General features: G+C 69.6%; 59 protein-coding genes (2 of these 59 only partly in view). 24 read left to right on the top strand and 35 right to left on the bottom strand.

Annotated features, from left to right (window positions below):
- The 5 genes in view from ACIBH1_RS00865 to ACIBH1_RS00845 are tightly spaced (at most 36 nt apart) and all read right to left on the bottom strand, a layout consistent with a single transcriptional unit that may run on beyond the window.
- A protein-coding gene (locus tag ACIBH1_RS00865; RefSeq protein WP_397311478.1) for a hypothetical protein crosses the window boundary here: on the bottom strand, positions 1 to 257 show its 5' end (the start). It extends 895 nt beyond the left edge of the window; 257 of the gene's 1152 nt are visible here — the first part of the coding sequence; its start codon is at positions 255 to 257; its stop codon lies beyond the left edge, outside the window.
- A complete protein-coding gene (locus tag ACIBH1_RS00860; protein WP_397311477.1) occupies positions 250 to 750 on the bottom strand; it encodes a SigE family RNA polymerase sigma factor in 501 nt (166 codons plus the stop codon). Before ACIBH1_RS00860 ends, ACIBH1_RS00865 begins: the two co-directional genes overlap by 8 nt.
- 36 nt (positions 751 to 786) lie before the next feature.
- Positions 787 to 1350 (bottom strand): hypothetical protein, encoded by a 564-nt coding sequence (locus ACIBH1_RS00855; RefSeq protein WP_397311476.1) that lies wholly within the window; start codon positions 1348 to 1350, stop codon positions 787 to 789.
- A 6-nt stretch (positions 1351 to 1356) separates the two neighbouring features.
- Positions 1357 to 2259, bottom strand: coding sequence for a PASTA domain-containing protein (locus ACIBH1_RS00850; protein ID WP_397311475.1), 903 nt, complete (start codon positions 2257 to 2259; stop codon positions 1357 to 1359).
- Positions 2256 to 2744, bottom strand: a complete 489-nt coding sequence (locus tag ACIBH1_RS00845) for a SigE family RNA polymerase sigma factor (protein WP_397311474.1) — start codon at positions 2742 to 2744, stop codon at positions 2256 to 2258. Before ACIBH1_RS00845 ends, ACIBH1_RS00850 begins: the two co-directional genes overlap by 4 nt.
- A 56-nt stretch (positions 2745 to 2800) precedes the next feature.
- Here ACIBH1_RS00845 and ACIBH1_RS00840 point away from each other — a divergent pair, with 56 nt between their 5' ends.
- Positions 2801 to 3814 carry an adenosine deaminase gene (locus tag ACIBH1_RS00840; protein ID WP_397311473.1) on the top strand — a complete coding sequence of 338 codons (1014 nt, stop codon included), beginning with the start codon at positions 2801 to 2803 and terminating at the stop codon, positions 3812 to 3814.
- Here ACIBH1_RS00840 and ACIBH1_RS00835 read toward each other — a convergent pair.
- The 4 genes from ACIBH1_RS00835 to ACIBH1_RS00820 form a co-directional block, all read right to left on the bottom strand.
- Positions 3806 to 4552 (bottom strand): hypothetical protein, encoded by a 747-nt coding sequence (locus ACIBH1_RS00835; RefSeq protein ID WP_397311472.1) that lies wholly within the window; start codon positions 4550 to 4552, stop codon positions 3806 to 3808. The two genes, ACIBH1_RS00840 and ACIBH1_RS00835, sit on opposite strands and share 9 nt — an antisense overlap.
- Entirely contained in the window at positions 4542 to 5081 is a 540-nt protein-coding gene (locus ACIBH1_RS00830) for an RNA polymerase sigma factor (protein WP_181615831.1), read from the bottom strand. The genes ACIBH1_RS00835 and ACIBH1_RS00830 overlap by 11 nt, the downstream gene beginning before the upstream one ends.
- Positions 5082 to 5216: 135 nt before the next feature.
- Positions 5217 to 7187, bottom strand: coding sequence for an ATP-binding protein (locus ACIBH1_RS00825; protein WP_397311471.1), 1971 nt, complete (start codon positions 7185 to 7187; stop codon positions 5217 to 5219).
- Complete coding sequence (locus ACIBH1_RS00820) at positions 7171 to 9354, bottom strand: ATP-binding protein (protein WP_397311470.1); 2184 nt, start codon at positions 9352 to 9354, stop codon at positions 7171 to 7173. The genes ACIBH1_RS00825 and ACIBH1_RS00820 overlap by 17 nt, the downstream gene beginning before the upstream one ends.
- 159 nt (positions 9355 to 9513) lie before the next feature.
- Between ACIBH1_RS00820 and ACIBH1_RS00815 the strand changes: the two genes are divergently transcribed.
- Both ACIBH1_RS00815 and ACIBH1_RS00810 read left to right on the top strand, forming a co-directional pair.
- Positions 9514 to 10248, top strand: coding sequence for a class I SAM-dependent methyltransferase (locus ACIBH1_RS00815; RefSeq protein ID WP_397311469.1), 735 nt, complete (start codon positions 9514 to 9516; stop codon positions 10246 to 10248).
- 38 nt (positions 10249 to 10286) lie between these two features.
- Entirely contained in the window at positions 10287 to 10850 is a 564-nt protein-coding gene (locus ACIBH1_RS00810) for a dihydrofolate reductase family protein (protein WP_397311468.1), read from the top strand.
- 6 nt (positions 10851 to 10856) lie between these two features.
- On the opposite strand, the gene ACIBH1_RS00805 is transcribed toward ACIBH1_RS00810, so the two are convergent.
- Both ACIBH1_RS00805 and ACIBH1_RS00800 read right to left on the bottom strand, forming a co-directional pair.
- A complete protein-coding gene (locus ACIBH1_RS00805; RefSeq protein ID WP_397311467.1) occupies positions 10857 to 11396 on the bottom strand; it encodes a GNAT family N-acetyltransferase in 540 nt (179 codons plus the stop codon).
- Positions 11393 to 11959, bottom strand: a complete 567-nt coding sequence (locus ACIBH1_RS00800) for a CGNR zinc finger domain-containing protein (RefSeq protein WP_397312171.1) — start codon at positions 11957 to 11959, stop codon at positions 11393 to 11395. The genes ACIBH1_RS00805 and ACIBH1_RS00800 overlap by 4 nt, the downstream gene beginning before the upstream one ends.
- 78 nt (positions 11960 to 12037) lie before the next feature.
- Here ACIBH1_RS00800 and ACIBH1_RS00795 point away from each other — a divergent pair, with 78 nt between their 5' ends.
- From ACIBH1_RS00795 to ACIBH1_RS00775, 5 genes are all read left to right on the top strand, one after another.
- On the top strand, positions 12038 to 13036 hold the full coding sequence (locus ACIBH1_RS00795) for a DUF5685 family protein (protein WP_397311466.1): 999 nt from the start codon (positions 12038 to 12040) through the stop codon (positions 13034 to 13036).
- A 151-nt stretch (positions 13037 to 13187) separates the two neighbouring features.
- Positions 13188 to 15050 (top strand): acyl-CoA dehydrogenase family protein, encoded by a 1863-nt coding sequence (locus ACIBH1_RS00790; protein WP_397311465.1) that lies wholly within the window; start codon positions 13188 to 13190, stop codon positions 15048 to 15050.
- A gap of 148 nt (positions 15051 to 15198) precedes the next feature.
- Positions 15199 to 16515, top strand: coding sequence for an extracellular solute-binding protein (locus tag ACIBH1_RS00785; RefSeq protein ID WP_397311464.1), 1317 nt, complete (start codon positions 15199 to 15201; stop codon positions 16513 to 16515).
- A 63-nt stretch (positions 16516 to 16578) separates the two neighbouring features.
- A complete protein-coding gene (locus ACIBH1_RS00780; protein WP_397311463.1) occupies positions 16579 to 17499 on the top strand; it encodes a carbohydrate ABC transporter permease in 921 nt (306 codons plus the stop codon).
- A complete protein-coding gene (locus ACIBH1_RS00775) occupies positions 17499 to 18383 on the top strand; it encodes a carbohydrate ABC transporter permease (protein ID WP_397311462.1) in 885 nt (294 codons plus the stop codon). Before ACIBH1_RS00780 ends, ACIBH1_RS00775 begins: the two co-directional genes overlap by 1 nt.
- 283 nt (positions 18384 to 18666) lie before the next feature.
- On the opposite strand, the gene ACIBH1_RS00770 is transcribed toward ACIBH1_RS00775, so the two are convergent.
- The 7 genes from ACIBH1_RS00770 to ACIBH1_RS00740 all read right to left on the bottom strand — a co-directional run bounded on the left by ACIBH1_RS00770 (position 18667) and on the right by ACIBH1_RS00740 (position 25456).
- The gene (locus ACIBH1_RS00770) at positions 18667 to 19812 is read right to left on the bottom strand and encodes an acetyl-CoA C-acetyltransferase (RefSeq protein ID WP_397311461.1); all 1146 of its coding nucleotides are present in this window, start codon (positions 19810 to 19812) and stop codon (positions 18667 to 18669) included.
- A 93-nt stretch (positions 19813 to 19905) separates the two neighbouring features.
- Positions 19906 to 20505: a TIGR03086 family metal-binding protein gene (locus tag ACIBH1_RS00765; protein ID WP_397311460.1), complete on the bottom strand. Its 600-nt coding sequence runs from the start codon at positions 20503 to 20505 to the stop codon at positions 19906 to 19908.
- 35 nt (positions 20506 to 20540) lie between these two features.
- Positions 20541 to 21149, bottom strand: coding sequence for a hypothetical protein (locus ACIBH1_RS00760; protein WP_397311459.1), 609 nt, complete (start codon positions 21147 to 21149; stop codon positions 20541 to 20543).
- A 10-nt stretch (positions 21150 to 21159) separates the two neighbouring features.
- On the bottom strand, positions 21160 to 21879 hold the full coding sequence (locus ACIBH1_RS00755; protein WP_397311458.1) for a class F sortase: 720 nt from the start codon (positions 21877 to 21879) through the stop codon (positions 21160 to 21162).
- Positions 21876 to 23204, bottom strand: coding sequence for a hypothetical protein (locus ACIBH1_RS00750; RefSeq protein WP_397311457.1), 1329 nt, complete (start codon positions 23202 to 23204; stop codon positions 21876 to 21878). The genes ACIBH1_RS00755 and ACIBH1_RS00750 overlap by 4 nt, the downstream gene beginning before the upstream one ends.
- A 129-nt stretch (positions 23205 to 23333) precedes the next feature.
- Entirely contained in the window at positions 23334 to 24089 is a 756-nt protein-coding gene (locus ACIBH1_RS00745; RefSeq protein WP_397311456.1) for a class F sortase, read from the bottom strand.
- Positions 24086 to 25456: a hypothetical protein gene (locus ACIBH1_RS00740; protein ID WP_397311455.1), complete on the bottom strand. Its 1371-nt coding sequence runs from the start codon at positions 25454 to 25456 to the stop codon at positions 24086 to 24088. Before ACIBH1_RS00740 ends, ACIBH1_RS00745 begins: the two co-directional genes overlap by 4 nt.
- 160 nt (positions 25457 to 25616) lie before the next feature.
- Between ACIBH1_RS00740 and ACIBH1_RS00735 the strand changes: the two genes are divergently transcribed.
- Both ACIBH1_RS00735 and ACIBH1_RS00730 read left to right on the top strand, forming a co-directional pair.
- The gene (locus ACIBH1_RS00735) at positions 25617 to 26762 is read left to right on the top strand and encodes an acyl-CoA dehydrogenase family protein (protein ID WP_397311454.1); all 1146 of its coding nucleotides are present in this window, start codon (positions 25617 to 25619) and stop codon (positions 26760 to 26762) included.
- A gap of 15 nt (positions 26763 to 26777) precedes the next feature.
- The gene (locus tag ACIBH1_RS00730) at positions 26778 to 26942 is read left to right on the top strand and encodes a hypothetical protein (RefSeq protein WP_397311453.1); all 165 of its coding nucleotides are present in this window, start codon (positions 26778 to 26780) and stop codon (positions 26940 to 26942) included.
- On the opposite strand, the gene ACIBH1_RS00725 is transcribed toward ACIBH1_RS00730, so the two are convergent.
- From ACIBH1_RS00725 to ACIBH1_RS00715, 3 genes are all read right to left on the bottom strand, one after another.
- Positions 26914 to 27684, bottom strand: coding sequence for an alpha/beta fold hydrolase (locus ACIBH1_RS00725; protein ID WP_397311452.1), 771 nt, complete (start codon positions 27682 to 27684; stop codon positions 26914 to 26916). The genes ACIBH1_RS00730 and ACIBH1_RS00725 overlap by 29 nt on opposite strands.
- A gap of 58 nt (positions 27685 to 27742) precedes the next feature.
- Positions 27743 to 29974, bottom strand: coding sequence for a SpoIIE family protein phosphatase (locus tag ACIBH1_RS00720; protein ID WP_397311451.1), 2232 nt, complete (start codon positions 29972 to 29974; stop codon positions 27743 to 27745).
- Between the two features lie 120 nt (positions 29975 to 30094).
- Positions 30095 to 30796, bottom strand: coding sequence for a metal-dependent transcriptional regulator (locus tag ACIBH1_RS00715; RefSeq protein WP_397311450.1), 702 nt, complete (start codon positions 30794 to 30796; stop codon positions 30095 to 30097).
- Between the two features lie 81 nt (positions 30797 to 30877).
- Here ACIBH1_RS00715 and ACIBH1_RS00710 point away from each other — a divergent pair, with 81 nt between their 5' ends.
- Positions 30878 to 31669: a UdgX family uracil-DNA binding protein gene (locus tag ACIBH1_RS00710; RefSeq protein WP_397311449.1), complete on the top strand. Its 792-nt coding sequence runs from the start codon at positions 30878 to 30880 to the stop codon at positions 31667 to 31669.
- Here ACIBH1_RS00710 and ACIBH1_RS00705 read toward each other — a convergent pair.
- Both ACIBH1_RS00705 and pdxH read right to left on the bottom strand, forming a co-directional pair.
- The gene (locus ACIBH1_RS00705) at positions 31614 to 32834 is read right to left on the bottom strand and encodes an MFS transporter (protein WP_397311448.1); all 1221 of its coding nucleotides are present in this window, start codon (positions 32832 to 32834) and stop codon (positions 31614 to 31616) included. The two genes, ACIBH1_RS00710 and ACIBH1_RS00705, sit on opposite strands and share 56 nt — an antisense overlap.
- Before the next feature lie 9 nt (positions 32835 to 32843).
- Positions 32844 to 33485, bottom strand: a complete 642-nt coding sequence (pdxH, locus tag ACIBH1_RS00700) for a pyridoxamine 5'-phosphate oxidase (RefSeq protein WP_397311447.1) — start codon at positions 33483 to 33485, stop codon at positions 32844 to 32846.
- A 159-nt stretch (positions 33486 to 33644) separates the two neighbouring features.
- Between pdxH and ACIBH1_RS00695 the strand changes: the two genes are divergently transcribed.
- Positions 33645 to 34730, top strand: coding sequence for a citrate synthase 2 (locus ACIBH1_RS00695; protein ID WP_397311446.1), 1086 nt, complete (start codon positions 33645 to 33647; stop codon positions 34728 to 34730).
- Between the two features lie 150 nt (positions 34731 to 34880).
- Positions 34881 to 35990, top strand: coding sequence for a phosphoserine transaminase (gene serC / locus ACIBH1_RS00690; RefSeq protein ID WP_397311445.1), 1110 nt, complete (start codon positions 34881 to 34883; stop codon positions 35988 to 35990).
- On the opposite strand, the gene ACIBH1_RS00685 is transcribed toward serC, so the two are convergent.
- Positions 35969 to 36337 (bottom strand): BlaI/MecI/CopY family transcriptional regulator, encoded by a 369-nt coding sequence (locus ACIBH1_RS00685; RefSeq protein WP_312895029.1) that lies wholly within the window; start codon positions 36335 to 36337, stop codon positions 35969 to 35971. The two genes, serC and ACIBH1_RS00685, sit on opposite strands and share 22 nt — an antisense overlap.
- A gap of 64 nt (positions 36338 to 36401) precedes the next feature.
- Here ACIBH1_RS00685 and ACIBH1_RS00680 point away from each other — a divergent pair, with 64 nt between their 5' ends.
- Both ACIBH1_RS00680 and ACIBH1_RS00675 read left to right on the top strand, forming a co-directional pair.
- Positions 36402 to 36962, top strand: coding sequence for a TIGR00645 family protein (locus ACIBH1_RS00680; protein ID WP_397311444.1), 561 nt, complete (start codon positions 36402 to 36404; stop codon positions 36960 to 36962).
- Between the two features lie 40 nt (positions 36963 to 37002).
- On the top strand, positions 37003 to 37578 hold the full coding sequence (locus ACIBH1_RS00675; protein WP_397311443.1) for a DUF664 domain-containing protein: 576 nt from the start codon (positions 37003 to 37005) through the stop codon (positions 37576 to 37578).
- On the opposite strand, the gene ACIBH1_RS00670 is transcribed toward ACIBH1_RS00675, so the two are convergent.
- Complete coding sequence (locus tag ACIBH1_RS00670) at positions 37562 to 37960, bottom strand: hypothetical protein (protein ID WP_397311442.1); 399 nt, start codon at positions 37958 to 37960, stop codon at positions 37562 to 37564. The two genes, ACIBH1_RS00675 and ACIBH1_RS00670, sit on opposite strands and share 17 nt — an antisense overlap.
- 1 nt (position 37961) lies before the next feature.
- A complete protein-coding gene (locus ACIBH1_RS00665) occupies positions 37962 to 38567 on the bottom strand; it encodes a PadR family transcriptional regulator (RefSeq protein WP_397311441.1) in 606 nt (201 codons plus the stop codon).
- 43 nt (positions 38568 to 38610) lie between these two features.
- On the opposite strand from ACIBH1_RS00665, the gene ACIBH1_RS00660 reads away from it, so the two are divergent.
- Positions 38611 to 39246 carry an NAD(P)-dependent oxidoreductase gene (locus ACIBH1_RS00660; protein ID WP_397311440.1) on the top strand — a complete coding sequence of 212 codons (636 nt, stop codon included), beginning with the start codon at positions 38611 to 38613 and terminating at the stop codon, positions 39244 to 39246.
- On the opposite strand, the gene ACIBH1_RS00655 is transcribed toward ACIBH1_RS00660, so the two are convergent.
- Positions 39193 to 40107 carry an ArsR/SmtB family transcription factor gene (locus ACIBH1_RS00655; RefSeq protein ID WP_397311439.1) on the bottom strand — a complete coding sequence of 305 codons (915 nt, stop codon included), beginning with the start codon at positions 40105 to 40107 and terminating at the stop codon, positions 39193 to 39195. The two genes, ACIBH1_RS00660 and ACIBH1_RS00655, sit on opposite strands and share 54 nt — an antisense overlap.
- 57 nt (positions 40108 to 40164) lie before the next feature.
- Between ACIBH1_RS00655 and ACIBH1_RS00650 the strand changes: the two genes are divergently transcribed.
- Positions 40165 to 41280, top strand: coding sequence for an NAD(P)/FAD-dependent oxidoreductase (locus ACIBH1_RS00650; RefSeq protein ID WP_397311438.1), 1116 nt, complete (start codon positions 40165 to 40167; stop codon positions 41278 to 41280).
- On the opposite strand, the gene ACIBH1_RS00645 is transcribed toward ACIBH1_RS00650, so the two are convergent.
- From ACIBH1_RS00645 to ACIBH1_RS00630, 4 genes are read right to left on the bottom strand one after another with little or no spacing between them, the layout of a single operon-like run.
- Positions 41227 to 41850: a rhomboid family intramembrane serine protease gene (locus ACIBH1_RS00645; RefSeq protein ID WP_397311437.1), complete on the bottom strand. Its 624-nt coding sequence runs from the start codon at positions 41848 to 41850 to the stop codon at positions 41227 to 41229. The genes ACIBH1_RS00650 and ACIBH1_RS00645 overlap by 54 nt on opposite strands.
- A gap of 56 nt (positions 41851 to 41906) precedes the next feature.
- A complete protein-coding gene (locus ACIBH1_RS00640; RefSeq protein ID WP_397311436.1) occupies positions 41907 to 42671 on the bottom strand; it encodes a crotonase/enoyl-CoA hydratase family protein in 765 nt (254 codons plus the stop codon).
- Positions 42672 to 42680: 9 nt separating this feature from the next.
- Positions 42681 to 43454, bottom strand: a complete 774-nt coding sequence (locus ACIBH1_RS00635; protein WP_397311434.1) for an SDR family NAD(P)-dependent oxidoreductase — start codon at positions 43452 to 43454, stop codon at positions 42681 to 42683.
- Positions 43455 to 43502: 48 nt separating this feature from the next.
- Entirely contained in the window at positions 43503 to 43841 is a 339-nt protein-coding gene (locus ACIBH1_RS00630; RefSeq protein WP_181615789.1) for an STAS domain-containing protein, read from the bottom strand.
- A gap of 73 nt (positions 43842 to 43914) precedes the next feature.
- Here ACIBH1_RS00630 and ACIBH1_RS00625 point away from each other — a divergent pair, with 73 nt between their 5' ends.
- Positions 43915 to 44925, top strand: a complete 1011-nt coding sequence (locus tag ACIBH1_RS00625) for a potassium channel family protein (protein WP_397311433.1) — start codon at positions 43915 to 43917, stop codon at positions 44923 to 44925.
- Here the strand turns inward: ACIBH1_RS00625 and ACIBH1_RS00620 are convergent.
- From ACIBH1_RS00620 to ACIBH1_RS00605, 4 genes are all read right to left on the bottom strand, one after another.
- The gene (locus ACIBH1_RS00620; protein WP_397311432.1) at positions 44891 to 45643 is read right to left on the bottom strand and encodes an energy-coupling factor ABC transporter ATP-binding protein; all 753 of its coding nucleotides are present in this window, start codon (positions 45641 to 45643) and stop codon (positions 44891 to 44893) included. The genes ACIBH1_RS00625 and ACIBH1_RS00620 overlap by 35 nt on opposite strands.
- Positions 45640 to 46398: a cobalt ECF transporter T component CbiQ gene (gene cbiQ / locus ACIBH1_RS00615; protein WP_397311431.1), complete on the bottom strand. Its 759-nt coding sequence runs from the start codon at positions 46396 to 46398 to the stop codon at positions 45640 to 45642. Before cbiQ ends, ACIBH1_RS00620 begins: the two co-directional genes overlap by 4 nt.
- Before the next feature lie 2 nt (positions 46399 to 46400).
- Positions 46401 to 47402 (bottom strand): energy-coupling factor ABC transporter permease, encoded by a 1002-nt coding sequence (locus ACIBH1_RS00610; protein ID WP_397311430.1) that lies wholly within the window; start codon positions 47400 to 47402, stop codon positions 46401 to 46403.
- Positions 47403 to 47467: 65 nt separating this feature from the next.
- On the bottom strand, positions 47468 to 49276 hold the full coding sequence (locus ACIBH1_RS00605; RefSeq protein WP_397311429.1) for a glycosyltransferase family 2 protein: 1809 nt from the start codon (positions 49274 to 49276) through the stop codon (positions 47468 to 47470).
- 248 nt (positions 49277 to 49524) lie between these two features.
- Here ACIBH1_RS00605 and ACIBH1_RS00600 point away from each other — a divergent pair, with 248 nt between their 5' ends.
- The 6 genes from ACIBH1_RS00600 to ACIBH1_RS00575 form a co-directional block, all read left to right on the top strand.
- A complete protein-coding gene (locus tag ACIBH1_RS00600) occupies positions 49525 to 49854 on the top strand; it encodes a hypothetical protein (RefSeq protein ID WP_397311428.1) in 330 nt (109 codons plus the stop codon).
- On the top strand, positions 49847 to 50188 hold the full coding sequence (locus tag ACIBH1_RS00595; RefSeq protein ID WP_397311427.1) for a ClpX C4-type zinc finger protein: 342 nt from the start codon (positions 49847 to 49849) through the stop codon (positions 50186 to 50188). Before ACIBH1_RS00600 ends, ACIBH1_RS00595 begins: the two co-directional genes overlap by 8 nt.
- Before the next feature lie 120 nt (positions 50189 to 50308).
- Entirely contained in the window at positions 50309 to 51496 is a 1188-nt protein-coding gene (locus ACIBH1_RS00590; RefSeq protein ID WP_397311426.1) for an MFS transporter, read from the top strand.
- 248 nt (positions 51497 to 51744) lie between these two features.
- Entirely contained in the window at positions 51745 to 51978 is a 234-nt protein-coding gene (locus tag ACIBH1_RS00585; protein ID WP_397311425.1) for a hypothetical protein, read from the top strand.
- A gap of 52 nt (positions 51979 to 52030) precedes the next feature.
- A complete protein-coding gene (locus ACIBH1_RS00580) occupies positions 52031 to 52897 on the top strand; it encodes a hypothetical protein (RefSeq protein ID WP_397311424.1) in 867 nt (288 codons plus the stop codon).
- Positions 52894 to 54297, top strand: partial view of a peptidoglycan-binding protein gene (locus ACIBH1_RS00575; RefSeq protein ID WP_397311423.1) — the 5' portion only. Its footprint extends 213 nt past the window's final position; the window shows 1404 of its 1617 coding nt (coding positions 1–1404); its start codon is at positions 52894 to 52896; its stop codon lies off the right edge, out of view. The genes ACIBH1_RS00580 and ACIBH1_RS00575 overlap by 4 nt, the downstream gene beginning before the upstream one ends.

Here is a 54297-nt window from a genome sequence, read left to right as displayed (position 1 = left end):
CCCGCGGGCAGGTAGCCGAACTCGATGCCGGGGATCGGGCTGACCATCGAGGTGGGCGAGGCGGCCTCGGGGGCGGCGGGCGGCTCGATCACGAGGTACCCGGTCAGGGCCACGAGCGCCGCGGCCACCGCCGCGACCTGGAGCCGGGTGCGGCGGCGGCGCCGCGACAGCCGTACGACACGGTCAGCCAGGTCGTGCGGGGCCTGGAGGTGGGCCGTCCGCTCCGCCATCGCCTCGTGCAGGTGGGTTTCAAGCATCGGCGGTCACTCCCTCGACGAGTTCGTCCCCGATCAGCACACGGAGTCTGGCCAGCGCCTTGGAGCTCTGGCTCTTGACGGTTCCCACGGAGCAGCCCATGACGGCCGCGGTCTGGGTCTCGGTGAGGTCCTCCCAGTAGCGCAGCACCAGGACGGCTCGCTGGCGTGGAGGCAGCCGCCGTAACCCGTCGACGAGGACCTGCCGCAGCTCCACGCCGGAGGCGGGTGGCGCGGGGTGGTCGGGCAGGGTCCCGGTGGGCACGATGCGCAGGAGGGCGCGGCGCCGGGCCCTGCTGATGGCGGTGTTGACGATGATGCGGCGGACGTAGGGCTCGGGGTCGCTCTCTGAGCGCATCCGCGACCAGTGGCGGTAGGCGCGTTCGAGCGCGGTCTGGAGCACGTCCTCGGCGTCGTCCGCCGACCCGCACGACAGGTACGCCAGCCGCAGCAGGCTGGTGCCGCGGGCGGCGACGAACTCGGGGAACGGCGTCATGACCCTTATGTACGCTCGGCTGCCGGAAAGGGTTGCCTAGTTTCGCACGGGCGATTTCGCCGAGAGCGCGATCGTGAGGAGGTCGGCCGCCAGCGACTCGCTCACCCTGATCCACGCTCCGGTGCCGAGGCGTTCGAGCCAGACGATGAGGCGTCCGCCGCCGGGATGGCGGCCGACCACGGCGGGCTTGCCGCGCACGATGACGGGCCTGGCGTCCAGCACGGCGTTGCGCGCCAGGAAGGCGTCCCAGCCGAAGGAACCGTGTTCGATCTGGACCTCGACCGACCGGTCGCCGCCGCCGAAGAGGACCCGGCCGCCGTGCACGCCCGACGCGGGTTCGACGAGGCCGCCGCCGGTGCGCTCCAGGCCGCCGGGCAGGTAGGTGAGCCAGAGGTCGTCGGAGATGACGGCGATGGTGGGCGACGGGCTGGGCGTGGGCGGCATGGTCAGCGGGACGAGCCGGGGCTGGACGATTGCGGGCGCCGCCGTACGGCCGAAGCCGGAGGAGAACAGCTGGCCGATGGCCAGGACGGATGCGGCGAGGGCCAGCAGGGCGACCGTGGCGCGCCACCACCGGCCGCTCGCCGCTTCCTGGATCATGGGCGATTACTGCCCTGTTTTGGCGATTTCGATACCTTCCGCGATCTTCTTCAGCTCGGCGACGGTGGCGTCCTTGCCGAGCTCCTTGGCGCGGAGCGGGCTCATCATGAGCTCGACCGCCTTCTCATCGGTGATCTTGAAGATCAGCGTGGGAGTGCTGCCCTCGTTGAAGGTGTCGACGCCGACCTCGCTCGCCTCGCCGCCCTCGCCGACGTTGCCGACCGCACCGGGACGGCCGTTGACGTCGAGCTTCTGCGGCAGCTTGTCCAGACCGCTCTCGCCGTGCTGGAGCGCCTCGCCCTCGCGCACGACGATCTGGATGGAGTACTGGCCGGCGGGCGCGTCCGGCGTGTCGTACGTCGTGGTGTAGCTGCCCGCGCCGAAGCCGTCCTTGCCCGACCACTTCCCCCACGCCAGCCCGTCGGGCAGGTAGGTCAGGCGCACGCCGCCGATCGTGCGGCCGTCGCCGAGGTCGCCGAGATCCTGCGGGAGCTCGGCGGTGAAGACCAGCTCGACCTCGGTGCCCGGCGTGACCATCGTCCCGGCGGCCGGCCGCTGCTCGAAGACCCTGTCCTCGCCCTCGCGGGGTTCGTCGGTCACCAGGCCCGCCGCCCTGATCGCGCCGGCGGCCTGCTCCCACGTCATGTTCATCACGTCGGGCACCGCGACCTCGGTCGCCACCTTCGCGCTGGCGACGTCCCTGGCCTGCGTGCCCGGTGACGCGGTGAGCGCCTGGTAGGCGGGCACGGCCCCCGCGACCGCGGCCACGGCGAGCAGCGCGCCCGCCGTACGGAACCTGATCGTGCTCGCCCGGCGGCCGCGGCGCACCGCGCGCCCCAGGCCCGGCGAGGCCTGCATGCCGGACACGTGCCGCTCCATGGCCTCCTTGAGCTGCTCTTCAACACTCATGCCAACGCTCCCATGTGCTCGCGCATGCGGGCGAGCCCGCGTGCGGCCTGGCTCTTGACGGTGCCGACCGAGCAGCCGAGCAGAGCCGCGGTGTCGGACTCCGATCGGTCCTCCCAGTAGCGCAGCACCAGGACGGCTCGCATCCTGGGCGGCAGCCTGCGCAGTTCCCCGATGAGCGCGTCGCGCAGGTCGAGGTCGAGCTCCGCGGCCGCGGTGTCGGGCGGCCGGGAGAAGGTGATCTCCTGGATCAGCCGCCTGCGCCGCGACCGTGAGATCGCCGCGTTGACCACGGTTCGCCGCGCGTACGCCTCCGGGTTGTCCTGCCAGATGCGCGGCCAGTGCTTGTAGACCTTCTCCAGCGCGTGCTGGACGAGGTCCTCCGCGTCGTGCGGCGCCGCTCCGCAGACCAGGACGGCCGTGCGCAGCAGGGAGGTGCTTCGGGCGGCGAGGAACTGGTCGAACGCCGCTTCCTGTTCTTCGGTCATCAGCTCCCCTTTCGCCCCTCCCAACGCGCCCGCAGCGCATAAGGTTGACAGGCAATATGGAACGACCGCTGCACACGCTGCCCAAGGCACACCTGCACCTGCACTTCACCGGGTCCATGAGACACCGGACCCTCATCGAGCTGGCGCGCGAACAGGGACTCCACCTGCCCGACGCGCTCGAGGAGGACTGGCCGCCCAAGCTGCGGGCGACCGACGAGCGCGGCTGGTTCCGCTTCCAGCGCCTCTACGACATCGCCAGGTCGGTGCTGCGCAGGCCCGACGACGTCTACCGGCTGATGCGCGAGGCGGCCGAGGACGAAGCCGCGGAGGGTTCACGCTGGCTGGAGATCCAGGTCGACCCCTCGGGGTACGCCAGCCGCTTCGGCGGGCTGACCGCGACGCTGGAGCTGGTCCTCGACGCGGCCGAGAAGGCCGCCGCCCTGGCCGGCATCGGGATCGCGGTGATCGTGGCCGCCAACCGCACCCGCCATCCCCTCGACGCCAGGACCCTGGCCAGGCTGGCGGCGCAGTACGCCGACCGGGGCGTGGTCGGGTTCGGGCTGTCCAACGACGAGCGGCGAGGCCAGGCGCGCGACTTCGACGCCGCCTTCCGCATCGCCAAGCGGGCCGGGCTCCTGGCCGTGCCGCACGGAGGCGAGTTGCAGGGACCCCGCTCGGTCGAGCAGTGCGTCGACGACCTCGACGCCGACCGCGTGGGCCACGGCGTGCGCTCCGCCGAGTCGCCGCGGCTGATGGAACGGCTGGCCGACCGGCAGATCTGCTGCGAGGTGTGCCCCACCTCGAACGTCGGGCTCGGCGTGGTCGAGCAGGCCGCCGACGTGCCGCTGCGCAAGCTGTTCGACGCCGGGGTGCCGCTCGCGCTCGGCGCCGACGACCCGCTGCTGTTCGGCGCGCGGCTGCTGCCGCAGTACGAGCTGGCCAGGCATGTGTACGGTTTCCGCGACGCGGAGGTCGCCGAGCTGGCGCGCCAGTCGATCCGGTCGTCGGCCGCTCCCGATTCGATGAAGAAGGAGCTGCTCAGGGAGATCGACGAGTGGCTCTCAGCGTAGTGACTTGGCGATCCTGTGGGCGTCCTGCAGGGTCTTGACGCCCTCCAGGCGGTAGCCGGTGAAGTCGTCGCCCCAGACGAGGGTCGAGTCGGCCACGCGCAGCGGCGTGGTCTCGCCGTTGCCCTTGGTGACGTAGGTGAGGTTGTGCGCCTCGGCGATCCACCAGCCGTGGGCGCCGTTCACCAGCACGTCCTCGGGCCATTCAGGACCGCCGAGCTGCTTGACGAACATCGGGCTGACGCCGCCCGCGAACTGGTCGAGCCTGACGCGGCCCCAGAACATGCTGACCACGCGGCCGTCGCCCACCAGGATCTCGGAGGGCTCGCCCAGCTCGGTGGGGACCTTCGGCCTGAAGCCGACCTGCCGCGCCGCCTCTTCGAGATCGGCGGAGCGTGCCCCGGGGATCTCGCTGGTCACGGTCGGAGAGGGGCTGGGGTCGTTCACGCGGATCTCGACGCCCGTGGAGCGCAGCACCCAGACCACGGCCGCCGCGGTCAGCGCGAGTGCCAGGACCACCACCGCGGCCACCAGCTGCCAGCGGCGCACCTTCGACATGGGCCTGACCGGCCGCTCCGGCTCCGCGGCGGGCCTCGCCGGGGCGTCGTGCGCCGGGTCGGGCGCCTGCAGGCGTGCCCGTACGGCCGAGGCCACCTCGGCGGGCGGCGGCCCCGTCACCTCGATGGAGTCGCCGAGCGCCAGGAGCTCGCGTTCGAGGTCGCCGAAGTCGTCAGAGTCCACTGCCGCCCACCTCCTCCCGCAGCCTGGCCAGGCCCCTGTGGGTCCTGGACTTCACGCTGCCCAGCGGGCAGTCGAGGACCTGGGCCGTCTCGGCTTCCGACAGCTGTAGGAAGTACCTGCAGACGACCGCCTCGCGTTCCCGATCAGGGAGCTTACGCACCGCTTCGAGCAACCTGGCCCGGCGGTCGGAGGCGACGGCGGTGCCCTCCGGGTCGTCGGGGGCCGTCACGGGGGCCTGCGCGCCGAGCCGTACGGTCAGCTCCGATCGGCGGCCCCTGGAGCGGGTCAGGTTGTGGGTCTCGTTCGCGACGATCCGCAGCAACCACGGGCGGAACGGCGCGTCGGCGCGGAAGCTCGCCAGGTGGCGGTAGGCCTTGACGAAGGCTTCCTGGACCACGTCCTCGGCCTCGTCGCCGGCGCCCAGCATGGCGGCGGTGCGCTGGGCGAGCGCGCTGTAGCGGGCGACGAGGGCCTCGTAGGCGCTCAGATCGCCGGCCAGGGAGCGGGCAACCGCCTCTGCGTCGTCCATGCGGAGTCTGATTTCATCGCATTCGGACGCGGTTGCGCCAGCGGGATGGTGAGCCGCCCCTCCTCCGCCCACCATCCCGCTACACACAGTCTTTCGACGAACACTCGCCGTGACATCCGTAGATCGCGACGGACCCTACGTATTTATCGCGAGCTCGTAGGCGGACAGCACGTCGAGCGCCGCTCCGTGGGTGAAGGCCGCCTCGAAGGCGGAGGAGCCGACGAGCTCGCGCGTCTCGGCCTCGCAGCGCATGTGGCCCTCGGCCCAGTACGGCAGGCTGAGCGCCTGCAGCCCCGCCGTACGCCAGAGGCTGTCGACGGCGCCCAGCAGCTCGGCCGCACGGGAGCCCTCCCCTCTCGCGGCGACCAGCCACGCCTGGAGCTCGATGCCGAGCACCGCGCCCGGCACGTCGCCGAAGTCCTTCTTGATCCGCAGCGACTCCCGGTTCTCGCGGGCCGCGCCGCTCACGTCACCGCGCTCGTGCAGCAGCAGGGCCAGGCCGTAGTGGGCGATGGAGCGGCTCCAGCGCTCCCCCGAGGCCGCGCATCGGCGCACGCATTCGCGCAGCACCTGCTCGGCACGCGCGTTGCCGAGCCTGGCCAGGCAGATGCCCAGCTGCGCGGTGGTGAGCGTGTGGCCCGGGCCGGCGGCGTCGAGCTGGTCACGCCTGGTCAGGGCCAGGTCGAAGGAGCGCGCGGCGCGCTCGTCGTCGCCGTTGACGAAGTGCGCGACCCCGATCATGTGGTCGGCGTAGGCGTGGTCGACGCCGTCCAGCCTGGCCAGGGCGGCGGCGGCGTCGAAGTGCTCGATGTCCACCCACGCGGCCACCCACAGGGCCTTCGTCCGCGCAGGCGAGGGCCACGGGTTGGCCGCCAGCGCCCTGCCCAGGTAGTAGCTGCCCTCGCGGTGCAGGCCGCAGGCGCTCCACAACGCCCACAGCCCGCTGGCCAGCTCCAGCGCGAGCGGCGGGTCGGCGCGCAGGCTGTGGTCGAGCGCCAGGCGCAGGTCGGGCAGCTCGGAGCAGAGCCGCTCGGTCCAGGTCAGCTGCTCGGGCCCCCGCCAGCCCGCCTCCGCCCTGCGGGTCAGCTCCAGCAGCACCCGCGCGTGGCGGTCGCGCGCCTGATCCTGCTCCCCCAGCTCGCGCAGCCACTCCGCGCCGTACTCCCGCACGCTGTCGAGCAGACGGTACCTGCGCCCCTCGCGGACCACGATCGACTTGTCGACCAGGCGGCACAGCAGGGGGAAGATCCGGCCGGCGCCGAGCCGCTCGTCATGGCAGACCTCCTCGGCCAGCCCGCGCTCGAAGGAACCGGCGAACACCGACAACCGCGCCCATAACAACCGTTCCTCGGGCGTGCACAACTCGTGGCTCCAGCCGATCGTCGTCCACAACGCGTGGTGGCGGTGCGGCAGCGCCGGCGACCTCCTGCGCGCCAGCACCCTGAACCGGTCGTCGAGCCGGCGCGCCAGATCGGCCGGCGACAGATGCCGCAGCCGGGCCGCGGCCAGCTCGATCGCCAGCGGGAGCCCGTCGAGCCGCTCGCAGATCTCGGCGACCAGCTCCAGCCGCTCGTCGGTGACCTCGAACTCCGGAAGTACGGCACGCGCGCGGTCCACGAACAGCAGCGGCGCGTCCAGGCCCATCGGCGGCACCAGGTGCACGTGCTCGCCCATCACGTCGAGCGGCTCCCTGCTGGTGGCCAGGATGCGCAGCCCAGGACACCTGGACAGGAGCGTCGTCACCAGCTCGGCGCAGACGTCGAGCAGATGCTCGCAGGTGTCGAGCACCAGCAGCACGCGCCGCTCGCCGATGCGGTCGGCCAGGACCTCGTTCTGCGGACGGGTCGGCGTGCCCCTGGCGCCCAGCAGCTCGGTGATCGTCAGGCCGAGCAGCTCGGGGTCCTGCAGCTGGGACAGCTCGACCAGCCACGTCCCGTCCGGGCACAACCGACCGGCCCGCCCGGCCGCCCGCAGGGCCAGCCGGGTCTTGCCGACCCCGCCAGGCCCGGTGAGTGTCACCAGGCGCCTGCCGTCGAGCAGCGCGACCACGTCGTCGCTCATCCCGGCCCGCCCCACGAAGGCGGAGACCTCAGCGGGCAGATTCATCCTGCTGCTCCGTCACCCATGTCGCGATCTGCGCACGCGTGGAGAAGCCGAGCTTGGCCAGGATGTGCTCCACATGCGTGTCGACCGTTCGTTTCGAGATCGTCAGCCTGCCCGCCGCCTCTCTGTTCGACAGGCCCAGCGACACCAGCTCGGCCACCTCCCACTCGCGCGGGGTGAGCGGCAGCTCCTGGCGCGTCTCGGCCGCGCCCATCGCCACCGCGACGGCCGCGTCGAGGTCCATGCGGGCGCCCCTGGCGTGAGCGCCGGCGTAGGCGTGCCTGCCCAGCGCCTTGCGCGACAACTCGGCGCAGGCGACGTGGGCGGCGTTGAAGTAGCTCGAATCGAGCAGGCGCGGGCCGACCGACTCCCAGATGCGCGCCGCCGCGCCCTGCAGCACCGCCGCCCGTTCCACGTCACCGGACTCGGCGCGCAGCAACGCCACGAACTCGATCACCAGCACCGTGCCGAACAAATCGTGGAAGTGGTGGCTGACCTGCAGCGAGCGCACCGACAACGTCAGCGCCAGATCGCCGTCACCCGACAACCAGGCGGTGTAGGCCTCCACGTAGTCGACATACGAGCGCACCCACAGCTCGCCCACGCTCTCGCAGCTCTCGCGCACCTGGTCGCACAGCTCGTGGCACGCCTCCACCTGATGCTGGAAGGCCATCACCAGGGCCAGCTCGACACAGGCCATCAGCACGTTGCACTCGAGCGTGCGGTTGGCGGCGTAATGCTCGACCGCCTCGTTGAACAGCTCCACCGCCCGGTCGTGATCGTCGCTCACCAGCGCCAGGCAGCCCAGGCGGTGCACGGCGTACGCCTTCGTCGCCGGATCCTCCAGCGCGCGGCACTCCTCCAGCATCTCCCTGGCCCGCGAGAACTCCCCGATCAGCACCGCGACGTAACCGGCCACCCACAACGCCCGCGCCCTGGGCCCCGTGGAGCCGCCCCTGGCCAGCGCCCGCTCCAGCCACGCCCAGCCCTCGCCCAGCTGGCCGCAGCCGACCCAGTAGAACCACAACGTCGAGGCCAGCTCCAGCGCCTCGTCGACCTCGCACCGCTCGAACGCGCCCCGCAGGTTGTCGAGCTGCGCCCGCGTCCGCACGAAGATGCGTTGCTGGTCAGGACCGAACCAGGCGGCCGCGCTCGCCCTGGCCTGGGCCAGGTAGAAGTCCTTGTGCCGGCGCTCCAGCCGCTCGCTCTGCGAGTCGAGCCTGGCCAGCCACTCCGCGCCGTAGTCCTTGATGGAGTCGAGCATCCGGAACCGCAGGCCGCCGGCCGTCTCCTCGGCGCTCAGGATCGACTTGTCGACCAGGCCGCCCACCACGTCGGCGATCTCGACCGCGGGCAGGCAGCCGTCGGAACAGACCGCCTCCGCCGCCTCCAGCGCGAACGAGCCGCAGAACACCGACAACCTCGCCCACAGCAGGCGCTCGTGCGGCGTGCACAACTCGTGGCTCCAGCCGATCACCGTGCGCAGGGTGGTGTTCCTGTTGCCCAGGTCCAGCGGCAGCAGCTGGATGACCACCTCCTCCAGGCACATCACGCGCAGCCGTACCGCCGCCAGCTCGATCGCCAGCGGCAGCAGGTCCAGCCGCAGGCACAACTGCCTGACCAGCTCCGCCTGGCCCCTTTCGAGCTTCGTGTCGCCCGCCCGGTCGGCGAACAGGCTCACCGCGTCACCCGCCGACATCGGCGGCACCACCACCACGTGCTCGCCGTCGGTCTCCAGCACCTGCCGGCTCGTCACCAGCACCGACAACCCCGCCGCCGCCTTCAGCAACGGACCCAGCAGCGCCTCGCACTCCTCGACCAGATGCTCCACCCCGTCGAGCACCAGCAGCATGCGCTTGCCGGCCAGATGGGCGTGCAGCACCTCCGAGGCGGGCCTGGCCGTCTGGTCGACCAGCCGCAGGCAGCTCACCAGCGCCCGGTCCAGCATCTCCGGAGCCCGCACATCCGACAGATCGGCGAAGAACGCGCCATCCTCGAAAGCCCGCCGTACGGCATGCGCCGCCTTCAACGCCAACCGTGTCTTGCCCACGCCGCCAGGACCCGTCAGGGTCACCAGCCGCGCCCTGCCGAGCAGCCGTTTCACCTCTTTGAGCTCCGCGCGTCGCCCGACGAACGTGGTCAACTCCGCGGGGAGGTCGCCCTGCAGCATCAAATGCCTCGCGTGTGGGGAATTCCGAGTGAGCGCATAGTAACGCGCCCATTGCGCTGCGGAACGGCCGTTCGCGACATCCGACATTCAGGTGATTGCCCGAACCTGACGGGCACTAGACTCAGGCCATCCCGAAGTCTCCTGCTAAGGACCGCATGCATGTCTGGCTACGACCGTGTAGTACAACCGGCCGCCGGTGACGAGGCCCTGGAGAACCACCTGGGTGGCGACGAGGGCAAGAACTACCGGCAGTACGAGTTCGACATGGTCGCACCTCACGTGGGCCGCTCCCTGCTGGAGATCGGCTCCGGCCTCGGCCACTTCGCCGAGCTCTTCCGCCCGCGCCTCGACAGGCTCGTCGTCAGCGACTTCGACCCCTACTGCGTCGAGCAGCTGCGCAAGCGCTTCGCCGACAACGCCGACGTGTCGGTCCTGCAGTTCGGGCTCCCGACCGACATCCCGCTCGAGGACAAGGTCGACACCGTCGTCATGATGAACGTGCTCGAGCACATCGAGGACGACGCCGAGGCCCTGCGCTCCCTCGCCCGCGTCACCCAGCCCGGCGGGCGCATCGTCATCTGGGTGCCCGGCTACATGCAGCTCTACGGCGACTTCGACCGCAAGGTCGGCCACGTCCAGCGCTACACCCCCGCCACCCTGCGCGCCACCGTCGCCAAGGCGGGCCTCGACATCGACGTGCTCAAGCCGATCAACTTCCTCGGCGGCATCGCCTGGTGGCTGGCCGTACGCCGCGGCGGAGTCGGCTACCCCGACCCTCGCCTGGTCAAGATCTACGACCGCACCGTGGTGCCCGTCACGCGGTTCATCGAGCGCTTCGTCCGGCCGCCCTTCGGCCAGACCGTCTTCTGCGTCGCCCGTGTCCCCCACGAGTGACCGATGAGTTTCGCGCGGCGCCCGAGTCTGTCCCTTCCATGCGGAAGCTGATAGCGACAGTCTTCAACTACTCCCTCGACGGCCTGATCGCCGACGAGGACACCGAGTTCTGGAAGTTCTGCTTCGACCTGCCCGAGAACCGCGAGCCCGACGACGCGGGGCAGCTCGAATTCCTCCGGAACACCTACGCCCACGTCATGGGCCGCACCGCCTACGAGGGCATCGCCCCGGCCATGACGACGGCCACCGACCACCCGTTCTCCGAGATCATGACCGCCGGACGCAAGGTCGTCTTCTCGCGCACCCTGAAGACGGCCGACTGGGCCAACACCACGATCGCCTCCGGCGACACGACCGAGGAGATCGACAAGCTCCGGACGGGCGGCGAAGGACACATCGTCGTCTGGGGCGGCGTCACGCTCTGGCGGTCGCTGATGCGGCTCGACCTGATCGACGAGCTGCACGTGAGCATGTTCCCGTACGTGGCGGGCGAGGGGACCCGGCTGTTCGACGGGGTTCCGCGGTCATACGCGCTCGAGCTGATGTCCAGCGAGGCCTCCAGGAACGGGATCGTGGAGCTGAGGTATCGTCGGCCCCGATGACGCGGGTCAGCTGGCCGGACGATCGACCCGATAGATGAAGTGCAGCAGCTCGTCGATCGGGTTGTCCGGCTCCAGGTCCCCTTCGCCCACCCGCCGCATGCCCGCCTTCTCCAAGGCTCTCCACGACGCGATGTTCGCCGCCGACACCGGCACGACCACGCATGTGGCCTGCGGCAGTTCGCTCCACGTGCGGTCGAGGACCGCGCCGATCATGGACGTCCCGAGTCCCCGGCCGACGCGGGCGGGGTCACCGATCAGGTAGTCGATCTGCACGGCCCCCTCCGGCACGTCGACGATCTCCTTGAGCGGCGCCAGTTCCTCCGGGTAGTCGGCCAGCCGGGAGCGTTGCACGAGGCCGAGCGGGTGGCCGTCGAGGAAGACGAGCAGGTCCTCTCCCGGTTCCTCGCCGCGCACCGAGGGGCCGAAGTCGCGCTGGACCGCCTCCATGGAGGTCTCGTGGTTCCACCACCGCGCCACGTGGGGTTGTTCCAGCCAGCTCTTGAGCAGGGGGAGGTCGTCGTGGTCGAGCCTGCGCCAGGTGATCATCGGGTTGCTCCTCTGGTGAGGTGACGGCGGTAGTAGCGGGACTGGCGGTCGCGGTGGCCGCAGGACGGGTGGCACCAGCGCCGGCGCGGGTGGGCCTTGACGAAGAACATCGAGCAGCCGGGTCCCTGGCAGCGGCGCAGGTCGCCGGAGTGGGGGCCGGTGAGGAGTTCGATGCAGCAGGCGGCGATGCGGCCGAGCACGGCCGCCGGTCCTTCGACGGTGTCCTGCCATTGCGCGGCCGGGCCGCCGGAGGGCCAGGTGAGGCTCGGGTAGGTGGGGGCGGCGGCCGTGTAGGAGTTGAGGCGCCGCACAGCCTCGGGCTCTGGGGTGCGGCCTTGGGTGGCGGCGCTCAGCAGGGCGTGGACGGTGTCGCGCAGCAGGCGGACCTCGTCGGCGTGAGGGCCCATCGCGGGGTGTGGCGCGGCGCCGAGGATCTGGGTGAACCACTGGTCGATCCATGCGGCGCTCTGCAGGTAGTCCGTCTGCTCGCCGATGCCGTACAGGGTGTTGGCGAACTCGACGGGCAGCGGTTCGCCGCCCAGGATCGGGAACTCGACGTCCATCACGAGACTGACGGTATCACTAGTATTCAAACGTCAGCATCTGGTCACCAACCTGCCCCGAGCCCTAGGGTTCGCGACATGTTCGGAATCGTGCGCCCCTGCCGCCACCGCCTGTGCGGTGGCCTCCACCAGGCGTGGATGGCGCATCTGTGCGGCTTGTGCCTGACCCTGCGGGACGAGCACGGGCACCTGGCGCGGCTGGTCACCAACTACGACGGCCTGCTGGTGTCGGTGCTGACGGAGGCGCAGAGCCCGCCGTCGGCTCCTCATCGCAAGGCTCTGGCCTGCGCGTTGCGGGGGTTCAAGGGCGCCGAGGTGGTGTCGGCCCAGTCGGAGGGCGCGCGGCTGGCGGCGGCGGTGTCGCTGGTGCTGGCGGCCACGAAAATCCGCGATCACATCGACGACGGCGACTTCCGCAGCCGGCTCGTGGCGGGCGTCTCCGGCAGGATCGCGCGGAGCTGGGCGGAGCGCGGGGCGCACACGGCGGCGGGCGTGCGATTCGACAGCGCGGTGCTCACGGACGCCGTCGAACGGCAGGCGGTGCTGGAAGCGCGGCCGAGCACGCTGCTGGAGCTGACCGAGCCCGCCGAGACGGCCGTGGCCGCGGCCTTCAGGCACACGGCCGTCCTGACGGCCAAGCCCGCCAACGAGCTCCCGCTGACCGAGATCGGGCGGTGCTTCGGCCGCGTCGTGCACCTGCTCGACGCGGCGGAAGACCTGGTGGAGGACAGGAAGCGAGGCGCCTTCAACCCTCTCGACGCCACCGGCACCTCACTGGTCCGTACCAGGCAGTTGTGCGAGGACGCCCACCATGGCATCACCCTCGCCTTCGCCGACCTCGACCTCGTCGACGGGGCTCTGGCCAGGGCGCTGCTGGTCGACGAGGTCGGCCGGGCGATCCAGCGCACCTTCTCCGCGGGCATCAGCCACCGCCACAAGGCGGGCCGGCGGCAGCGCAAGGGCAGGTGCCGCGACCACTGCGACTGCAGTTGCGACTGCGACTGCACGGCCTGCTGCCGGTGCGGGCGCGGCGGCGGCGACGGCTGCTCCTGCGACGGCTGCTGCTGCGACTGCTGAGCCAAGAAGGCTGCGGCTGAGCCGAGAAGACGGGTGAATCCGTCTCTCCCGGGCATGTGCCTCTGCGTTCGCCGCCCCAGCGACCGGCTGGGCCGGTGTCTTCACGGAGGCGGAACCGCGGCGTAACGTCGGCGGGAGGCGGGAGGCAAGCATGAGCGACTATGCCAAGGCAAGAGAGCTCGGTGAGCAGGCCCGGGAGAAGGAATGGCGACGGCCGAGTTTCGCCAAGCAGCTGTTCCTGGGCGATTTCCAGCTGGACCTGGTGCATCCGGTCCCCGCGTTGCCCGAGGAGGCGACCAAGCGGGGTGAGGAGTTCGTCAGGGCGGTCCGGAGGTTCCTCGACACCAAGGTGGATCCGGCGGAGATCGAGCGCACGGCCGTCATCCCCGATCCCGTCGTCAAGGGCCTGGCCGGGCTGGGCGCCTTCGGCATCACGATCGGCGAGGAGTACGGCGGTCTCGGCCTGCCGTACCTGTACTACTGCCGGGCCCTGATGCTGGTCGGTTCCTACAGCCCTGCCATCGCGACGCTGCTGTCGGCGCACCAGTCGATCGGGGTGCCGCAGCCGCTGAAGTTGTTCGGCACCGAGGAGCAGAAGCGCGAGTTCCTGCCGCGGTGCGCGCGCGGCGAGATCTCGGCCTTCCTGCTGACCGAGCCCGACGTCGGCTCGGATCCGGCGCGGTTGTCGACCACGGCGACGAGGGACGGCGACGACTACGTCCTCGACGGGGTGAAGTTGTGGACGACCAACGGCGTCGTGGCCGATCTGCTGGTCGTCATGGCCAGGACCGGCAGGAAGATCAGCGCCTTCATCGTCGAGGCCTCCAGTGAGGGCATCACCGTCAAGCGGCGCAACCAGTTCATGGGCCTGCGCGGCATCGAGAACGGCGTCACCGAGTTCTCGCAGGTCAGGGTGCCCGCGCGCAACCTGGTCGGTAAGGAGGGCGACGGCCTGCGCATCGCGCTGACGACGCTCAACACCGGCCGGCTGAGCCTGCCGGCGACCTGCGCGGGCGGCGCCAAGTGGGCCGTCAAGATCGCCCGCGAGTGGAGTACGGCACGCGTCCAGTGGGGCAGGAAGGTGGGCGACCACGAGGCGGTCGCCAAGAAGATCGCCTTCATCGCGGCCACGGCCTACGCCCTGGAAGCGGTCATGGAACTGACCGCGAGGATGGCCGACGACCAGCGCAACGACATCCGCATCGAGGCGGCGCTGGCCAAGCTGTACGCCAGCGAGATGGCCTGGCAGTCGGTCGACGAGCTGGTCCAGATCAGGGGCGGGCGGGGTTACGAGACCGCCGAGTCGCTGGTCGCGCGCGGCGAGCGCGGTGTGCCCGCCGAGCAGATCCTGCGTGACCTGCGCATCAACCGCATCTTCGAAGGCAGCTCCGAGATCATGAAGCTGCTGATCACCAGGGAGGCGGTCGACGCCCATCTGACCGCCGCCGGCGAGCTGATCAAGCCGGACGCCACCAGGCAGGAGCGTGCCGCCGCGCTGAAGCGGGCGAGCGCGTTCTACGCGAAGTGGCTGCCGAGCCTGGTCGCGGGGGCGGGCAACCTGCCCACCGGGTACGGCGACTTCGGCCCGCTGGCCCAGCATCTGCGTTTCGTCGAGCGCACCAGCCGCAAGCTCGCGCGTTCGACCTTCTACGGCATGAGCCGCTGGCAGGGCGGCCTGGAGCACAAGCAGGGTTTCCTGGGCCGCATCATCGACATCGGCGCGGAGTTGTTCGCGATGACCGCGGTCTGCGTCAAGGCGGAGGAGGACTCGCGCGATCTGGGGCGCAAGCCGTACGAACTGGCCGACACCTTCTGCCGCCAGGCCAGGGGACGGGTCGACGCGCTGTTCTCGCAACTGTGGGACAACAGCGACAGCCAGGACGTCAGGCTGGCGAAATACGTGCTGGAGGGCAGGTACTCCTTCCTGGAGGAGGGCATTCTCGACCCCTCCGTGGACGGCCCGTGGATCGGTTCGCCTTCGGGTGGCGAAAACGTCAGACGCCCCATTTCGTGACTAGCCGGTCTAGACCGGCTTTGCTCTTCCGTTTTCAAACCGATATGCCCCGGTATAGACCGCACCTCAAACACCGGCCTACGCTGACGCAAACGCGTGGAGCTGTCGCTCTGTCGCACCCCCAATCCTGGGCGGGGTCCCAACTGGTATGGACCACCCGCCCGACGAGAAGGCGGTTCAGACGGTGAACAAGAAGTTCGTGGGCGGGGCCGTACTGGCCGTCGCCACCATGCTCACCCTCGCCAGCTGCGGCTCCGGTTCCGGCACCGGAACTCAGGGCGGCGGCGAGACCAAGGCCGCCGAAGGCGGTCAGGTGACGTTGAAGATGGTCGCCGCCGACTACGGCGACGGCCCCGGAGCGGCCAACTCCGGCGAGAGCTTCTGGAAGAGCGTCGTCGACGAGTTCCAGAAGGCCAACCCGAACATCAAGGTCGACGTCCAGGTCATCAACTGGAACGACATCGACAAGCAGGTCGCGACGATGGTCCAGAACGGCCAGCCGCCGGACATCCTGCAGACCGGCGACTACTCCGGCTTCGTCAAGGACGGCCTGCTGCACAAGGTCGAGGAGATCGTCTCCCCGAACGTCCAGCAGGACCTGCTGACCAAGTTCGCCGACTTCGGCAAGGTCGACGGCACCTCCTACGGCCTGCCGTTCGTCTCCTCGGCCCGCGCCCTGTTCTACAACAAGGAGCTGTTCGAGAAGGCCGGCATCACCGAGCCGCCGAAGACCTGGGACGAGCTGAAGGCCGCGGCCGAGAAGCTCAAGGCCTCCGGTGTCTCGCAGCCCTTCGGCCTCCCGCTGGGCCAGGAGGAGGCACAGGGCGAGTCGTTCCTGTGGATGCTCGGCAACGGCGGCGGCTACAAGGACGCCTCCGGCAAGTGGGCGATCAACTCCGCCCAGAACGTCGAGACCTTCCAGTACATCAAGGGCCTGGTCGACGCCGGCCTGACCACCCCGAACCCCGGCACCAAGGACCGCAAGACGGTCTGGGAGGACTTCGCCGCGGGCAAGGTGGGCATGGCCAACGGCGGCCCCATGTCGATCCCGATCTTCGACAAGGGCGCCGTGAAGGACAAGTACGGCGTCGTGGCGATCCCCGGCAAGACCGGCCCGCTCGACACGACCCTGGGCGTCATGGACTGGATCATGGCGTTCAACAAGAACAACCACGGCGAAGAGATCAAGAAGTTCTTCGACTTCTTCTACACCGGCCCGGCCGCCGAGAAGATCGTGGACCTCTACAAGCTGCTGCCCGTCACCAACGGCGGCATCCAGAAGCTGTCGGGCGACGAGAAGCTCAAGCCGTTCCTCGACGCGCTGCCCAACGCCAGCTTCTACCCGTTCCAGGACCCGAAGTGGTCCGACGTGAACACCCAGATCAAGCAGACCATCGGCGGGGCCGTCAGCGGCGACCCGGCGGCGGTCCTCGGTGAGCTCCAGAAGGTCGCTGAGGCCGGCTGATCTTGATCGTCGTACGGCGGAGCCGGGCACGACCGGCTCCGCCGTACCCCTATGGAGGGTGACATGAAGAAGTGGGAGCCCCTCGCCTGGGTGGGGCCTGCGGTCCTGCTGATCGCCGCGGTGGTGATCTGGCCGGTCGTGGAGATGATCCGGTCGTCGTTCCTGGAGATCAGCCGGTTCGGCGTCGTTCGTGGTTCGGCGGGCTTCGCCAACTACGCCAAGCTCTTCGGCGAGCGGGTCTTCGGCGACGTCATGGTCCGCAGCGTGATCTGGGTGGTGGCGGTCGTCGCCCTCACCGTGGTGATCTCGCTGGCCCTGGCGCAGCTGTTCAACCAGAAGTTCCCCGGCCGCAAGCTGGCCAGGTGGGCGCTGATCGCGCCGTGGGCGGCCTCCGTGCTGATGACGGCGATCGTCTTCCGCTGGATGCTCGATCCCGAGGTCGGCATCCTCAACGTGATCCGGTGGGATCTGGGCACGTTCGTCCACGACACGTTCGGCATCGAGCCGAGCTCGCTCGGCCTGCTCAGCGCGATGGGCGGGGAGGCGGCCGACCAGCTCGGCAACGCCTCGACGTCGTTCCCGTGGCTGATCTTCGTGGCGGTCTTCGTCTCCGTCCCGTTCACGACCTACGCGCTGCTCGCCGGTCTGGCGACGATCCCGGCCGACGTCTACGAGGCGGCCAGGATGGACGGCGCGGGCAAGTTCCGCACGTACTGGTCCATCACCCTGCCGCTGCTGCGCCCGGCGCTCATGGTCGCGGCGCTGATCAACGTGATGAACGTCTTCAACAGCTTCCCGATCATCTGGGCGATGACCAAGGGCGGGCCCGAGTACGACACCTCGACGTCGACGATCTTCATGTACATCCTCAAGGGCTCCAACATCGGCGAGTCCGCCGCGATGTCGGTGGTCAACTTCGGCATGGTGATCGTGCTCACCCTCATCTTCCTCAAGGTCTCGCGCTGGAAGCAGGAGGTGGCCTGATGGCGACCCAGACCGCCCCCACCCCGGTCCGTCACCGGCACGTCGCCCCCCACCGGCGCCGCAGCCGCGGCATGCCCAGGCTGAAGACGACGATCATCGCGGCAGCGGCCTACCTGATCGGGTTCTTCTTCCTCTTCCCGTACCTGGTGATGATCCTCATCTCGCTGCGGCCGCAGACCGAGCTGCGCAGCGCGGTGTGGTTCCCCGAGCGGTTCGACTTCTCGGCCATCACCGGCTTCTGGAGCACGGGCCTGGCGCACAACCTGAACGTCTCGCTCCAGGTCGCCGCGGGTTCGACGATCCTGGTGCTGCTGGTGGCGCTGCCCGCGGCCTACTACACCGCCCGGCACAACTTCAGGGGACGCAACGTCTTCCTGGTCCTGGTGCTCGTCACCCAGATGTTCCAGCCGACCGCCATGGTCGTCGGCATCTACCGCGAGTTCTTCACCTTCGGCATGGTCGACTCGGTGCTCTCGCTGATCCTGGTCAACGGCGGCTTCAACCTCGCCTTCGCGGTCTGGATCCTCAACGCCTACTTCTCCTCCATCCCGCGCGAGCTGGAGGAGGCCGCCTTCATCGACGGCAACGGCCGCTTCGGCGCGCTCTTCCGCGTGACGCTGCCGCTGGCCATGCCGGGTGTCATCACCGCGCTGATCTTCACCTTCATCGCCGCGTGGAACGAGTTCGTGGTGGCCCTCACGCTGACCACCTCGCCCGAGAACCAGCCGCTGCCGGTGGCCCTGCAGTCCTACATGGGGCAGTACTCCGTGAACTGGCAGGAGCTGTTCGCCGGCTCGGTGATCGCCACCATCCCGGTGATCATCCTGTTCGCGCTCATCGAGCGGAAGGTGGTGGGCGGCCTGACCGCCGGCTCCATCAAATAAATGCGTTGCGGCTCGCCCCGGCGAGCTCCTAACGTGTACGGCATGCGCATTTACCTGTGATTCGTCAGCAGCTCAATCCGTTCCGAACTCACCAGGTAAAGGAGATCTCGCATGCGCGTCCGCGCCATTGGCAAGAAGAAGCAGCTTCCCGGTCAGATCCATCCTTCGCTGCCGAAGATGCCGCAGCGGCCCATCGCGCCGCCGCGCCGCATCCCGCCGAAGGGCCGATGACCACACCTGGGAACCCCGCCTCGTCTGACGAGGCGGGGTTCCGCTTTTCCGGCTAGAGCCTCTCGATGATCGTGACGTTGGCCTGGCCGCCGCCCTCGCACATGGTCTGCAGGCCGTACCTGCCGCCCGTGCGCTCGAGCTCGTGCAGCAGCTTCGTCATCAGGATCGCGCCGGTGCCGCCCAGCGGGTGACCCAGGGCGATCGCGCCGCCGTTGGGGTTGACCTTGGCCGGGTCGGCGCCGAGCTCCTTGATCCACGCCAGCGGGACCGGGGCGAACGCCTCGTTGATCTCGGTGACGTCGATGTCGTCGATCGACAGTCCGGCCTTCTTCAGCGCCAGCTGCGTCGCCGGGATCGGCGCGGTCAGCATGTAGACCGGGTCGTCGCCGAGCAGGGCGAGCTGGGTGATGCGGGCGCGCGGGGTCAGGTTGTGCGCCTTCACCGCCGCCTCGGAGGCGATCAGGACCGCGCCCGAGCCGTCGGAGATCTGGCTGGAGGTGGCGGCGGTGATGACGCCGTCCTCCTTCAGCGTCTTCAGGCCCGCCAGCTTCTCCAGGGTGGAGTCGGGCCGCGGGCCCTCGTCGTCCTCGACGCCGTTGATCGGGGCGATCTGGTCCTTGAAGTAGCCGTTGGCGATCGCCTTGGCGGCGCGCTGGTGGCTCTCGTAGGCGAACTTCTCCAGGTCTTCGCGGGACAGGTCCCACTTCTTGCACATCAGCTCCGCGCCGCGGAACTGCGAGATCTCCTGCTTGCCGTACCGGTCGACCCATCCCTGGCCGAACGGGAAGGGCATGCCCTTCTCCAGCGCGGCGGTGATGGACGAGCCCATCGGGACGATGCTCATGGACTCCACGCCGGCGGCGACCACCAGGTCCTGGGTGCCCGACATGACACCCTGCGCGGCGAAGTGGATGGACTGCTGCGAAGAGCCGCACTGCCGGTCGATGGTCACACCGGCGGTGGTCTCCGGCAGCCCGGCCGACAGCCACGCGTTGCGCGCGATGTCCATGCTCTGCGGGCCGAACTGCATGACACAGCCCATGATCACGTCTTCGACGGCGGCGGGGTCGACACCCGTGCGCTCGATGAGTGCCTTCAGCGTGTGGGCGGCCAGGTCGGTGGGGTGGACCGTGGACAGCCCACCCTTCTTCTTTCCGACCGGGGTTCGGACCGCCCCGACGATGTACGCCTCTGCCACGATGCCTCCAGAGCTTTATTCGGTCAGTGGAAGCTTATAACAGAACCTCGTTCTGCTACAGGGGCACGGCCCAGCGCTGTGCCGCCGTTGCGCCTAGGCCTTCCAGTGAGGGTCGCGGCCCAGGTAGCGGAGCAGCGCCTCCACATCGTCGTCGCCCTCGATCTCGGGCAGCGCCTCGGCGTACGCGCCCCAGGCACGCACCGGGTCGACGATCACCCGGGCCGTGGGCATCAGCGCCCGCGCCAGCTCAGGGGTGAGTGGCGAGTCCTGACCGGTGGCCATCGCGATGTCCCACGCGTGCACGGCGGCGTCGAGCGCACAGGCGCCCACGGCCAGATCGGCCGGGAACGAGTGCGGCGGGATCGGCGTCGGCACCGCCTCGTCGTCACGGGCCACCGTGCCGAAGGCCGCGGCGGAGGCCCGCATCGCCCGCTCTGCGAGCTCGGCGGGATCCCCCGCCAGCGTGCCCGAGGGGGCGAAGGGGTCCTCGTCGGGACCAGGACCACCGGTGATCGCGGCGGCGAAGCCGATCTGGTCGCCCGCGGCGTGCTGCAACACCTGCGCGACAGTCCAGCGCTCGCAGGGGGTCGCCTGGTTCCAGCCGTCCTGCCCGGACACGCCCGCGACAGCCGTGCGCAGCGCCTTGTGTGCGTCGTCGAGGATTTCCCAGCTCATGATGGTTCCTTCCGTCATGCCTCTACTATAGCAGAACGGAATGATCTATTCCACTAATCGACGCGGAACCGCCAGCGATCCACCACGATCCCCTGGAAGGCCTCCGCGATCCGCATCGCGTCACCCTCCTCCTTCGTCTCGATCCGCACCGGCTCGTCGGAGTACGGCTCCAGCGTGCGGCCCATGGGCGACGGATCCCCGACCGGGATCAGCACCGCCTCCTCCCCGAACGCGACGACCCCGTACTCCTTCTCCTCCGACTCGCCCAGCAGCTCTTCCAACTGCTCGAGCGGCGGCATCGACTGCAGCAGCACCAGCCACTTGCCCGGCTCGTCCTGCGGATCCGTCACCTCACCACGGCACACCACCAGCCCGTCGAGGCGGCTGGCGATCCCCTCGGCCAGATAACGGTCGAAGTAGTCGAACGGCAGCGGACCCTCGGCCTTGACCTGGATCGCCCACACCGTCTCGAACTCGCCGCCCACCAGCTCCGGCTCGACCTCGACCGGCGCGTGAATGCGGCAGTCGGCCGCCAGGATGTCCTCACCGTCCTTGCGGGCGTCCGGGTCGGCCAGCTTCACGATCTCCAGGAGATCCTCCGGCTTGCGCGGCAACGCCGCCGTAGGGCCGGTCCTCAACCTGCGCTTTGCCAACCAGCCCATGCCGCTCTCCTCACGACCTGAACGAACTGGTCATCGTCGCGTAGACGATGATGTTGTCGGTGTAGTGGCCCGTGTTCCTGTTGTAGATGCCGCCACAGGTGATCAGATGTAGCTGAGCGTTCGTCTGATCACCGTAAACCCGCTGCGTCGGGAAGACCTTCTTGCCGACCTGCTCCACGCCGCCCACGGTGAACACCGCCGTGGTGCCGTCGCGACGCTTCACCTCGATCACGTCGCCGTACTTGATCTCGCCCACCCGGCTGAACACGGCGCTGCCCGTGCGCGTGTCCTTGTGCCCGAGCATCACCGCCGGGCCGTTCTCCCCCGCCGTCGGGCCATGCCGGTACCAGCCGACCAGGTTCTTGTTGGAGATCGGCGGGGTCTCGATGAACCCCTCCCTGTCCATCCCCACGTCCTCGACCGGCGCGTCGATGCCGAGCCGCTTAATGATCAACCGAGTCGGCGTGCTCGGCTGCATCGGCGCCGCCGGCGTGATCGACGGCAACGGCGGCGGCTGATCCGGCGGAGCCGACCACAGGATCTGCTTCGGCTCCTGCTTCTTCGCCTCGGGCTGCGCGGCCAGGCTCAACGACTCACGGCCGTCGGCCAGGCCGTACTCCTCCGGGTTCATCACCATGACGATCAGCCCGACCAGGACCGTCACCACGCCCAGGACCGCCGCCAGGATCAGCGTGGACCTGAGAACCCGGCCTCCTCCGTCCACCGTCACCCTCTGAGGGTACGGCGGCGGCGCATCATGAGGCCGCCCACTCCCGCAGCGGCGATCATCACCGAGCCGGTGAGCACGAACATGCGCCCATCGGGCCCCAGCTCACCACCACCGCCGGTCTCGGCACCGGCCTTGGGCGTCTTGGTGACGCCACCGCCACCACCGACGGGCGTCTTGGTGACGACCACGGTGCGGGTGGTGGTGGGGTTGGGTGTGCTCGTGGTGGCGGTGGCCGTGGGGCTGGTTGACGTGGCGGTGCCAACGGTCAAGTCATACGTCTGAAGTGCGCTCACGTTCTGGACCTCACACGCGATCTTCGGCGTGGTTCCCGTGCCGGCATTGGAGCCGAAATTGACGGCACCGGGTTTGACCTTTCCGGATCCGGCCGTGCTCGCGGTTGTCTTGAGATCGAATGCGGCAGCCGGAAGGGGGATGATCGCACCCGCCGTGATCGCACCCGTGGTGCCCTCACCAGTAGCGGAGGTCAGGCCCGTGATTCCGGTGATGGTTGCGTAGGCGAAGATTTTTGCGTCAGGCAATGTTCCCGTGGCGGGCGCCTTCAGCTCCTTACCGGCTACCCACGTGCCTTTCCAGCCGATATTGAACTGGGTATTTACCTTCGCGTTGGTCGGCATCGTGAGATCGACGGTCATTTGCACGTTCTGAACGTCATTAGTGCCCGGACCAGTGCACTTGTAGTCGACGATCTTGGCGGTCCCGCCCCCACCGGCGCCACCGATGGTCGTGATGAGGTTCGCCGGAGTCGAACTGGTGGTGTTACAGACCGACTCCTCCTCTGTGGTTCCGACTACGGTCCGAAGAGTCAATCCCAGCGACCCGACCGTCGTGGGCGCCACGGTCACGGAGGTGCTGCCCGACGCAACCGTCACCGGGGCAGAGTCCTGGGGGACAGTGACGTTGGTGTTCGCAGCCACTGCCGTGGTCAGCGTGACTTCCTGATCGACCGCCAACGGAGTCGGAGTTCCGCCTGTGATGGTGAGATCGGCCTCGACCTCGACTTTGGTCTGGGCAGCAAGTTCTTTCGTGGGCTTGATCGAAATGAAATCCAGCTTCACTGGCACATTCGTCGTGCTCGTGGCCAGAGTATCCGAGGTCGTGATCTTCGCCTGGACGTTCGTCGTCCCGGCGAAGGCCCCGCCCGTGCATGTGTAGTTGATCGTCATGGTCTGGTCCGCCAAGACGGCGGCCTGAGCCGCAGTCGTGGCGCCGACCAGAGAACCCGCGGGGAGGACGAGCACACTCGCAATGCCCAAGGCGGAACTCTTCTTGACGAGGCGATCCAGCCACGCCTTGGACGTCAGCACTGTCTCTCTCCGTTCATCACGGGCCAGGTTCAACAGGCGACCCAGGATTCCAGTCGTGGGTCACAGTTAGGTAGAGATCCTACGAACTGTCCCTGAAAATCGCCTAGAAACTCCCAAAAAAGACCGACCTTAACCCTTCTTCGCCGTCAGCGTCGCGTACACGATGACGTTGTCCGTGTAGCTGTGGTCTGTCTTGTTGTACACACCGCCACACGTGATGAGCCGCAGCTGGGAGTCCGAAGTGTTGTCGTAGACCCGCTTGGTCGGGAACGACGACTTGCCCACCTGCTCGATGCCGCTGACCGTGTAACGCACGACCTTGCCGTCCGACCGGTACACGTAGATCTGGTCACCCTTGGCCAGCTCGTGGAGGCGGTTGAAGACGGCGGCGCCCTTGCGGGTGTTGACGTGGCCGTTGATGATCGCGGGGCCGACCTCGCCGGGCACCGGAGAGAAGCGGTACCAGGCGGTCAGGTTGGGCTTGGTCAGCGACGGGGTGCCGAGCTCACCCTTGTCGTTGACACTGACGGAGCCGATCGGGGCGTTGACCTTGATCTTGGGGATGCGGATGCGGGTCGGCTTGGCCTTGCCCTTGCTGGAGGCGAAGGGCTTGACGACCTTGGCGGCCGGGTCGGCGGCCGGAGGCGGGGGCGCCTCGTAGCGGGCCGGCGTCAGCGGCACGGGCATGCCGTCGGGTCCGAGCCCGCCACCCCCCACGGCGGCGGGCAGTTCGTAGGCGGCGGCGTTCTGCACGGTGACCGGCTGGGCCAGCGGGCGGGAGCCGTCGTCGATGCTCGGCGCGAGGGTCAGGAGCCCGGCCATGATGGCGCCGACGCCGGTCAGCGAGCCCGCCACCAGCAGTGCCGGGAGTGCCTTCTTGTTCATGCCGAGACCTCCTTCGCCTGCGCAGCCCTGCGCCGGCGCAACATCAGTCCGCCTGCCGTACTGGAGAACAGGAGCATGGCCCCGCCTCCCAGCAAGAGGTACGGCTCTAGCGGGGTTTCTGGAGCTTCACCGGAGGCCACGCCGCCTGTGGGGACCTTGCGGACCTGGGCCTTGACGTACTTCGTCGCGGTCGGCCCGGCGGTCGGGGTGGGGGTGCCCGTCGTGGTCGACTCGCGGCCGGCGTGGTTGACGATGACGTGCTCGGGGGCCTGGATGACCGGGTTACGCCCGCCCGTGGTGGGTGGCGTCGTCGTGGCCGTCGAGGTGGGGGTCGAGGTCGCGGTGTTGGTCGGCGTGCTCGTGGGCGTCCCCGTACTGGTGGGGGTGCCGGTCGGGCTCGGAGAGGGTCCGGTCACCGTGATGTCGATCGAGTTGACCGTCCCGATCGGGGCGCAGGTCGCCTCGTCGTGCTCCGGCGGGTTGAGGACCTTGCCGGTCTTGACGCGGAACGCGTCCAGGTATGCCGTGCCGTCCTGGGTGTTGATGACCTCGATGGTGTGCTCGCCGTACTTCAGTTCGGGCGAGGTCCAGAGGTCCTGCTTGGCGCTCGTGCCGGTCATCGGCTCGCCGGACTCGTCCTTGCCCGGCTCGACCAGGGGGTCGGTCACGGGCTTGCCGTCGAGGAGGACCCTGATCGGGCTGAGGCCGGGTGCGCGGCGGCCGACGTAGGTGACCTGGGTGCCGATGAAGGTGAGCTTCGCGGAGGCGTCCTTGGTGGCGGTCTCGTGGACGTCGTTGAGGTGATCTTCGATGCCCCGCTGCGGACCCTTGTGCCACCAGGTGCCGCTGTACGTGACCGGGGGCGTCTCGTTGTTGTTGACCATCACCTCGCCCTCGGCGGGGGTGAAGCGCACGGCCAGGCCGGTGGGAGTGATGCGGATGGTGCCGGTCTTGTCGATGGACCCGGCGTCGGACAGGCCGGCGGGTGCCTTGAGGAAGTCGCCGGGCTTGAGCGCGTCCTGGGCGGTGGTGCTCGCCGGTCGCAGCTCGCCGTTCCAGGCGCCGGTCAGGTTGACCGTGCCCTGGAGGTTCAGCTGCGAGCCCGCCGCGAAGTATCCGGGCGAGCCGAAACGGCGCTGCCCGAGATAGGTCAGCGCCCAGTCGATGCGCAGCTTGGGTCCCGGTTCGACCTTGGGGGTGACGGCCGCTTCGACGTCGACGCCGAGGGCGCCGGCCACGCCGCCGACACAGTGGTACTTCACGATCAACGAGGTGTCAGCCACAGCCGGCCCGGAGACGGCGATCACGGCGACCGCCGAAGACAGCCCGACGGCCGAGGCGAGCAACGCCAAACGCATCCGACTCACGGGTCACTCCATTCACACACTAAACCAAAGGTAGATCTTAGAGGTGAAACGTTGACCAAGCGGAGCCAGCACGTGCACTTGTGATGAACCCGTGTCGCAAGGGGTATACCAGCAGGTAGTAGAACGTTATTCTGCCTCCAAAAACACCCCAGGAGCGCACATGCAGCGAGACCTCTTCGAAGAAGAGCACCTGCTCTTCCAGGAGACCCTCCGAGAGTTCATGGCCCGGGAGGTCGCCCCGCACCATGGCCAGTGGGAGAAGGACGGCATCGTCCCCCGCGAGGTCTGGAAGAAGGCCGGAGAGATCGGCATGTTCGGCTTCGGCGTGGGCGAGGAGTACGGCGGGTCGGGGATCACCGACTTCCGCTACAACTCGGTGATCATCGAGGAGATCATCAAGACCGGCGCCTCCGGTCTGGGCTGGGGGCTGCACAACGACGTCGTGGCGCCCTATCTGACGGAGCTGACGAACGAGGAGCAGAAGCAGCGCTGGTTGCCTGGCTTCGTGAGCGGTGAGCTGATCACGGCGATCGCGATGACGGAGCCGGGCGCGGGCAGCGACCTGCAGGGCATCCGCACGACGGCGATCCGCGAAGGCGATCACTACGTGGTGAACGGGCAGAAGACGTTCATCACGAACGGCATCAACTCGGACCTGGTCGTGGTGGTGGCCAAGACCGATCCGTCGGCGGGCGCGCGCGGCACGACGTTGCTGGTCGTGGAGCGGGGCATGGAGGGTTTCGAGCGCGGCAGGAACCTGGAGAAGGTGGGCCTGAAGGCGCAGGACACCGCGGAGCTGTTCTTCGACAACGTGCGCGTGCCGGTGGAGAACCGGCTCGGCGAGAACGAGGGCGAGGGCTTCTTCCAGCTGATGAACAACCTGCCGCAGGAGCGGTTGTCCATCGCGGTGGTGGCGGTGGGGGCGGCGGAGGCCGTGCTGGAGATGACGCTGGAGTACTGCAGGACCAGGCAGGCGTTCGGGCGCAATATCGGGAAATTTCAGAACACGAGGTTCGTGCTGGCCGAACTCGCCACCGAGGTCGAGATCGCCCGCCACTACATCGACAAGTGCATTCTGGCCCTCAACGCCAAGCAGCTCTCCGTGGTCGACGCCGCCAAGGCCAAGTGGTGGACGACCGAACTGCAGGTCAAGGTGATCGACCGCTGCCTGCAACTGCACGGCGGCTACGGCTACATGATGGAGTACCCCGTCGCCAAGGCCTGGCTCGACAGCAGGGTCCAGACGATCTACGGCGGGACGACCGAGATCATGAAGGAAATCATCGGCCGGTCACTCGACATCTGACCCATACTGGGAGATATGGATGGCGGCCTGATCCTCCTGGTCTTCCTGGCGTTGTTGTTCGCCATCGGGCTCAACTGGGTCCGCAAGAAGTTACGTCTCGGCCCCGTCGGCTACGCGGGCGTGATGATCGTCTTCATCATCGCCATGTTGCTCATCTGGGGCCAGACGCTTCGAGGATGACCGATGCCACCAGCGCCGGATCGTCGCTCATCGGCACGTGCCCGCAGCCGCGCAGCAGCTTGACCCGCTGCCCCGACCACCTGGCCGCGCGCACGGCCTGGCGGCGCAGCAGCAGCCGGTCGTGCTCGCCCCACGCGATGGTGATGGGCGACTTGGGCGGCGCGGGCGGCATGAGCCCGCTGAACGACTCCAGCGTCTCGTCGAAGCCCTCGCATCCGGCCAGCGCCAGCGTGGCGTCGACCAGGGCCGAGGGAGCCAGGCGGGACGGGCGGGCGACGATCAGGCCGGCCGACAGGGCGCGGCCGACCGGGTTCTCGGCGATCGGCCCGGGATCCATCGCCTGCGCCGAGGCCCGCATCATGCGCAGGACTCCCTGGCACCACAGCAGCTCGCCGCGCGACCAGAAGCCCGCGGGAGAGATCGCGGTCGCCGTACGGACCACCCCGCGCGAGGCCAGCTCGAGCGCGATGTAGCCGCCCAGCGAGTTGCCCGCCACGTGCGGCTCGCGCACGCCGAGCAGCGCGCAGAAGGATTCGACCGCGTCGGCCAGGGACTCGGCGGTGTACGGCACGCCGGCGGGCAGCCCTGGCGAGGCGCCGAAGCCGGGCAGGTCGACGGCGATCACGTCATGCGAGGCCGCCAGCCGGTCCATGACCGGCGCCCACCCTTTCAGGTGGTGCCCGATGCCGTGCACGAGGATCAGAGGCTCGCCGGAACCCCGGCGCTCGAAGGCCAGCTCCATGCCGACCACCTAATCACTCATGGCGGATACGCCCAAGTACCCGCCAGGGACCGGAAACCTAACGGCCGCGTGTGGGGATCTCGAACCAGACGGCCTTGCCCTCCTTGGTCGGGCGTGAGCCCCACCGTTTGGCGAGCTGGTCGACCAGGTAGAGGCCGCGGCCGCCCTCGTCGTTCTCTCCGGCGCTGCGGATGCGCGGCAGGCGCAGGTCCTGGTCGAAGACCTCGATCCAGACCGACTCCTCGCCCCGCCTGATGCGCAGGGTGAACTCCTTGTCGCCCAGCACTTCGTCCTCGAAGCCTGGAACGTCCCAGGACTCCTCGAACGGCAGCGGCGGGCCCTCCATGACGAGCTCGCGGCTGCGCGGGATGCTGGCGCTGGCGGCGTGGAGCACGACGTTGGTGACGACCTCGGAGACCAGCAGGCAGGCGAGCTCGGCTCGTTCCTCCGGCACCTGCCAGCCGGTGAAGGCCTCGGCGGCCATGCGGCGCGCCTCGCCCACCATGATCGGCTGGGCGGGGAAGGTGCGCTCCTCGACGTCGAGGTTGTCGTAGCTGGAGCGGATCACCAGGATCGCCATGTCGTCGTCGATCTCGCCGGGCACCGCCTGCGTGGCGGCCTCGGCGATCTGCTCGACGGGAGAATCGGTGATCTTGGAGAGCTCTTCGCACAGGACGCCCAGCGTCTCCTCGTCGCTCGGCATGTGACCGCCGGACTCGCGGCTGGGACGCCGGTCGACCAGGCCGTCGGTGTAGAGCAGGAGGGTCGCGCCGCGCGGGAGGGTGAGGGTCTCCTCCTTGTAGACGAGGTCGGCGTGGACGCCCTTGGCGCGCACGCCCAGGGGCTGGCCGACCTCCTGGATGTCGAGCTCGGTGCAGATGCCGTCGCGCAGCAGCAGGGGCGGCGCGTGGCCGGCGTTGGCGTAGGACAGCTGGCGCGACCAGGCGTCGTAGACCAGGTACTGGCAGGTCACGATCGGCGGCACGCTGATCTCGTGGCCGTTCTCGTCGTATTCGGGGGTGGAGATCACCCGCGTCCACTCGTCGAGCTTGGCCAGGATGTCGGCGGGCGGCTTGTCGTCCTGGGCGAAGGCGCGCAGGGCGGCGCGCAGCTGGCCCATGATGGCGGCCGCCTTGGCTCCGCGTCCTTCGACGTCGCCGATGACGATGCCGACCCGGCCGGCCGACAGCGGGATCACGTCGTACCAGTCGCCGCCGACCTGGGTCTGGATGCCCTGGCCGTGGGAGGCCAGCGGGGCGGCGGGGTAGTAGCGCACCGCGATGTCGAGCCCGTCGAGGGTGGGCAGCGCGCGGGGCAGCAGGTTCTTCTGGAAGGACTCGGCGGTGTGCCGCTCCTCCTCGAACAGCAGCGCGTTGTCGATGGCCAGGGCCACGCGGGTGGCGATGGCGCCCACGAAGTCGCGGTCGAAGGCGTCGTAGTGGGGGCTGCGCCGGTCGGTCAGGTTGGACAGGCCCAGATACATCAGGCCGAGGGTCTCGCCGCGCACCGACAGCGGGGCGACGATGGCCGAGGTCATGCCGACCTCGCTGCACGCCTTGGCGCTGCCCTCGCCGGGGCTGGGGAAGGAGCTGGAGGCGAAGTCTTCGACCAGGATGGTCTCCTGGCGGCGGATCGCGGTGTCGGCGTAGTGGCCGACCGGGTAGTGGATCTCGGCGCCCACCTGCTTCCACGTGCCGGGCGGAGGAGTCCAGCCCTGGACGTGCTGGGAGACCCGGCGCACCAGCCGGTCGCCCTCCATCAGCTCGATGAAGCAGTGGTCGGCGAACTGCGGCACCAGCATCTCGGCCACGCGCTTGAGCGTCTCTTCGACGTTCAGCGAGCCTGCCAGCTTCTCACCGATACGTTCCAGAAGCCCGAAACGATCCTTCTCGCGCTCGTTGCTGCGCAGCGCCTCGCGGGCGGTGATGACGATGCCGGTGACCGAGCCGGAGGAGTGCCGCAGGGGCACGGCCTGGGCCCGGACGTAGATCATCGTGCCGTCGCCGCGCTTGACGTCGAACGTGCCCTCCCAGACGCCGCCCTTGAGCACGTGCTTGGCCAGTTCGATGGCGAGAGGATGGTCCTTCTCCATGATGCCCAGCGAGAGCACCGACGACTGACCCGACGGCGGCCGCCCGACCCGGCCGAACAGCCGTTCGGCGAACGGGTTCCAGTACAGCAGGTTGCTGAAGCGGTCGGTGACGACCACCGCCATCTCGGCATGATCGAGCACAGAAGCCGCGGAGAGATGGTCCACCGCGTCCTGGGACAGATCACCCCAACGTTTCATCCGGAGACCACTCCTCGGGGAGGAATGTGCGAAAAGCGAACCACTGGCGCTCCTGCAACAGTCGTGTCCGGGGAGTGGAGGGCCTCCCATAGGGGATTCAACCAGCCCGGACGCCCACGGTCACCGGGTCGTGACGAAGACGTGCACGGCAACCTCACGCGGCAGCTCCGCGAGAGTGTTGTCCGATTCGTCGTCACCTGTCACCCGCACACCGTCGTCGCTCGCCGCGAGCGTGACCTCGCGTCCGGGTTGTATCCCAACTTGCTTGAGTTTAAGCATCACAGCGGGATCGCTTTGCACTTGTTCGCTAATTCGACGGACCACGACGGGTATATCTCTGGGTCCCGCGAGGTCGGTCATCGGCAGAAGTCCGGCGTCGGAGTCGACGACGTCCTGCGCGCCGAGCTCGCCCAGGCCCGGGATCGGGTTGCCGTGGGGGCAGGTCGTGGGGTTGTCGAGCAGCTTCACCAGCCGGGTCTCGACGGACTCCGACATGACGTGTTCCCAGCGGCAGGCCTCGATGTGGACCTCTTCCCACGGCAGGCCGATGACCTGGGTGAGCAGGCATTCGGCCAGGCGGTGCTTGCGCATGACGCGAACGGCCAGGGTGCGGCCCAGATCGGTCATGGAAAGGTGCCGGTCACCCTCGACGCGGACCAACCCGTCACGCTCCATGCGCGCGACGGTCTGGCTCACGGTGGGGCCGCTCTGCTGGAGCCGTTCGGCAATGCGGGCACGGAGGGGAACGATCCCCTCCTCCTCGAGCTCGTAGATCGTCCGGAGGTACATCTCCGTGGTGTCGATCAGGCCGTGTGCGGTCAAGGCTCCTCCTCCCTGAATGCTACGTCCGACGTCGGGCAGTGGTGTCACCCACGGAAAACCCTATTGGGAGAACGACCGACGATGGCAACGGAACCCAACACCGGAGCGGCCCGGTTCCTTCCCGACGACCGCGAGCTCGGCTCGCTGCGTACGGCGGCCGCCGACTGCAGGGGCTGCGACCTGTACCGCGACGCGATCCAGACGGTCTTCGGCGAGGGACCGTCCAAGGCCAGGTTCATGCTGGTCGGCGAGCAGCCGGGCGACCAGGAGGACCGCCGGGGCGAGCCGTTCGTCGGCCCTGCCGGGCGGGTGCTCGACCGGGCGCTGGAGGAGGCGGGCATCGATCGCGACGAGGTCTACGTGACGAATGCGGTGAAGCACTTCTCCTTCACGATGAAGGGCAAAAGGCGCATTCACCAGAAGCCCACCAATGCCGAGATCGACGCCTGCCGCCCGTGGGTGGAGGCGGAGCTGGCGGTGATCAGGCCCGAGGTGGTCGTGATCATGGGCGCCACGGCCGCCCGCTCGTTGCTGGGCAAGGACTTCCGGGTGACCAAGCAGCGCGGGCAGGCCGTGCCTCTGGGCGAGGCGGTCGCGGTGGCGACCATCCACCCGTCGGCGGTGCTCAGGGCGCCCGACCGCGAGGAGGCCTACGCAGGCCTGCTGGCCGACCTCAAGGCCGCGGCCGGCATCTCGGGCAAGACGAACCGCAAGGCCGTGGCGGGCACCTCCGACAAGACGAACCGCAAGGCCGCGGCGGGCACCTCCGGCAAGACGAACCGCAAGGCCGCGGCCGGCGTCTCCGGCAAGCCGGACCTCACAGCTGCGGCCGGTACTTCCGGAACGAAGGCACGGTCAGCCCGATCGCGATGACCGCCGCCACGCAGGCCAGCCCTCCGCCCACCCAGGCGCCGGTCAGCCCGAACGCGGCCGCGGAGGCGCCCGCCCGCAGGTCACCCAGGCGCGGCCCGCCCGCCACGACGACCATGAAGACTCCCTGCATGCGCCCCCGCATCTCGTCAGGCGCGTACGTCTGCAGGATGGTCTGCCGCCAGACCGACGAGATCATGTCCGCGTAGCCGCCGATCGCCATGAACACGACGACCAGCCACAGCTGGTCGACCAGCCCGGCGGCGGCGACGGCCAGGCCCCAGATCGCGATGACGACGATCAGCCCGAGCCCCTGGCGCCTGACGTTGCGCGCCCATCCCGACAGCAGCCCGCCGCCCACCACGCCGAAGGCCATCGCCGAGTTGAGCAGGCCCAGCGCCACCTCCGAGCCGCCGAACCTGGTGTCGACCAGCTCGGGGAAGAGCGCGCGCGGGTAGGCCAGGATCATCGCGCACAGGTCGACGACGAACGACATGAGCAGGATCTTGCTGGTGAAGATGTAGCGCAGGCCCTCGGCGACGGCCCGCGCGCCGGGGCGGGAGACCTCGCCCAGGGGCGGCAGCGACGGCAGCCGGTAGGCGGCGTAGAGCGTGGCGGTGAACAGCACGGCGTCGAAGGCGTAGACGGCCGCGTAGCCTCCGGCCGCCCACATGAGCACGCCGGCGACCATCGGGCCGACGAGCGAGGCGGTCCCCATGACCATGCCGTTGAGCGCGTTGGCCGAGGTGACGAGCTCTTTGGGGAGCACGCGCGGGATGATCGCGCCACGGGTGGGCGAGCTGACGGCGAAGCCCGCCGCGCCCACAGCCACGTTGGCCAGCAGCAGCCACACGCTGCCGATGCCGAGCAGGGCCTGGATCAGGATGCCCAGCGTGCTCACCCATGCGACGGAGGAGCCGATGATCAGCAGCTTGCGCCGGTCCATCGCGTCGGCGATGGCGCCGCCCCACAGCCCGAAGACCACCAGCGGCAGCAGGTGGGCGACGCCCAGCATGCCCACCCAGAGGGACTCGCGGGTGAGCTCCCAGATCTGCTGGCCGACGGCGACCACCGAGGCCTGGAGCCCGATGCCCGCCGTTACCTGCCCGGTCCACAGGCGGCGGTAGGCGGGTACGGCCAGCGGGCGGACGTCGAGCAGAAGGGGCATTACCGCAGATTAGGGGGCAAGCCTCTCCAAAACCCAACCAGGGTGGGTCAGCCGGTAACGCAGGCGGTCGTGCATGCGGTCGAGCTGTCCCTGCCAGAACTCCACCTCGGTCGGCACCACGCGGTAGCCGCCCCAGAAGTCGGGAGCGGGCGGGTCCTCCGGCCATCGCGCGGCCAGTTCCTCGTAGCGTTCGTCGAGCTGCTCGCGCGAGTGCACGACGGCCGACTGGCGCGAGGCCCAGGCCCCGATGCGCGAGCCGTACGGCCTGGAGGCGTAGTAGTCGGCGGATTCGGCGTGCGACAGGCGCACCACGCTGCCCTCGACGCGCACCTGGCGGCGGATCGGGTGCCACGGGAACAGCAGCGACGCGCGGGGGTTCTCGGTCAGGTCGCGGCCCTTGCGCGACTCGTAGTTGGTGTAGAAGACGAAGCCGCGCTCGTCGTAACCCTTGAGCAGGACCGTGCGGGCGCTGGGCCGCCCGCCCGCCGAGGCGGTGGCGAGCACCATGGCGTTGGGTTCCGGCAGCCCGGCGGCCAGCGCCTCCTGGAACCAGAAAGCGAACTGGGAGATGGGATCGGCGGCCATGTCGGATTCGAGCAGGGGCCTGCCTTCGTAAGAAGTGCGCAGGCCGGGCAGCGAGGTGGCGTCCACGACACCGTATTCTGTCGCGCTCCTCCCCTGCTCTCTACCAGCAAGGATGGCTTTTTGGCGTGCCCGGCGTCAGACCACCTCCCGGAAGGGGGTTAAATTAACGGGCCGGTATCTCGACATCAAGGTATTGCCCAGAGTGTGAAAGGGAGGCGGCCGACAATGTCCGACTTCAAACCCGGCCTCGAAGGCGTCGTAGCCTTCGAGACCGAGATCGCGGAACCGGACAAAGAAGGGGGCGCCCTGCGGTATCGGGGCGTCGATATTGAAGAGCTGGTCGGCCGTGTCACCTTCGGCAAGGTGTGGGGTCTGCTCGTCGACAACAGCTTCGAGCCGGGGCTTCCGCCGGCCGAGCCGTTCCCCATTCCTGTCCACTCCGGTGACATCCGCGTAGACGTCCAGAGCGCGCTGGCGATGCTCGCGCCCGCGTACGGCTTCAAGCCGCTGCTCGACATCGACGACTCCGAGGCCCGCGACCAGCTCGCCCGCGCCTCGGTCATGGCGCTGTCGTTCGTGGCGCAGTCCGCTCGCGGACTGGGCCTGCCGATGGTTCCCGAGAGCCGCGTCGACCAGGCCGAGACCATCGTCGAGCGCTTCATGACGCGCTGGCGGGGCGAGCCCGACCCGGCTCACGTCAAGGCGATCGACGCCTACTGGACCTCCGCCGCCGAGCACGGCATGAACGCCTCGACCTTCACCGCCCGCGTCATCGCCTCCACCGGCGCCGACGTGGCGGCCGCGCTGTCCGGCGCGGTCGGTGCGATGTCCGGTCCGCTGCACGGTGGCGCCCCCGCCCGCGTGCTGCACATGATCGAGGGTGTCGAGCAGCTCGGCGACGCCAAGAAGTACGTTCAGGGCGAGCTCGACAAGGGTCAGCGCCTGATGGGCTTCGGCCACCGCGTCTACCGTGCAGAGGACCCGCGTGCGCGCGTGCTCCGCCGTACCGCCAAGGAGCTGAACGCGCCTCGCTACGAGGTCGCCGCCGCCCTTGAGCAGGCCGCGCTCGAGGAGCTGCACGCCCGCAAGCCCGACCGGGTGCTGGCCACCAACGTGGAGTACTGGGCCGCCGTGGTCCTCGACTTCGCCGAGGTTCCCTCCCACATGTTCACCTCGATGTTCACCTGCGCCCGCACCGCGGGCTGGGCCGCGCACGTCCTGGAGCAGAAGCGCACGGGCAGGCTCGTCCGCCCCAGCGCGAACTACGTCGGCCCCGCCTCGCGTCCGCTCAGCGACGTCAGCGGCGGCTGACGCCGAGGTCGCCGAGCCGATCTCACCGTGACGACCCGGGCTGCCCGTTTGCGGGACCGCCCGGGTCTTTCGCGTTTCAGGCGGACGGTCCGAATCTCACAATCCGGACCCGTGACGAGTGGGTTCCGGCGGGTCGGTAGGCTCTTGCAGGTGGCTGACATCGTGATTCCCGCTGACATCAAGCCCGCCGACGGCCGGTTCGGCTGCGGGCCCTCGAAGGTTCGACCCGAGCAGCTGGCGGCGCTCGCCTCCTCCGGTGCGACGTACATGGGCACCTCTCACCGCCAGAAGCCGGTCAAGAGTCTGGTCGGCCGCGTGCGCTCCGGTCTCGCCGACCTGTTCTCGCTCCCCGAGGGCTACGAGGTGGTGCTGGGCAACGGCGGCACCACGGCCTTCTGGGACATCGCCGCCTTCGGCCTGGTGCGCCAGAAGTCGCAGCACCTGCACTTCGGCGAGTTCTCCTCCAAGTTCGGCTCCGTGGTCAAGAAGGCGCCGTGGCTGGCCGAGCCCACGATCATCTCCTCGGAGGTCGGCACCCACCCGGTGGCCGTCGCGGAGGACGGCGTCGACGTCTACGCGCTGACCCACAACGAGACCTCCACCGGCGTGGCCATGCCCATCAAGCGCGTCGGCTCCGACGACTCGCTCGTGCTGGTCGACGCCACCTCCGGCGCCGGAGGCCTCCCGGTCGACATCAGCGAGACCGACGTCTACTACTTCGCCCCGCAGAAGAGCTTCGCCTCCGACGGCGGCCTGTGGATCGCCATCATGTCGCCGCGCGCCCTGGCCCGCGTCGAGGAGATCGCCGCCACCGACCGCTACGTGCCCGAGTTCTTCAGCCTGCCGGTGGCCGTCGACAACTCCTCCAAGGACCAGACCTACAACACTCCGGCGGTCGCCACGCTCTTCCTGCTGGCCGACCAGCTCGACTGGATGAACGGCAACGGCGGGCTGAAGTTCACCACCGACCGCACCGCCGACTCCGCCTCGCGCCTGTACGGCTGGGCCGACAAGGCGTCGTACGCCACCCCGTTCGCGGCTCCCGAGTACCGCTCCCAGGTCGTCGGCACGATCGACTTCGACGACTCGATCGACGCCGCGGCCGTGGCCAAGGTGCTGCGCGCCAACGACATCGTCGACACCGAGCCCTACCGCAAGCTCGGCCGCAACCAGCTGCGCGTGGCCATGTTCCCGTCGATCGACCCGGCCGACGTCGAGGCGCTCACCGCGTGCATCGACTACGTGGTCGAGCGCGTCTGACCCGTCCGCCTCGACAGCTCCTCGAGCAGGGCGACGGCGTCGTCCATCTCGACACTCTGCGCGAACCTGGCCAGCACCGGCACCCTGTCGGTGCTGGCCGAGAGCGCGTCAAGCATCAGCTCGGCCAGGTAACGGTCGCGGGTGTGGGCGGGTGAATACCTGAAAGCGTTGCGGTACGGCTTGCGCACCAGCAGGCCCTTCTTGAGCAGCCGCTCCGTCACGGTCTGCACGGTGGTGTAGGCCAGGTCGCGGTCGAGATTCGTCAGGATCTCGCGGACCAGGAGCGGCTTTTCGGCGTCCCAGAGCACATCCATGACCGCGCGCTCTAAGGACCCCAGGTTCGCCACGACCACCTCTTGACCGGTTTAGTTGGCAACATTGTTGCCCAAAACTGCTACGGGAGTAAATCGCGTGACCATCACCGCGGGGGCCCGGCCCAAGGGGCTCGGCTACCTCATGTTCGCCAGCAGGTGGCTCCAGCTGCCGCTGTACCTGGGGCTGATCGTGGCGCAGGGGGTGTACGTCTGGCAGTTCATGGTGGAGTTGTGGCACCTGATCGGCATCACCTTCCTGGGGCACGACGCACCGCCGAACCTGGCAGCCAGCCCCGAGGTCGTGGTCATGCTCATGGTGCTGGCCCTCATCGACGTGGTGATGATCTCCAACCTGCTGATCATGGTGATCGTGGGCGGTTACGAGACCTTCGTCTCCCGCATCAACCTCGACGGCCATCCCGACGAGCCGGAGTGGCTGTCCCACGTCAACGCCAACGTGCTGAAGGTGAAGCTCGCCACCGCCATCATCGGCATCTCGTCGGTGCACCTGCTGCAGACCTTCATCAGGGTGCAGGCCATCGACAACGCCAAGATCATGTGGCAGACCATCATCCACCTGGCCTTCGTCGTCTCGGCCCTCGGCCTGGCCTGGATCGACAAGCTGCTGTCCACCTCCCCCGCGGAACGCACCCACTAACCGGACGCGGAACGTCCGGAACTCCTCCTACCGTGGCCCCATGACCAACAGCGACTACTGGTGGGAACCGCCCGCCGCCGGGACCGAGGCCGAGCATCTGGCCGGATCGCTCGACCGCCTGCGCACGACCTTCCGCTGGAAGGCCGACGACCTCGACGCGGCAGGGCTGGACGCCCGGATCGGCGCCTCCTCCTCGCTGACCCTGGGCGGCCTGCTCAAGCATCTGGCGCGCTGCGAGGAGGAGATCTTCGGCGCCAAGCTCAGCGGCGCTTCGTTCGGCGAGCCGTGGGCGAGCGCGCCCTGGGACCAGGACCCCGACTGGGACTTCACCTCGGCCGCCGCCGACTCGCCCGAGGACCTGTACCGGCTCTACGACAACGCCGTCGAGCGGGCGCGGAAGACGCTCGACGCGGCGCTGGCCTCGGGCGGGCTCGACCAGCTCGCCCACCTGACCTTCCCCGACGGGACCAGGGTCAGCCTGCGGCGGCTGGTCTGCGACCTGATCGAGGAGTACGGCAGGCACACCGGCCATGCCGACCTGCTGCGCGAGGCCGTCGACGGCCGGGTCGGCGAGGACCCGCCGGCGGGCTGGCGCCCGGTCAGTCGGGGCGCGTGACGCACCCCAGCCGCTCCCCCAGCCGGGTGAGCCCGTCGAGGAACCCGGCCCGCGTGGAGGCGTCGAAGCCGACGAACATCCGGTTGGCCAGCGGCACGCTCCAGCGGGCCCGGCGGGCCACGTTGTAGACGCGGTGCACGAGCCTGGTGCCGTCGGGGTGGGCCTCCAGGCTCCACTCGCCTCGATACCACCAGCCGCCCTGGAAGGCGATCGTGTGCCCGGCGATCTCGACCGTGGAGGTGTGCCCGGGGGCGTCCTCGACGGTGAAGCGTCCCGCGCGGCGCCCGTCGGGCAGGAGCTGGTCGGCCAGGGCCTCCCAGACCCTGGCGAGGGGCGCCTCCAGGACTCCCGACGCCTCGGTGAGCAGTCTCTTGGCGGTCATGTCACTCCTCTTCGTGGAGCGCCTGCTCCATCAGGGCCCGTTTGACCGTGCCCGTCCAGGCCAGCTCGCCTGATTCCAGGCGGGCGGCGACCTTCCTGATCCAGACCAGCTCGGCCTCGCCGACGGCCCGCTCGTAGTCGAGTTCGAGCGCGAGCACCTCGGGCAGCCCGCCGTCCCGCATCGCTTCGAGCTGGCCGTTGAGCGCGGTGAGCGTGCCGTCGATGGTGGCGGCCCTGGAGCGCAGCGCCTGGAGTGCCTGGGGCACTGGCAGCACGCCCAGCAGCGAGACGGCCGCGGTGAAGACGCGGTGTTCCGCGCCGGGGTTCTCGACGAGCCTGCGCAGCCGGGTGGCCAGCTCGCGGCGGCCCTCGTCGGTGATCTCGTAGACGGTGCGTTCCGGGCGGCGGCCTTCCCGGCTGGTCTCGACGGGCGTGATGAGCTCCTCGGCCGCGAGCTTCTCGACCGCGTGGTAGAGGCTGCGCGGGAGCCCTGTCACGTAGTCCTTGTGCGTGTCGACGATGAAGCGATGCAGCTCGTACGGGTGACCGGGGCGCACCGACAGGATCGCCAGCACGGTCAGCCCCACCAGATCGGGACGTCTTGCCATGCCTCCATCTTATAGTGCAAATTGCAATATAGAAGGAGGCACTATGAATCTCTTGGTCATCGCAGCCGCCGGGCGCACCGGTCGGCACGTCGTGAAGCAGGGCATCGAGCGCGGGCACCGGGTCACCGCGTTCGCCCGCCGTCCGGAAGCCGTGCCAGGGCTCGCGGGCGTGCGCCAGGGCGACGCCCACGACCTCGACGCCGTCCGCGACGCCGTACGGGGTCAGGACGCCGTGATCGCCGCCGTCGGCGGCAGCCTGATCGCCGGCACGCTCATCGCCGCGCTGCGCGAGACCGGCGTGCGGCGCGTCGTCATGACGAGCAGTCGCTCCGTCCCCGCCACCCGTCCCCGCGTGCCCGTGACGCTGGCCTGGATGTTCTTCCGCACCGCCTACGTGGACCTGGCACGCGCCGAGGGCATGCTGCAGGTCAGCGGGCTCGACTGGACCGTCGCCCGCGCCACGATGCTCAACGACAAGCCCGGCGCGGGGCGGGTGCACATCGACTTCGAGGCCAACGCCACGGGCGGGGCCGCGCAGCTGTCCAGGGCCGACTACGCGACGGCGCTGCTCGACATCGTCGAGGACGACACGATGATCGGGCGCTGCCCCGGCATCTGCGGGCCGTCAAAGCGCCAGCGGGCCGTGGTGGGCGATGTCTCCGGGGGCCATCAGCTGTGACGCCTTGAGCGTGCGCTGGTAGTAGACCTTCCTGCCGTGGCGGACCCTCCACACCATCCCCGCCGCGTGCAGGACGGCCAGGTGATGGGAGACCGCCGGAGCTCCCAGGCCGACCAGCGCGGCCAGGTCGATCGTGGTCCTGGGCAGCTCCAGCAGCTCCAGCAGCCTGCCCCGCGTCTCACCGACCAGGGCAGACAGCGCGCCCAGGTCGGGCTCCTGCGAGGTCCACAGGTTGCCGATCCCGCGCGCGCTGTAGGTGATCACGCGTCCGTGGCGGCCGGGCCGCATGAAGACGGAGGGCACCAGCACCACCCCCTCCGACGGCGGGCCGGGTCTCACCACCAGGCCCAGGTCGTCGAAGAGCGTACGCAGGCCGCCGCTGACGATCAGCTGGCCCCGGTAGATCAGATCCAGCTCCAGCAGCGCCTTGACGCGCGGCCACACCTCGTCGAGCGCCGCCTTCCAGTAGGCGGCCAGCTCGCCGGCCAGCGTCGCGAGCCCGCGCTCGGGGTGCTCATGGAGCTCGCGCACCCGCGCGGGCACGGCCGGGCCGTAGCGGCGTTCCAGCTCGCCGCGGACCAGGCAGGGGTCTGCGGCGCGCACGAGGTCGAGTTCGGTGTCGAGGTCCACGTTCAGCCGCGGCGGCGGCGGGAGCAGGAAGCCGGGCGGGTCGGCGGCCAGCTCCCACACCATCGGGACGGCCAGCGGGCGCAGCGCGGGCAGCGCCGCCGCGAGCCAGGCCGCGTGCGCCAGGCCGCGCCGGGGACGCAGCACGGTCGCCGCGCTGCCGAGCAACTCGCGCAAGGGCGAGCGGGCCAGCCGTAAGTCGCCGAGGTCCTCGGCTGCTATGCGTGCCTCCACGATTCACTGTAGATCGAATGCTGCGTCGTTCGCAGGCCCCCGGTCGAGGCTTGGCGCATGACCTTCGACGCGATCATCGTGGGCGCGCGGGTGGCGGGCGCCGCGACCGCGCTGCTGCTGGCCCGCCAGGGGCTCCGCGTTCTGCTTCTGGAGCGCTCCGCCATCGGATCCGACACCTTGTCCTCCCATCAGCTCCAGCCGCCGGGAGCGGCCATTCTGGAGCGCTGGGGACTGCTCGGCGAACTCGTCGCGGCGGGCACCCCCGCCACCACCCGGCTGCGCCTGCACCACGGCAGGCACGTCGTGGACGTGCGGCCGCCCGGGCCGATGTTCAGCCCGCGGCGCACGCTGCTCGACGCGATGCTGGTGCGCGCCGCCGCGGCCGCCGGGGCGGAGGTGCGCGAGCACGTCACCGTCGACGAGGTGCTGTGGAGCGACGACAGGGTGCGCGGGGTCGCCGGACGTGCCCGCCGGGGCGGGGCGTTCGAGGAACGGGCGCCCATGGTGATCGGGGCCGACGGCAAGAACTCGTTCGTGGCGCGTGCCGTGCGGGCCGGGGTCTATCGGGAGCGGCCCGCGCGGGCGTTCGCGGCCTACACCTACCTCGACGGGATGCCGGTGGAGGCGGGCGAGATGCACCAGCGGGCGGGGGCGGCCGCCGCGGTGTTCCCGACCGACGAAGGGCTGACCATGGTCTACGTGTCGGCGCCGCTCGACGGATTCGCGGCCTACAGGAGCGATCCCGAGGGCGTCTTCCTCGGGCTGCTCGACGGGTTCGGCGACCTCGGGGAGCGGGTGCGCTCAGGGCGGCGGGCCGAGCGGCTGCGCGCCACCTCCGACCAGCCCAACCGGTTCCGCGTGCCGTACGGGCCCGGATGGGCGCTGGCCGGTGACGCGGGGGTGGTCATGGACTCGATCACGGCGCAGGGCATGACGAACGCGTTGCGCGACGCCGAGTTGCTCAGCCGGGCGGTCGCCGGCGGCGACTTCGCGACGTATCACAGCGAGCGTGATCGGGGGCTGAGCCGGATGTACGACCTCACCCTGCACCTGGCCAGGCATCGGCCCGGAGCCGCGGAACGGCTGCTGTTCCCCCTGCTCGCGCGGAGGTTCTGGGGGTCAGATCGCCGGGTAGGCGGGAGGCGGGGTCACCGCGGAGCGCTTGCGGCGTAGCACCCAGGCGGCCACGATGCCGCTGAGGAAGCCGAACAGGTGGCCCTGCCAGGAGATGCCCGGCTGGTTGGGCAGGACTCCGGCGAGCATGGAGTAGTAGGCGGCGCCGACCCCCAGCGCGATGAGGATGTCGACGAGGCTGCGGTCGAAGAGCCCGCGGGCCAGGATGTAGCCGAAGTAGCCGAAGATCAGGCCGCTGGCGCCGATCGCGGTGACGCCCGGCGAGCTGATCCAGGTGCCGAGGCCGCCGACCAGGATGATGATCACGGTCGCCCACAGGAACTTCCCGAGCCCGCGGATCGCGGTGAGGAACCCGAGGATCAGGAACGGCAGCGAGTTGGCCATCAGGTGGCCGAAACCGCCGTGCAGGAACGGGGCGAACAGGATGCCCACCAGGCCGTTGGGGTCCCAGCCGGCGATGCCGTAATAGTCGAGGGCGCCGTCGACCAGGTAGTCGTAACCTTCGAGCACCCACATGACGGCGAGCATGCCGAGCAGGACGAGTCCGGCTCCAAGCGCTCCCGACAGCACCGCCCGCCAGCCCTTTGGCGGGGTGGAGTAACTGGCCATACGCCCTCCCGGGGGATCCTGTCTCCCAGATTACCCAAGAGGGCGTAAGTCCATCGTTACTCGCCCTTCCAGACGGGCGCCCGCTTCTCGGCGAAGGCCGCGGCGCCCTCCATCGCGTCCTTCGACCCGAAGACCGGGTTGATGATCGCGCCCTGCTTCTTGAACATCTCGTCGAGCTCCCAGTCCTGGGACTCGATGACGATCTTCTTGGTCGCCGCGAGCGCGAGCGGGGCGTTCGACGCGATCTTGCGCGCCAGCTCGACGGCTCCGGTGAGCGCCTGACCCGGCTCGGTGATCCGGTTGACCAGGCCCAGCTCGTACAGTCTGGCCGCCGGGTAGTGGTCGCCGGTCAGGGCGATCTCCATGGCGACGTGGTACGGGATGCGCCGCGGCAGCCGCATGATGCCGCCCGCGCCCGCGACCAGGCCGCGCTTGGGCTCGGGCAGCCCGAACTTCGCCTCGGACGAGGCCACCACGATGTCGCACGAGAGCACCAGCTCGAACCCGCCCGCCAGGGCGTAGCCCTCGACGGCCGCGACGAGCGGCTTGGCCGGGGGACGCTCGGTGATGCCGCCGAAGCCGCGGCCCTCGACGTGCGGGAAGTCGCCGGTCAGGAAGCCCTTCAGATCCATGCCGGCGGAGAAGTAGCCGCCCGCGCCGGTCAGCACGTAGGCCGACACGTCGGCGCGCGCGTCGAGTTCGTCGAGCGCCGCGGCGATGCCCCTGGCCACGGCGCCGTTGACGGCGTTGCGCGCCTGGGGGCGGTTGATGGTGATGACGGCGACGCCGTCGGCGACCTCGACGAGCACTTCGTCAGACACGCGGACTCCCTACTTGGGCTGGAAGCGGATGCCGCCGTCGAAGCGGACGACCTCGGCGTTCATGTAGTCGTTCTCGACGAGCATGCGCACCAGGTGGGCGAACTCCGAGGCCTGACCCATGCGCTTGGGGAAGACGATCGGCGCGATCAGCTTGGCCTTGAACTCGTCGGCGTTGGGGTTGAAGCCGTAGATCGGGGTGTCGATGATGCCCGGGCAGATGGTGTTGACGCGGACGCCGATCGCGGCCAGGTCACGCGCGGCCGGGACGGTCATGCCGACGATGCCGCCCTTGGAGGCGGAGTAGGCGATCTGACCGGTCTGGCCTTCGAGAGCCGCCACGGAGGCGGTGTTGATGACCACGCCGCGGTGACCGTCTTCCGACGCCGGCTCGGTCTTGGCGATGGCCGCCGCCGCGATGCGCATGAGGTTGAAGGTGCCGATCAGGTTGACCTCGATGACCTTCTTGTAGCGGCCCAGGTCGTGCGGCTGGCCTTCGCGGTTCAGCGTGCGCTCGGCCCAGCCGATGCCGGCGCTGTTGACCACGACGCGCAGCGGCTTGCCCGTCGCGACGGCCGCGTCGACGGCCGCCTGCACCTGCTCCTCGTCGGACACGTCGGTCCGGACGAACACCCCGCCGAGCTCGTCGGCGATCGCCTTGCCCCGCTCCTCGTTCAGGTCGGCGATGACGACGGTCGCGCCGTGCGCGGCGAGTTCGCGGGCCGTGGCCTCGCCCAGGCCGCTCGCACCGCCGGAGATGATTGCTGCTGCACCATTCACGTCCATGACACGGACCTTAACGCCTGAACCGAATGAAGTTCTACTCAGGGTGGGTTAAATCTCACCCACGGCGCTGTCCACATCGGCATAGACCTTGATGCGCCTGTCGAGGCCGGTGGTCCGCAGGATCCTGGCCACCGGCGCCTGGGGCGCGGCCAGCGAAACGCCGCCGCCCTCGCCCGTGGCCAGCCGCCACGCCTCGATGAGCACCGACAGCCCGCTGGAGTCCATGAACGACAGTTGCTGCAGGTCGAGGACCAGCCGCGCGCCGTCCTGCTTGATCGCGTCGCGCACCTCGTCGCGGAGGAAGGGCGCGGTGAACAGATCAAGCTCCCCCTCGACGGCCACTACGACGGCATCCCCCATCGCCTGCCGCTTCAGGTGTAGCTTCATCCGTTCCTCCTCGATGAGCCACTGTACTTCGACATCCCCAGGTACAGGGCCCCGACAAACTACGATCACGGACATGGAGGACGCCGGGGTACGGCTGCCGCATATCACGGTGAGCCCGTTGAGAGCCGTCATGCGGCGCGTGGCGTACGCGGCCGCCGCGCTCTGCGCGGTGTTCCTCCTGGTAGCAGTGGATCTGGACGGCTACACCGACAACCACGACGGCAAGGTCAGCCTGCTCGACGCCCTCTACTACGCCACCGTGACCGTCTCGACCACCGGCTACGGCGACATCACCCCGGTGACACCTTTCGCCCGTCTGGTGAACATCGTGGCGGTCACCCCGCTGCGCATCGTCTTCCTTGTCATCCTCGTGGGCACCACGCTGGAAGTGCTGACCCAGCGCACCCGCGACCAGATCCTGACGCGTCGCTGGAGGTCCAGGTTGCGCGACCACACGCTGATCATCGGCTACGGCACCAAGGGCCGCGCCGCCTCGCGCACCCTGCTCGAGAACGAGCGCACCAAGGAGTCGATCGTCGTCGTCGACCCGCGCCCCGACGTGATCGAGGAGGCCAACGGCGACGGCTTCGCCGGGGTCACGGGCGACGCCACCCGCAGCGACGTGCTCTCCCGCGCCGGGGCCAGGACCGCGCGCGAGATCATCATCGCCACCCACCGCGACGACACCACCGCCCTGGTCACGCTGACCGCCCGCCAGCTCAACCCGTCGGCGACCATCGTGGCGGCCGTGCGCGAGGCGGAGAACGACCCCCTCGTACGGCAGAGCGGCGCGGATGTCGTCATCACCTCCTCCGACGCCGCCGGGCGCATGCTCGGCGTCGCCACGCAGAGCCCCGCGGTCAGCGCGCTGATCGAGGACTTCCTGGTGTACGGCAAGGGCCTGGACCTCTACGAGCGCCCCGTGCACCCCGGCGAGGTCGGCAAGCCCCCGTCGGCGTGCGAGGAGATCGTCGTCGCCGTGGTCCGCGGCGGCCAGGTGCACCCTTACGCGGAGATCTCCCGCCTGGAGGCCTCCGACCGCCTGGTCGTCATCCACGTTCCCCAGCCGGTGGAGCCGGAATAGCGAAGCCGTAGGGCAGCTCCAGCCGGTGGGCCGCCAGCAGGTCGGCGTCGGCCAGCAGCTCGCGCGTGGGCCCGTCGGCCGCGATCACCCCGCCCGACAGGATGAGGGAGCGCTCGCACAACTCCAGCGCGTACGGCAGGTCGTGGGTGACCATCAGCACGGTCACCTCCAGCGAGCGCAGGATCTCGGCCAGCTCCCGCCGCGCCGCCGGATCGAGGTTGGACGACGGCTCGTCGAGCACGAGGATCTCCGGCTCCATCGCCAGCACCGTCGCCACCGCCACCCTCCTGCGCTGGCCGAAGGACAGGTGGTGCGGCGGCCGGTCGATGGCCTCCAGCATGCCGACGCGGTCGAGCGCCTCCTTGACCACCCGTTCCAGCTCCTCGCCGCGCACGCCCATGTTGGCGGGGCCGAAGGCGACGTCGTCGCGGACCGTGGGCATGAACAGCTGGTCGTCGGGGTCCTGGAAGACCAGGCCGACGCGCTGCCGTACCTCCTTGAGCCGGTCGCGGACGACGGGCACGCCCGCGACGCGGACCGTGCCGTGGCCGGGGGTGAGGATGCCGTTGAGGTGCATCACCAGCGTGGTCTTGCCGGCGCCGTTGGGCCCGAGCAGGGCCACCCGCTCTCCCCTGTCGATCGACAGGTCGACGCCGAACAGCGCCTGGGTCCCGTCGGGGTAGGCGTAAGCGAGCTGGCTGACTTCGAGCGACTTCACAGCAGGCTCATCCCCATCACGGCGAGGGCGGTCAGCGGCAGCGCCCCGGCCGTGAGCCACTGCCGCGCGGATGCCGACATGTCGTGGACGATCGGCATGCTCCCCGAGTATCCCCTGGAGAGCATGGCCAGGTGCACCCGCTCCCCCCGCTCGTAGGAGCGGATGAACAGGGCTCCGGCCGAGCGGGCGATCACCGGGATGTGCCGGAGGTTGCGCGCCTCGAATCCGCGCGACTCGCGGGCGACCCTCATGCGCCGCATCTCGTCCATGATCACGTCCATGTAGCGCAGCATGAACATGGCGATCTGCACCAGCAGCGAAGGCAGCCGCAGCCGCTGAGCACCGAGCAGGATCATGCGCGGCTCGGTGGTGGCGGCGAGCAGGATCGAGGCGACCACGCCCAGGGTGGCCTTGGCCAGGATGTTCCAGGCCGCCCAGAGCCCTTCGGCGCTCAGCGAGAGGCCGAGCACCGTCACCCGCTCCCCCAGCCCGATGATCGGGATGAAGAAGGCGAACAGCACGAACGGGACCTCGATCACCATACGCCTGGCCACGAACGAGAAGGGCACCCTGGCGACCGCGGCCGTCGCGGCGAGCATCACGGCGTAGAGCCCGAACGCCCAGAAGGACTCACGGGGCGTGGCCACCACCACGATCGCGAAGGCGAAGACGGCCAGCAGCTTGCACTGCGCCGGCAACCGGTGCACCGCCGTCGTGCCGGGACGGTACAGCTGGTGGTGGTGACCCGCGCCCATCGTCAGGCCTCGACCGCGCTCTTCTTGCGGCGCACCGCGTAGCCGATCGCACCGGCGACGAGCAGCGTGATGCCCACGCCGACCAGGCCCACGATCCACAGCGGCACGCCGTTGGCCTCGCCGTACTCCGCCAGGCCCCAGGTGCCAAGCGAGTGGTCGCCCGCCTGGCCGATGAAGCCCTTCTCCTCGGCGACGTACTCGAGGCCGTCGGGGCTGGAGGAGGCGAAGTAGGAGACCACGCTGGCCAGGATCGCGGTGACACCGAGCCCGGCGAGCAGGAAGGGTCCCGCTCCGCCCCTCGCCGGCTGGGCGGCGGCGGGGGCGACGGACCGGCCGTTGACGATCAGCGCGGGCGCCATGCCGCGGTAGCCGTACACCAGGTCGGGGCGGACGGCCAGGACTGCGCCGACGGTGATCGCGGTGATCAGGCCCTCGCCGATGCCGATCAGCAGGTGCACCCCGCCCATGGCCCCGGCGACGGCGGCGATGTCGATCGGGGCGGTGCCGCCGACCCAGAACAGCAGGGTGAAGGCCAGCGCTGAGGCGGGCACGGACAGCAGGGCCGCGAGGAAGGCGGCCACGGCGACCGCGCCCTTGCCGCGGGCGACCTTCGTGACGCCCCGGAAGACCGCCCAGCCGACCAGGACGGTGACCAGGCCCATCAGGGTGATGTTGACGCCGAGGGCGGTGAGCCCGCCGTCGGCGAAGAACAGCCCCTGGACCAGCAGGACCACGGCGATGCAGAGCACGCCGGTATAGGGGCCGACGAGTATCGCGGCCAGCGCGCCACCGAGCAGGTGGCCGCTGGTCCCCGCGGCGACGGGGAAGTTGAGCATCTGCACGGCGAAGACGAACGCCGCCACCAGACCTGCCATGGGCGCGGTCCGGTCGTCGAGCTCGCGCTTGGCGCCGCGCAGGCAGAAGGCCACCCCCGCGGCCGCCACCACCCCGGCGGAAACGGATACGGCCGCGTTGAAGAAACCATCGGGTACGTGCACGACCATGCCTCCATGACGGGATTGACTCCCTTACATTAGGACATCGTCTTGCACCTGCAAATGGATGGCAATTAGGCCAGAATCCGCCTGATGATCGTGCGGGGGGTGAGCGCGCGCACCACCGTGCTCAACCGGCCCTTCCCCGAGGTCGCGTAGGGCCTGACGCTGCGCAGTACAGCCCCGTGCCACCACCGGCGCGGCCCCGCGACATGCTGCGGCACCGTCTCGATGCGGAAACGCGCGGGCGGGCCGCCCAGCTCCAGTTCGAGGTAGGCGTCCCAGGTGCCGGGTGTCAACCGGCCGATGGCCGGCCGCGCCGCGAAACCGCCGCCCGGCAGGCCCGTGACCCGCTCGACCCGCTCGGTGCCGCTGCTGCGCTCGCGCCACACCAGCCCGCGCACGGCCGAGGCCGCCGGGGCCGCGCCGGTGACGGTGATCTGGCCGTCGAGCACCAACCGGTGGCCGAAGGCCCAGCGGGTCCTGGTGATGCGGGCGCTGCCCGGCACGCTGAGCACGTGGCCGCCCACGTCGATGCTGAGATTGCCGCCCACCCTGGTGAAGTAGGGCAACGTCACCACGTCGCCGACCAGCCTGGGCGTCGGGCAGAGCAGGTCACGCTCGCGCAGCGCGCCCAGGCGGGCCTGCCGGAGGACGCCTTCCAGCTCCACGGCGACATTGATGTCCCAGACGCCCGAGGGCAGCTCCGCGGGGTTGATCCTGGCCACGAAGCCGCCGGCGCCGTCGTGCTCGGCGGGCAGCACCAGCTCCACCGAGGGCTCGTTGCGCGCACGCAGCACCAGGGCGACCCCGTCGTGCTCGGCGCCGCTGCAGGCGCCGCCCAGCGCGGCCGTCCCCGTCACGACCAGGCGCTCGCCCTCCCAGCGCACGCCGGTCAGCCGGCGGTGCACGGTCGCCGCCTCGATGTCGGCCAGCCGCACCAGCCGCTCGATGTCGCCGAGAGCCGCCAGGCGCTGGGCGTCGGCGGAGCCGAGCGTCTCGCGCACGCCCGGCGTGAGCCACTCGTCGCACAACGCCGCCACCTCGGCCGCGATGTCCTTGCGCCGCACCTCGCCCGAGGCCAGGAAGGCCTCGCCGAGCTGGGCGAAGGCGTCGAGCTTGAAGTGCCGCCTCAGCAGGTGGTCGCGCAGCGGCCCCGGCGGAACGTGCGCGGCCATGAGCTCGATCGGGCCGCGGACCATCGCGAGCCAGGCGATCGGGTCGCGGCTGCCCTCGCGCTGCATGATGCTGGTGCCGTCGGGCCTGGCCATCAGGTGGTAGCAGTCGTAGTCGGCGACCACGGAGATCGTCTCGGCGTGGCAGTAGGCGTGGACGGTGAACAGCATGTCCTCGCCGACCAGCAGCTTCTCGTCGAAGCGGATGTCGTGGCGCTCGATCAGGTCGCGGCGGAAGAGCTTGTAGCAGCTCAGGCTGTTGTAGACCGAGCTGTCGAGCAGGCTCACCCGCTCGGCGTTGCGGCGGAACATCGAGGCGGGCGCGCGGCGGCCGTGCCCCACGACCTTGCCCAGCACGATGTCGGAGCCGTTGCGGTCGGCCATCGCGACCATGCGCTCCAGCGCCTCGTCGCCGAGGTAGTCGTCGGCGTCGCAGAAGAAGACATAGCGTCCGGTGGCGTGGCGCAGCCCGACGTTGCGCGGCCCTCCGGGACTTCCCGAGTGTTCCTGGTGCACGACCTTGACCACTCCCCGGTGGTAGGTCGCGTACAGGTCCAGCAGTTCGGCCGTGCCGTCGGTGGACCCGTCGTCGACGACGACGATCTCCTTCTTGACCCGCTGGACGAGGGCCGAGGTCAGACTTCGGTCCAGGTAGGCCCGGCAGTCGTGGGCGGGGATGACCACACTGACATCGACCCCGTCATCCACATCTCCCCGGTATTCAGACACAGCACACGCCCCGTCACTTTGTGCTTCCATCTGATTTCAGTATGTGACGAGAGCCTGCCCCGACGCTGGCTTTTGCTAGAACGCCCTTCAGGACGGCTGAACTACCACCCGGGAGGAGAGAACCAACCCGCAGGGAACAGTGCCGTACCCCCTGCCATCCGGCGTGATCCGGCCGCGAGCATGGCGCGTCTACACTCAGACGACCTTGACCGGGGAGGTGTGTCGGAATGAGATCTGATCTCGTGCGTGCTGCCGAGCTCATCGTCTCCTCATCACGACTCAAGGAACTTCAGGAGTGCTCGGCCTTGCTCCGTAAGACACGGCAGCGGGCGGAGGAGATCGTCACGCATGCCAAGCGGGTGCTCACCGACGCCGAGCGGGAGGGCGACGTCGAGCGGATCATGACCTGCGCCACCCAGTACGAGCAGGCGCGCGCGGCCTACTGCCGCGTCGTCAACGCCTACATCACGCTCTGCCGCCGCATCAACCAGGAAAGGCAGGAGCTGCTGGGGGATTGTCAGGAGCAACCTGACGGTCTAGTGTCAGGACATGCCTGACCTGACACTGCGCTGTTCCTTCTGCCAGAAGTCCAAGGACGACATCCTCAAGCTGATCGCCGGGCCCGGCGTCTACATCTGCAACGAGTGCGTCGGCCTGTGCAACGAGATCCTCGAAGCCGACCTCAAGGCCCAACTCCCGCTCTGGGAGTCGATGACCGACCAGCAGATCCTCGACCACCTTCCCAAGGTCGTGGCCGTCCAGTCCCAGATCGACAACAACCTCCACGAGTGGGTCGCCGCCCTGCGCGAGCGCAACGTCAGCTGGGAAAGGATTGGCGCCGCGCTCGGTATGACGAGACAATCCGCCTGGGAACGGTTCAGATCCGAGTAAAAGGGAGAGCGCTCATGTGTATGGCCAAGGGTCCCGCTCCGGCGCTGTAGACCACCTCTGAGTCCAGCTCCGGAAGCGGCATACGGACCCTGAATCCGGCCCTTCACAAGGAGCTCTCCTTTGCGTGCCAAGATCGGCGCGGAATTCCACAAGCTGTGGGGTGCCAGCGCTGTCTCCAACCTGGGCGACGGCCTCAATCTCGTCGCCGGCCCGTTGCTCGTCGCCACCCTGACCACCGACCCCGTCCTCGTCGCCGGCGCGGGCCTCGTGCAGCAACTTCCCTGGCTGCTGCTGGCCCTCGTCGGGGGCGCGGTCGCCGACCGCGTCAACCGCCAACGGCTGTTCATCGTCGTCAACCTCTGCAGGGCCGCGGTCCTGGCCGCCCTGGCGCTCTCGGTCGCCACCGGCACGGTCACCGTCCTGCTGCTGTACGCCGTCCTGTTCCTGATGGGCGTGGGCGAGGTCTTCGCCGACTCCGCCTCGGCGGGGCGCCTGGTCGCCGTCGTCCACCCCGACCTGCTCCCGGTCGCCAACGCCAGGCTCGGCGCGACCTTCACGGTGATCAACATGTGGATGGCCAAGCCCATCGGGGCCTGGCTGTTCACCATGGGCGCCGCGCTGCCCTTCGGGGCCAACGCGGCCACCATGCTTCTGGCCGCCCTGATCGTCTTCTGGATGCGGCCCTACTCCGTGACGCCCGGCGACCCGAAGCCGCTGCTCAGGGAGATCCGCGAGGGTGTCGCCTGGCTCTGGCGGCATCGTGCCCTGCGCACGCTGAACGTGACCATGGCGATCATGCAGGTCCCGTTCGCCGCCGCCTTCGCCACCCAGGTGCTCTACGCCACCGAGCACCTGGGCCTGTCGGCGTTCCAGTACGGCCTGCTGCTCACCGCCCACGCCCTGGGCGCGCTCCTCGGTACGGCATGCAGCCCCTGGCTGCAGGCCCGCTTCCGCACCAGCACGCTGCTGCGGGCCGGGCTGCTGGCCGAGACCGTCACCCACCTGGTCCTCGCACTGACGACCAGCGGCTGGGTGGCGGCGGCGACCCTGACGCTCTTCGCCGTGCACGCCATGGTGTGGGGCAACGTGGTCGCGACCACCTGGCAGCGCTCGGTGCCCGACCGGCTCCAGGGCCGCGTCGGCGGGGCCTACCGGCTGGCCGACATGGCGGGCGTCGCGCTCGGCACCCTGCTCGGCGGGTACCTTGCGCGCTGGTTCGGGCTGGCCGGTCCGTACTGGATCGCGTTCGCCGCGATGGCGCTCATCGCGATTTTCGCGTGGCGGCCGGTAAACCTCTGTGACTCCTGAGGCGTCACTTGATCAGGGAGGCCCAACCATGCACGTCATCGACGGCCTCGCGACGCCCGATCTGGACGACCTCCGGCTGGAGTTGCTCCTGGTCCTGGCGTTGCACGAGGAGGCAGAGCGGCTAGCCGCCGAGTGAGACGGGCTCCGGCTCCCCGAGACGCACCTCGGGGAGCCGGAGCAGGGGGACGGCTCGGTGAGGCAGAATGAGGGCGGCGAGGGATCCACGCCGACTCAGCGGGAGCCCGGTCATGTCCTGCCTCGAGCACGAGAACCTCGCGGCCATGCTCGACGTGCTCGTCTACGAGAACGTCCTGCTCGCCTGGAGTCTCGAGCGACCCGACGTCTACGAGGTCGTGCTGCACGACGGTGAGAACATGATGCTGACCGGCGAGCAGGTCGAGATGTGGGTGCTGGGCGCGTTCGCCAGCTATCTGGCCTTCATCGACCACCGGCGCATAACGCCGCGCATTCTCGGCGGCTGACTCCAGGTCTCTTCAGGGTGGCTTCAGGGAGTTCACTCCACTCTTGTCGGCCATGTCCCGAGTAATCGCTCTGTTTGTGATGGCCGCCGTCGCCGGATGCGCCGCCACCACCCCCGAGGCACAGCCCTCGCCCACCGTCGACCCCAAGGTCCAGCAGCAGCGCGTCGAGGCGGTGAAGGCCGACTGCATGAAGCAGAAGGGCTTCACCTACACCGCGTTCGTCTGGCCGGAGCCCACCGAGGACCCGGAGATCGTCAAGGGCCGCAGCGGCGACTACGCCCTCATGAAGACCTACCGCGAGAAGTACGGCTTCGGCGTCTTCTCCATGATCGTGCACCCGGGCAAGTTCGGCGCCAGGGCCCGCAGCATCGGCGAGGACTCCCCCGACCCCAACCACAAGATCATGGAGAAGCTCTCCGAGAAGCAGCGCATGGCCTACCAGGACGCCTCCGAGGCCTGCTACGGCCAGGCCGTCAAGCAGGTGCTCGGCAAGGACGTCAAGGGAGTGTTCGACCACTACGAGAAGACCATGAAGGCCATGGAGCAGCTCAGGACCCGCGAGCTGAACGGCGACGCCAAGCTCGTGGAACTGGCGGCGGCCACGGCCACGTGCCTGCAGGACAAGGGCTACAAGGTCGACTCCTCCCAGCCCGTCGCCGTCGCCAAGCGCGGGCGCGACGAGTTCGGCAAGGAGATGTCGAAGTTCCAGAAGGAGATGGGAGGCGGCGGCAAGGGCATGGGCAAGGTCGTCGCCCTCGAGATCACTCCCGAGCAGGCCAAGCCGCTCCTCGACAAGGAGATCAAGGCCGCGCTCGACGACCTGGAGTGCGGGAAGGCGTTCTACGCCGAGTACCAGCCCAAGTCCCTGGCGCTGCAGACGAGGGTGAAGGGCGAATACGGCGTGGACGTGCGCGAATGAGGCGTTCCAGGCGGCTGCTGGCACTCGTGGTGGCGGGCGTGCTCGTCATCGCGGGCGCCGGCTGGGCGGTGGGCTCGAAGCTGCGCTCCCCCGCCGACGAGCTCGCCTCACGCAAGGCCCCGGACCCGTCGCCGATCACGGCGGAGGTCCGCAGGAAGAAGCTGGTCAGCACGGTCACCGTCAACGGCGAGCTCTCGTACGGCTCGCCGACCCCGCTCACCCTGGCCGGCGTCGTCGGCGGCGCTCCGGGGATCCAGCGGGTGACCAAGGCGCCCAAGCGCGGCAAGCTCACCGAGGGCGAGCTGGTGATGGAGGTCAACGGCCGGCCGGTCGTGGTGCTGGAGGGCAAGGAGCCCATGTACCGGACGCTCACCCCCGGCACCTCCGGCAAGGACGTACGGCAGCTGCAGCAGGCACTGCGGCGGCTCGGACACTCCGTCCCGGTCACGGGCGTGTTCGACGCGTCCACGATCGCGGCGGTCGAACGCTGGTACGACGAGCTCGGCTACCGCGCCCAGGAGCCCGACCTGGCGGCCAAGCAGCAGTTGCAGCAGCTCAAGCAGGCCGTGCAGAGCGCCGAGGAGGCCCTGCTGACCGACCGCAAGGCCCTGGCCAACGGGCGCGACGTGCTCCCGCTCAAGCTCAAGCTCGACAACGCGCGCCAGGCGCTCGCGGTCGCCGAGGGCAACCTCGAACGGGCCGAGGAGCAGCAGACCGCGCCGGAGGACGAGACCAGGCTTCGCGATTTGGAGCGTGCCGTACGCTCCGCCGAGCAGGCGGTGCTGGAGGCCGAGGCCGCGCTCGCCGCGGGCAGCACCCCGGCGCTGCAGCTCAAGCTCGACAACGCCCGGCGCGACCTCGACGACGCCAGGGCCGCCGTCTCCTCCTTCCTGGAGCAGGCCGCGGCGGCCAGGGACAAGCGGCTGGAGGAGCTGCGCGCCGCCGCCGGCGCCGCCCAGGAGGCGGTCGTCTCGGCCGAGCAGGCGCTGCGCCAGGCCAGGCAGCTGTCGCCGCTGGCCAAGAAGGTCTCCAACGGCCAGGCCAACCTGGCCTCCGCCCGCGCCATCCTGGCCGACTACCTCACGACGTACGGCGTCAGCGTGCCGGCGGGAGAGCTCGTCTTCCTGCCCGACCTGCCCGCCCGGCTGGAGAAGGTCAGCGCGCAGGCCGGGGCGGTCCTGGCCGACAAGGCCGGCACCGTGACCAGCTCCGGGTACGCGGTGACCGGCGTCGTGGAGGACAAGGAGGCCGCGTTGCTGCGCAAGGGCGCCAAGGCGGTCATGGAGACCGCCGACGGCCGCACCTTCCCCGCCAGGCTCACCTCGATCGGCAAGTCCGTCGTGCTGACGCCCGAGGCGTCGAAGGCCCTGGCCGGGCTCGTGGGATCGCAGGTCACCGTA

The organism is Nonomuraea sp. NPDC050663, assembly GCF_044456985.1.
In the GTDB taxonomy this organism is placed as follows: domain Bacteria; phylum Actinomycetota; class Actinomycetes; order Streptosporangiales; family Streptosporangiaceae; genus Nonomuraea.
This window is presented reverse-complemented; position numbering and strand designations above follow the sequence as displayed.

Bases quoted from the DNA above. Each gene is read 5' to 3' on its own strand.
- ACIBH1_RS00625 (WP_397311433.1), top strand. From the start codon at position 43,915: ATGGAGGACGCCGGGGTACGGCTGCCGCATATCACGGTGAGCCCGTTG.
- ACIBH1_RS00805 (WP_397311467.1), bottom strand. From the start codon at position 11,396: ATGATCACCTGGCGCAGGCTCGACCACGACGACCTCCCCCTGCTCAAG.
- ACIBH1_RS00800 (WP_397312171.1), bottom strand. From the start codon at position 11,959: ATGGACGTCGAGTTCCCGATCCTGGGCGGCGAACCGCTGCCCGTCGAG.
- ACIBH1_RS00825 (WP_397311471.1), bottom strand. From the start codon at position 7,187: ATGAATCTGCCCGCTGAGGTCTCCGCCTTCGTGGGGCGGGCCGGGATG.
- ACIBH1_RS00855 (WP_397311476.1), bottom strand. From the start codon at position 1,350: ATGATCCAGGAAGCGGCGAGCGGCCGGTGGTGGCGCGCCACGGTCGCC.
- ACIBH1_RS00595 (WP_397311427.1), top strand. From the start codon at position 49,847: ATGCCTGACCTGACACTGCGCTGTTCCTTCTGCCAGAAGTCCAAGGAC.
- ACIBH1_RS00815 (WP_397311469.1), top strand. From the start codon at position 9,514: ATGTCTGGCTACGACCGTGTAGTACAACCGGCCGCCGGTGACGAGGCC.
- ACIBH1_RS00810 (WP_397311468.1), top strand. From the start codon at position 10,287: ATGCGGAAGCTGATAGCGACAGTCTTCAACTACTCCCTCGACGGCCTG.
- ACIBH1_RS00585 (WP_397311425.1), top strand. From the start codon at position 51,745: ATGTCCTGCCTCGAGCACGAGAACCTCGCGGCCATGCTCGACGTGCTC.
- ACIBH1_RS00820 (WP_397311470.1), bottom strand. From the start codon at position 9,354: ATGCTGCAGGGCGACCTCCCCGCGGAGTTGACCACGTTCGTCGGGCGA.
- ACIBH1_RS00780 (WP_397311463.1), top strand. From the start codon at position 16,579: ATGAAGAAGTGGGAGCCCCTCGCCTGGGTGGGGCCTGCGGTCCTGCTG.
- ACIBH1_RS00795 (WP_397311466.1), top strand. From the start codon at position 12,038: ATGTTCGGAATCGTGCGCCCCTGCCGCCACCGCCTGTGCGGTGGCCTC.
- ACIBH1_RS00650 (WP_397311438.1), top strand. From the start codon at position 40,165: ATGACCTTCGACGCGATCATCGTGGGCGCGCGGGTGGCGGGCGCCGCG.
- ACIBH1_RS00730 (WP_397311453.1), top strand. From the start codon at position 26,778: ATGGATGGCGGCCTGATCCTCCTGGTCTTCCTGGCGTTGTTGTTCGCC.
- ACIBH1_RS00845 (WP_397311474.1), bottom strand. From the start codon at position 2,744: ATGACCGAAGAACAGGAAGCGGCGTTCGACCAGTTCCTCGCCGCCCGA.
- ACIBH1_RS00830 (WP_181615831.1), bottom strand. From the start codon at position 5,081: ATGGACGACGCAGAGGCGGTTGCCCGCTCCCTGGCCGGCGATCTGAGC.
- ACIBH1_RS00840 (WP_397311473.1), top strand. From the start codon at position 2,801: ATGGAACGACCGCTGCACACGCTGCCCAAGGCACACCTGCACCTGCAC.
- ACIBH1_RS00775 (WP_397311462.1), top strand. From the start codon at position 17,499: ATGGCGACCCAGACCGCCCCCACCCCGGTCCGTCACCGGCACGTCGCC.
- ACIBH1_RS00760 (WP_397311459.1), bottom strand. From the start codon at position 21,149: ATGGGCTGGTTGGCAAAGCGCAGGTTGAGGACCGGCCCTACGGCGGCG.
- ACIBH1_RS00720 (WP_397311451.1), bottom strand. From the start codon at position 29,974: ATGAAACGTTGGGGTGATCTGTCCCAGGACGCGGTGGACCATCTCTCC.
- ACIBH1_RS00645 (WP_397311437.1), bottom strand. From the start codon at position 41,850: ATGGCCAGTTACTCCACCCCGCCAAAGGGCTGGCGGGCGGTGCTGTCG.
- ACIBH1_RS00785 (WP_397311464.1), top strand. From the start codon at position 15,199: ATGGACCACCCGCCCGACGAGAAGGCGGTTCAGACGGTGAACAAGAAG.
- ACIBH1_RS00850 (WP_397311475.1), bottom strand. From the start codon at position 2,259: ATGAGTGTTGAAGAGCAGCTCAAGGAGGCCATGGAGCGGCACGTGTCC.
- ACIBH1_RS00630 (WP_181615789.1), bottom strand. From the start codon at position 43,841: ATGAAGCTACACCTGAAGCGGCAGGCGATGGGGGATGCCGTCGTAGTG.
- ACIBH1_RS00600 (WP_397311428.1), top strand. From the start codon at position 49,525: ATGAGATCTGATCTCGTGCGTGCTGCCGAGCTCATCGTCTCCTCATCA.
- ACIBH1_RS00860 (WP_397311477.1), bottom strand. From the start codon at position 750: ATGACGCCGTTCCCCGAGTTCGTCGCCGCCCGCGGCACCAGCCTGCTG.
- ACIBH1_RS00725 (WP_397311452.1), bottom strand. From the start codon at position 27,684: ATGGAGCTGGCCTTCGAGCGCCGGGGTTCCGGCGAGCCTCTGATCCTC.
- ACIBH1_RS00735 (WP_397311454.1), top strand. From the start codon at position 25,617: ATGCAGCGAGACCTCTTCGAAGAAGAGCACCTGCTCTTCCAGGAGACC.
- ACIBH1_RS00610 (WP_397311430.1), bottom strand. From the start codon at position 47,402: ATGGTCGTGCACGTACCCGATGGTTTCTTCAACGCGGCCGTATCCGTT.
- cbiQ (WP_397311431.1), bottom strand. From the start codon at position 46,398: ATGGGCGCGGGTCACCACCACCAGCTGTACCGTCCCGGCACGACGGCG.
- ACIBH1_RS00675 (WP_397311443.1), top strand. From the start codon at position 37,003: ATGACCAACAGCGACTACTGGTGGGAACCGCCCGCCGCCGGGACCGAG.
- ACIBH1_RS00670 (WP_397311442.1), bottom strand. From the start codon at position 37,960: ATGACCGCCAAGAGACTGCTCACCGAGGCGTCGGGAGTCCTGGAGGCG.
- ACIBH1_RS00765 (WP_397311460.1), bottom strand. From the start codon at position 20,505: ATGACGGAAGGAACCATCATGAGCTGGGAAATCCTCGACGACGCACAC.
- ACIBH1_RS00790 (WP_397311465.1), top strand. From the start codon at position 13,188: ATGAGCGACTATGCCAAGGCAAGAGAGCTCGGTGAGCAGGCCCGGGAG.
- ACIBH1_RS00695 (WP_397311446.1), top strand. From the start codon at position 33,645: ATGTCCGACTTCAAACCCGGCCTCGAAGGCGTCGTAGCCTTCGAGACC.
- ACIBH1_RS00660 (WP_397311440.1), top strand. From the start codon at position 38,611: ATGAATCTCTTGGTCATCGCAGCCGCCGGGCGCACCGGTCGGCACGTC.
- ACIBH1_RS00745 (WP_397311456.1), bottom strand. From the start codon at position 24,089: ATGAACAAGAAGGCACTCCCGGCACTGCTGGTGGCGGGCTCGCTGACC.
- ACIBH1_RS00710 (WP_397311449.1), top strand. From the start codon at position 30,878: ATGGCAACGGAACCCAACACCGGAGCGGCCCGGTTCCTTCCCGACGAC.
- ACIBH1_RS00665 (WP_397311441.1), bottom strand. From the start codon at position 38,567: ATGGCAAGACGTCCCGATCTGGTGGGGCTGACCGTGCTGGCGATCCTG.
- ACIBH1_RS00580 (WP_397311424.1), top strand. From the start codon at position 52,031: ATGTCCCGAGTAATCGCTCTGTTTGTGATGGCCGCCGTCGCCGGATGC.
- ACIBH1_RS00635 (WP_397311434.1), bottom strand. From the start codon at position 43,454: ATGGACGTGAATGGTGCAGCAGCAATCATCTCCGGCGGTGCGAGCGGC.
- ACIBH1_RS00705 (WP_397311448.1), bottom strand. From the start codon at position 32,834: ATGCCCCTTCTGCTCGACGTCCGCCCGCTGGCCGTACCCGCCTACCGC.